Annotated in this window: 47 protein-coding genes; 23 read left to right on the forward strand and 24 right to left on the reverse strand. The window is 68.4% G+C overall.

What is annotated here, in order from left to right:
- A partial coding sequence (locus AC5P9L_RS13880) for an integrase core domain-containing protein (RefSeq protein WP_495216051.1) occupies positions 1-145 on the forward strand: 145 nt, incomplete at its 5' end.
- Positions 146-275: 130 nt separating this feature from the next.
- On the opposite strand, the gene AC5P9L_RS13885 is transcribed toward AC5P9L_RS13880, so the two are convergent.
- A complete protein-coding gene (locus tag AC5P9L_RS13885; RefSeq protein WP_005407485.1) occupies positions 276-1,097 on the reverse strand; it encodes an ABC transporter ATP-binding protein in 822 nt (273 codons plus the stop codon).
- A gap of 151 nt (positions 1,098-1,248) precedes the next feature.
- On the opposite strand from AC5P9L_RS13885, the gene AC5P9L_RS13890 reads away from it, so the two are divergent.
- The 4 genes from AC5P9L_RS13890 (at position 1,249) to AC5P9L_RS13905 (ending at position 5,323) form a co-directional block, all read left to right on the forward strand.
- A complete protein-coding gene (locus tag AC5P9L_RS13890; protein WP_099523770.1) occupies positions 1,249-2,451 on the forward strand; it encodes a DesA family fatty acid desaturase in 1,203 nt (400 codons plus the stop codon).
- Complete coding sequence (locus AC5P9L_RS13895; protein ID WP_043035298.1) at positions 2,448-2,780, forward strand: EF-hand domain-containing protein; 333 nt, start codon at positions 2,448-2,450, stop codon at positions 2,778-2,780. Before AC5P9L_RS13890 ends, AC5P9L_RS13895 begins: the two co-directional genes overlap by 4 nt.
- Positions 2,781-2,799: 19 nt before the next feature.
- A complete protein-coding gene (gene mutM, locus AC5P9L_RS13900) occupies positions 2,800-3,612 on the forward strand; it encodes a bifunctional DNA-formamidopyrimidine glycosylase/DNA-(apurinic or apyrimidinic site) lyase (RefSeq protein ID WP_043035299.1) in 813 nt (270 codons plus the stop codon).
- Between the two features lie 106 nt (positions 3,613-3,718).
- Positions 3,719-5,323 (forward strand): OpgD/OpgG family glucan biosynthesis protein, encoded by a 1,605-nt coding sequence (locus tag AC5P9L_RS13905; RefSeq protein WP_012478684.1) that lies wholly within the window; start codon positions 3,719-3,721, stop codon positions 5,321-5,323.
- 543 nt (positions 5,324-5,866) lie between these two features.
- Here the strand turns inward: AC5P9L_RS13905 and AC5P9L_RS13910 are convergent.
- The 3 genes from AC5P9L_RS13910 to AC5P9L_RS13920 are packed head-to-tail and all read right to left on the reverse strand — an operon-like array spanning position 5,867 to position 7,583.
- Complete coding sequence (locus tag AC5P9L_RS13910) at positions 5,867-6,487, reverse strand: thymidine kinase (RefSeq protein ID WP_005407490.1); 621 nt, start codon at positions 6,485-6,487, stop codon at positions 5,867-5,869.
- Positions 6,488-6,496: 9 nt separating this feature from the next.
- On the reverse strand, positions 6,497-6,814 hold the full coding sequence (locus AC5P9L_RS13915; RefSeq protein ID WP_111174128.1) for a hypothetical protein: 318 nt from the start codon (positions 6,812-6,814) through the stop codon (positions 6,497-6,499).
- 40 nt (positions 6,815-6,854) lie between these two features.
- Positions 6,855-7,583 carry an SEL1-like repeat protein gene (locus tag AC5P9L_RS13920; protein ID WP_262101792.1) on the reverse strand — a complete coding sequence of 243 codons (729 nt, stop codon included), beginning with the start codon at positions 7,581-7,583 and terminating at the stop codon, positions 6,855-6,857.
- 99 nt (positions 7,584-7,682) lie between these two features.
- On the opposite strand from AC5P9L_RS13920, the gene AC5P9L_RS13925 reads away from it, so the two are divergent.
- Entirely contained in the window at positions 7,683-9,659 is a 1,977-nt protein-coding gene (locus AC5P9L_RS13925) for a UvrD-helicase domain-containing protein (RefSeq protein ID WP_043035302.1), read from the forward strand.
- Between the two features lie 260 nt (positions 9,660-9,919).
- Positions 9,920-10,444, forward strand: coding sequence for a GNAT family N-acetyltransferase (locus tag AC5P9L_RS13930; protein ID WP_005407495.1), 525 nt, complete (start codon positions 9,920-9,922; stop codon positions 10,442-10,444).
- Positions 10,445-10,522: 78 nt separating this feature from the next.
- Here the strand turns inward: AC5P9L_RS13930 and AC5P9L_RS13935 are convergent, their stop codons facing one another.
- On the reverse strand, positions 10,523-11,176 hold the full coding sequence (locus AC5P9L_RS13935; protein ID WP_005411818.1) for a YceH family protein: 654 nt from the start codon (positions 11,174-11,176) through the stop codon (positions 10,523-10,525).
- Between the two features lie 101 nt (positions 11,177-11,277).
- On the opposite strand from AC5P9L_RS13935, the gene AC5P9L_RS13940 reads away from it, so the two are divergent.
- The 4 genes from AC5P9L_RS13940 (at position 11,278) to plsB (ending at position 16,937) form a co-directional block, all read left to right on the forward strand.
- On the forward strand, positions 11,278-12,201 hold the full coding sequence (locus tag AC5P9L_RS13940; RefSeq protein WP_099523768.1) for a 5'-nucleotidase, lipoprotein e(P4) family: 924 nt from the start codon (positions 11,278-11,280) through the stop codon (positions 12,199-12,201).
- Positions 12,198-12,923: an orotidine-5'-phosphate decarboxylase gene (pyrF, locus tag AC5P9L_RS13945; protein WP_005411820.1), complete on the forward strand. Its 726-nt coding sequence runs from the start codon at positions 12,198-12,200 to the stop codon at positions 12,921-12,923. Before AC5P9L_RS13940 ends, pyrF begins: the two co-directional genes overlap by 4 nt.
- 424 nt (positions 12,924-13,347) lie before the next feature.
- Entirely contained in the window at positions 13,348-14,301 is a 954-nt protein-coding gene (locus AC5P9L_RS13950; protein ID WP_315974377.1) for a hypothetical protein, read from the forward strand.
- Complete coding sequence (gene plsB / locus AC5P9L_RS13955) at positions 14,301-16,937, forward strand: glycerol-3-phosphate 1-O-acyltransferase PlsB (protein WP_005407500.1); 2,637 nt, start codon at positions 14,301-14,303, stop codon at positions 16,935-16,937. The genes AC5P9L_RS13950 and plsB overlap by 1 nt, the downstream gene beginning before the upstream one ends.
- A gap of 88 nt (positions 16,938-17,025) precedes the next feature.
- Here plsB and AC5P9L_RS13960 read toward each other — a convergent pair whose 3' ends face one another.
- Entirely contained in the window at positions 17,026-17,229 is a 204-nt protein-coding gene (locus tag AC5P9L_RS13960; RefSeq protein ID WP_005411823.1) for a YdcH family protein, read from the reverse strand.
- Positions 17,230-17,319: 90 nt separating this feature from the next.
- On the opposite strand from AC5P9L_RS13960, the gene ttcA reads away from it, so the two are divergent.
- From ttcA to AC5P9L_RS13975, 3 genes are read left to right on the forward strand one after another with little or no spacing between them, the layout of a single operon-like run.
- Complete coding sequence (gene ttcA / locus AC5P9L_RS13965; protein WP_176394321.1) at positions 17,320-18,240, forward strand: tRNA 2-thiocytidine(32) synthetase TtcA; 921 nt, start codon at positions 17,320-17,322, stop codon at positions 18,238-18,240.
- A 36-nt stretch (positions 18,241-18,276) separates the two neighbouring features.
- The gene (locus tag AC5P9L_RS13970; RefSeq protein WP_005411825.1) at positions 18,277-19,182 is read left to right on the forward strand and encodes a recombination-associated protein RdgC; all 906 of its coding nucleotides are present in this window, start codon (positions 18,277-18,279) and stop codon (positions 19,180-19,182) included.
- 59 nt (positions 19,183-19,241) lie between these two features.
- Positions 19,242-20,021: a M48 family metallopeptidase gene (locus AC5P9L_RS13975; protein ID WP_111174130.1), complete on the forward strand. Its 780-nt coding sequence runs from the start codon at positions 19,242-19,244 to the stop codon at positions 20,019-20,021.
- Positions 20,022-20,513: 492 nt separating this feature from the next.
- Here AC5P9L_RS13975 and AC5P9L_RS13980 read toward each other — a convergent pair whose 3' ends face one another.
- A complete protein-coding gene (locus tag AC5P9L_RS13980; protein WP_049449746.1) occupies positions 20,514-21,380 on the reverse strand; it encodes a methylglyoxal synthase in 867 nt (288 codons plus the stop codon).
- Positions 21,381-21,547: 167 nt separating this feature from the next.
- On the opposite strand from AC5P9L_RS13980, the gene AC5P9L_RS13985 reads away from it, so the two are divergent.
- On the forward strand, positions 21,548-23,956 hold the full coding sequence (locus AC5P9L_RS13985) for an ATP-binding protein (RefSeq protein ID WP_044571112.1): 2,409 nt from the start codon (positions 21,548-21,550) through the stop codon (positions 23,954-23,956).
- Here AC5P9L_RS13985 and AC5P9L_RS13990 read toward each other — a convergent pair.
- The 3 genes from AC5P9L_RS13990 to AC5P9L_RS14000 all read right to left on the reverse strand — a co-directional run bounded on the left by AC5P9L_RS13990 (position 23,942) and on the right by AC5P9L_RS14000 (position 30,490).
- Entirely contained in the window at positions 23,942-25,387 is a 1,446-nt protein-coding gene (locus AC5P9L_RS13990) for an FAD-dependent oxidoreductase (protein WP_012478696.1), read from the reverse strand. The two genes, AC5P9L_RS13985 and AC5P9L_RS13990, sit on opposite strands and share 15 nt — an antisense overlap.
- An 84-nt stretch (positions 25,388-25,471) precedes the next feature.
- Positions 25,472-29,926 carry a glutamate synthase large subunit gene (gene gltB / locus AC5P9L_RS13995; protein ID WP_227415917.1) on the reverse strand — a complete coding sequence of 1,485 codons (4,455 nt, stop codon included), beginning with the start codon at positions 29,924-29,926 and terminating at the stop codon, positions 25,472-25,474.
- A 174-nt stretch (positions 29,927-30,100) separates the two neighbouring features.
- Positions 30,101-30,490: an I78 family peptidase inhibitor gene (locus AC5P9L_RS14000; protein WP_005407509.1), complete on the reverse strand. Its 390-nt coding sequence runs from the start codon at positions 30,488-30,490 to the stop codon at positions 30,101-30,103.
- 111 nt (positions 30,491-30,601) lie between these two features.
- Between AC5P9L_RS14000 and AC5P9L_RS14005 the strand changes: the two genes are divergently transcribed.
- The gene (locus tag AC5P9L_RS14005; RefSeq protein WP_227415918.1) at positions 30,602-31,651 is read left to right on the forward strand and encodes a DNA topoisomerase IB; all 1,050 of its coding nucleotides are present in this window, start codon (positions 30,602-30,604) and stop codon (positions 31,649-31,651) included.
- On the opposite strand, the gene AC5P9L_RS14010 is transcribed toward AC5P9L_RS14005, so the two are convergent.
- Positions 31,629-31,937, reverse strand: coding sequence for a putative periplasmic lipoprotein (locus AC5P9L_RS14010; RefSeq protein ID WP_005407511.1), 309 nt, complete (start codon positions 31,935-31,937; stop codon positions 31,629-31,631). The two genes, AC5P9L_RS14005 and AC5P9L_RS14010, sit on opposite strands and share 23 nt — an antisense overlap.
- Positions 31,938-32,153: 216 nt before the next feature.
- Between AC5P9L_RS14010 and AC5P9L_RS14015 the strand changes: the two genes are divergently transcribed.
- The 3 genes from AC5P9L_RS14015 (at position 32,154) to AC5P9L_RS14025 (ending at position 35,627) form a co-directional block, all read left to right on the forward strand.
- Positions 32,154-33,272, forward strand: coding sequence for an SDR family oxidoreductase (locus tag AC5P9L_RS14015; protein ID WP_227415919.1), 1,119 nt, complete (start codon positions 32,154-32,156; stop codon positions 33,270-33,272).
- Positions 33,273-33,395: 123 nt separating this feature from the next.
- Positions 33,396-34,811: an XVIPCD domain-containing protein gene (locus AC5P9L_RS14020; protein WP_227415920.1), complete on the forward strand. Its 1,416-nt coding sequence runs from the start codon at positions 33,396-33,398 to the stop codon at positions 34,809-34,811.
- A 174-nt stretch (positions 34,812-34,985) separates the two neighbouring features.
- The gene (locus AC5P9L_RS14025; RefSeq protein ID WP_024958664.1) at positions 34,986-35,627 is read left to right on the forward strand and encodes a hypothetical protein; all 642 of its coding nucleotides are present in this window, start codon (positions 34,986-34,988) and stop codon (positions 35,625-35,627) included.
- Here AC5P9L_RS14025 and AC5P9L_RS14030 read toward each other — a convergent pair.
- Positions 35,586-36,683 carry a serine hydrolase domain-containing protein gene (locus tag AC5P9L_RS14030; protein WP_049395484.1) on the reverse strand — a complete coding sequence of 366 codons (1,098 nt, stop codon included), beginning with the start codon at positions 36,681-36,683 and terminating at the stop codon, positions 35,586-35,588. The genes AC5P9L_RS14025 and AC5P9L_RS14030 overlap by 42 nt on opposite strands.
- A gap of 191 nt (positions 36,684-36,874) precedes the next feature.
- Between AC5P9L_RS14030 and AC5P9L_RS14035 the strand changes: the two genes are divergently transcribed.
- Both AC5P9L_RS14035 and AC5P9L_RS14040 read left to right on the forward strand, forming a co-directional pair.
- Positions 36,875-37,261 carry a BlaI/MecI/CopY family transcriptional regulator gene (locus tag AC5P9L_RS14035; protein WP_005407516.1) on the forward strand — a complete coding sequence of 129 codons (387 nt, stop codon included), beginning with the start codon at positions 36,875-36,877 and terminating at the stop codon, positions 37,259-37,261.
- A gap of 3 nt (positions 37,262-37,264) precedes the next feature.
- Positions 37,265-39,262, forward strand: a complete 1,998-nt coding sequence (locus AC5P9L_RS14040) for a M56 family metallopeptidase (RefSeq protein ID WP_012478703.1) — start codon at positions 37,265-37,267, stop codon at positions 39,260-39,262.
- 66 nt (positions 39,263-39,328) lie between these two features.
- Here AC5P9L_RS14040 and AC5P9L_RS14045 read toward each other — a convergent pair whose 3' ends face one another.
- From AC5P9L_RS14045 to AC5P9L_RS14055, 3 genes are all read right to left on the reverse strand, one after another.
- Entirely contained in the window at positions 39,329-39,643 is a 315-nt protein-coding gene (locus AC5P9L_RS14045; protein WP_012478704.1) for an I78 family peptidase inhibitor, read from the reverse strand.
- Positions 39,644-39,709: 66 nt separating this feature from the next.
- Positions 39,710-40,732 carry a ribonuclease H-like domain-containing protein gene (locus AC5P9L_RS14050; RefSeq protein ID WP_024956324.1) on the reverse strand — a complete coding sequence of 341 codons (1,023 nt, stop codon included), beginning with the start codon at positions 40,730-40,732 and terminating at the stop codon, positions 39,710-39,712.
- Entirely contained in the window at positions 40,729-43,218 is a 2,490-nt protein-coding gene (locus tag AC5P9L_RS14055) for a DEAD/DEAH box helicase (RefSeq protein WP_049395469.1), read from the reverse strand. Before AC5P9L_RS14055 ends, AC5P9L_RS14050 begins: the two co-directional genes overlap by 4 nt.
- A gap of 211 nt (positions 43,219-43,429) precedes the next feature.
- On the opposite strand from AC5P9L_RS14055, the gene AC5P9L_RS14060 reads away from it, so the two are divergent.
- Both AC5P9L_RS14060 and AC5P9L_RS14065 read left to right on the forward strand, forming a co-directional pair.
- Entirely contained in the window at positions 43,430-43,948 is a 519-nt protein-coding gene (locus tag AC5P9L_RS14060) for a hypothetical protein (protein ID WP_044569323.1), read from the forward strand.
- 40 nt (positions 43,949-43,988) lie between these two features.
- Positions 43,989-44,663, forward strand: a complete 675-nt coding sequence (locus AC5P9L_RS14065; RefSeq protein ID WP_227415391.1) for a hypothetical protein — start codon at positions 43,989-43,991, stop codon at positions 44,661-44,663.
- A 60-nt stretch (positions 44,664-44,723) separates the two neighbouring features.
- Here AC5P9L_RS14065 and AC5P9L_RS14070 read toward each other — a convergent pair whose 3' ends face one another.
- Genes AC5P9L_RS14070 through AC5P9L_RS14110 form a run of 9 tightly spaced genes read right to left on the reverse strand, consistent with a single transcriptional unit; the run spans position 44,724 to position 57,072 of the window.
- Complete coding sequence (locus tag AC5P9L_RS14070; RefSeq protein ID WP_227415392.1) at positions 44,724-46,532, reverse strand: hypothetical protein; 1,809 nt, start codon at positions 46,530-46,532, stop codon at positions 44,724-44,726.
- Complete coding sequence (locus tag AC5P9L_RS14075; RefSeq protein ID WP_227415393.1) at positions 46,529-48,694, reverse strand: DUF4175 domain-containing protein; 2,166 nt, start codon at positions 48,692-48,694, stop codon at positions 46,529-46,531. The genes AC5P9L_RS14070 and AC5P9L_RS14075 overlap by 4 nt, the downstream gene beginning before the upstream one ends.
- Positions 48,691-49,812, reverse strand: coding sequence for a BatA domain-containing protein (locus AC5P9L_RS14080; protein WP_099561596.1), 1,122 nt, complete (start codon positions 49,810-49,812; stop codon positions 48,691-48,693). The genes AC5P9L_RS14075 and AC5P9L_RS14080 overlap by 4 nt, the downstream gene beginning before the upstream one ends.
- Complete coding sequence (locus tag AC5P9L_RS14085; protein ID WP_049395464.1) at positions 49,809-50,705, reverse strand: DUF58 domain-containing protein; 897 nt, start codon at positions 50,703-50,705, stop codon at positions 49,809-49,811. Before AC5P9L_RS14085 ends, AC5P9L_RS14080 begins: the two co-directional genes overlap by 4 nt.
- Positions 50,706-50,712: 7 nt before the next feature.
- Positions 50,713-51,696 carry an AAA family ATPase gene (locus AC5P9L_RS14090; protein ID WP_005407527.1) on the reverse strand — a complete coding sequence of 328 codons (984 nt, stop codon included), beginning with the start codon at positions 51,694-51,696 and terminating at the stop codon, positions 50,713-50,715.
- A gap of 16 nt (positions 51,697-51,712) precedes the next feature.
- Positions 51,713-52,420, reverse strand: a complete 708-nt coding sequence (locus tag AC5P9L_RS14095; protein ID WP_005411842.1) for a DUF4159 domain-containing protein — start codon at positions 52,418-52,420, stop codon at positions 51,713-51,715.
- Positions 52,420-53,754 (reverse strand): TldD/PmbA family protein, encoded by a 1,335-nt coding sequence (locus AC5P9L_RS14100; protein WP_279915876.1) that lies wholly within the window; start codon positions 53,752-53,754, stop codon positions 52,420-52,422. The genes AC5P9L_RS14095 and AC5P9L_RS14100 overlap by 1 nt, the downstream gene beginning before the upstream one ends.
- A 21-nt stretch (positions 53,755-53,775) precedes the next feature.
- Positions 53,776-55,410, reverse strand: a complete 1,635-nt coding sequence (locus AC5P9L_RS14105; RefSeq protein ID WP_005407530.1) for a TldD/PmbA family protein — start codon at positions 55,408-55,410, stop codon at positions 53,776-53,778.
- 30 nt (positions 55,411-55,440) lie between these two features.
- Positions 55,441-57,072 (reverse strand): TldD/PmbA family protein, encoded by a 1,632-nt coding sequence (locus AC5P9L_RS14110; protein ID WP_262101636.1) that lies wholly within the window; start codon positions 57,070-57,072, stop codon positions 55,441-55,443.
- Between the last annotated feature and the right edge of the window lie 130 nt (positions 57,073-57,202).

Below are 57,202 nucleotides of genomic sequence, written 5' to 3' on the forward strand. Positions count from 1 at the left end.
CGAGTACGCTTCGTCAGAGCAACGTGATGCCGTGCTGCCTGAATGGCTGCATTACTACAACTGGCACCGACCCCACATGGGGATCGGCAGCCAACCGCCTATTTCCAGAATCCCGCTGAACAACGTGGTGGGTTTACACAGTTAGTCGACTGCCTTTCGCCTGGATCGCAAAGATCCCGCGCTGCGCGCGATAGTCGACCAACAGTCGACTCTACCGCCGTCGGTCTCCCAGGCCTATCGGTTTCCAGGCCCCTTGTTTCCCCGAGGGCTCCGCCTCACCCCGCGTACGCGGTCAGCCGGCCTTCCTGCTCGCACACGGTGATCGCGCCACCGAACACCGCCGACAGCGGCGCGCTGCGCAGCAGTTCGGCGCGGGTGCCATCAGCCAGCACACGGCCGTCGCGCAGCAGCACCACGCGTTCGATCTCGGGAATGATCTCTTCGATGTGGTGAGTCACCAGCACCAGGGTGATGCCCTGCTGGGCGAGCACCCGCATGGTCGCCACCAGCTGTTCGCGGGCGACCAGGTCCAGCCCGGTGGATGGCTCGTCCAGCAGCAGCGCCTGCGGCCGGTTGACCAGCGCGCGGGCGATCAGCACGCGGCGGGTCTCGCCGGCCGACAGCTCGGCATAGGCGCGTTCGCGCAGGGACAGGGCGCCGGTCATCGCCAGTGTCTCGCCAACGCGCGTGCGCATGTCGGCGGTCACTTCGCGGAAGGCCGGCACCACGTAGCTGGCGAAGAAGCCGGACAGCACCGCCTGTTCCACGGTCAGCCCGGGCATGTCGGCCAGATTGCTGCTGAGGTCGCCGGTGACGATGCCCAGCTGCGAACGCAGCCGGTCCACCTGCCAGCGGTTCTGGCCCAGCACCTTCACCGCCACCGAGCCGTCTCCCTGTGCAAGGGGATACAGTTCGCGGGTGATCAGCTTGATGAAGGTCGACTTGCCGCAGCCGTTGGGGCCGAGCAGGGCGGTGTGCTGGCCCTGCGCAATGCGCAGGCTGAGCCCGTGCAGCACCTTCACCTGGCCGCGCACCACGGTGGCGCGGTCCAGTTCGATCAAGGGGGGCAGCTCCGCAACAGACGGAGCGGCAGCCATGGTGCTGGCGCGTGGATCAAGGCTCGACAACTCAGGTCCCCAACTGTGAACGGTGCCACGGATGACGGTGGCAATCACCGCCGCAGGGATGCAGTTTGCAACGCAAGCGCCCATGATGTCTGCCATCCCCGCGTCGATACGGAGAGCCGCCATGCCCGATGCCCTGATGTCCCTGTTGACCGGTGGTGTGCTCGGCCTCGGCTGGTGGGCCATGCTGGGCGTGCTGCTGGTCTTCACCCAGATCACCATCTTCTCGGTGACCCTGTACCTGCACCGCAGCCAGGCCCATCGCGGCGTCGATTTCCACCCGGCGCTGGCCCACGTGTTCCGTTTCTGGCTGTGGCTGACCACCTCGATGATCACCCGCGAGTGGGTGGCCATCCACCGCAAGCACCACGCCAAGGTGGAGACCGAGGACGACCCGCACAGCCCGGTCACCCGCGGCATCGGCACGGTGTTCTGGCATGGCGTGGAGCTGTACCGGGAAGCACGCGGCATGCGCGCGGACATCGATCAGTACGGGCGCGGTACCCCGGATGATGCGATCGAGCGCCATTTGTATACCCCGCACGCCACGCTCGGCCCGGTGCTGCTGCTGGCGATCAACAGCGTGCTGTTCGGCCTGCCCGGCGTGGCCCTGTGGGCGATCCAGATGGCGTGGATCCCGTTCTGGGCCGCGGGCGTGGTCAATGGCCTGGGCCACTGGTGGGGCTACCGCAACTACGAATCGGCCGATACCTCCACGAACCTGACGCCGTGGGGGTTCTGGATCGGTGGTGAGGAGCTGCACAACAACCATCATGCCTTCCCCAGTTCGGCGCGCTTTGCGATGCGGCGCTGGGAATTCGACATCGGCTGGAGTGCGATCCGCCTGCTGCAGGCGCTGCGCCTGGCCAAGGTGCTTCGCGTTGCACCGGCCATGGACGTACGCCCGAACATCGCCGTGCCCGATGCCGAGACCCTGAAGGCGCTGCTCTCGCACCGCTTCCAGGCGATGACCGACTACCAGCGCAACGTGTTCATGCCGGCCCTGCGCGAGGAAGCCGCCCACGCTGGGGCCAAGCTGCGGCGCCTGCTGCCGCGCCGGCTGCGCCGTGGCCTGGTCAACGATGGCCGCTGGCTGAAGCCGGACAGTCGTGCCCAGCTCAGCGAATGGGTGGCACAGCGCCCGCGCATCCGCACCCTGGTCGAGTACCGCGCGCGGTTGGCGGCGCTGCTCGAGGCCCGCGGCCACGATGCCGCCGAGCGCCTGCACCAGCTGCAGGCCTGGTGCCGCGAGGCCGAGGAAAGCGGAATCGCGGCGCTGCAGGCCTACGCTGCGCGATTGAAGGGCTACAGCCTGGTGGGCGCGTGAGGGCAGGGTACGGCGTTCTGCTGGCGGTGCTGCTGCCGGGTGCGGCGCTGGCCCAGGTCACCGATACCGCCAGCTACCTGCAGCGGATGGACAGCGATGGCGACGGCAAGGTCAGCGAGGCCGAGTACGTGCAGTGGATGCTGTATGCCTTCGACCGCATGGACCGCAATGGCGATGGCGTGCTGAGCGCCGACGAGCTGCCCGGTGGCAAGGGCAGGGCGATCCGCCGCGAGCAGCAGCGGCAGGTGATCGTGCAGCGCTTCCACAAGCAGGATGCCAACGGTGATGGCGTCCTGGATGCCCGTGAACTGGCGGCGCCGCCACGCTGAGCGGGCGTAGAATCGGTTCATGCCTGAACTGCCCGAAGTCGAAACCACCCGCCGCGGCCTGGCGCCGCACCTGCAGGGCCGCCGCGTGCACGGCGTGATCCTGCGCCGCGCCGACCTGCGCTGGCCGATTCCGCCGGAAGTGGCCGAGCTGCTGCCGGGGCAGCGCATCGAGGACATCCGCCGTCGCGCCAAGTACCTGCTGCTGGACACCGCCATCGGCAGCGCCGTGCTGCACCTGGGCATGTCCGGCAGCCTGCGCGTGCTGCCCGGCGACACCCCGCTGCGCGCGCACGACCATGTGGATATCAGCCTGGACAACGGCCGCCTGTTGCGCTTCAACGACCCGCGCCGTTTCGGCAGCCTGCTCTGGCAGCCGGCCGGCGAAGTCCACCCGCTGTTGCAGGGGCTGGGCCCGGAGCCGCTGGACGATGCCTTCGACGGGGACTACCTGTTCGCCCGCAGCCGTGGCCGCAGCGCGCCGGTGAAGACCTTCCTGATGGACCAGGCGGTGGTGGTGGGCGTGGGCAACATCTACGCCGCCGAAAGCCTGTTCAAGGCCGGCATCAGTCCGCTGCGCGAGGCCGGGAAAATCTCGCGCGAGCGCTACCAGCGGCTGGCCGATGCGGTGAAGGAGATCCTCGGCTACGCCATCACCCGTGGTGGCACCACCCTGCGTGACTTCATCAGCCCCGATGGCGCGCCGGGTTACTTCGAGCAGGAACTGCTGGTGTACGGCCGTGACGGGCTGCCCTGCCCGAACTGTGGCCGCGCGCTGAAGCACGCCACCATCGGCCAGCGCGCCAGCGTCTGGTGCAGCCGCTGCCAGCGCTGAGGCGGGCGGCCAGCGGCAGCTGAACGGGCAGGGCACGTCTCCGCTGCCCGTTAACGTTTGTCTGCCTATGATGGCCGACCTTCCCCTCTGTGCCTGACGCGCCTGCATGCAACGACGCGACTTCATCCGCAATGCCTCCCTCGCCCTGGCTGCATTCGGCCTGCCGTCCCTGCCCGCGTGCGCGGCCAGCAGGAGCGGCCAGATGGGCCTGCGCCGCCTCGGCCAACCGCAGCCGTTCGACTTCGCCACCCTGAAGGGCCAGGCGCGCGCGCTGGCACAGGCGCCCTACAAGAGCCACAAGCGGGTGCTGCCGGGCCGCCTGGAAGGGCTGGACTGGGACCAGTACCAATCGATCGGTTACCGCCAGGACCATGCGCTGTGGGCCGACCAGCCGGGCAAGTTCCAGGCCAAGTTCTTCCACCTGGGCCTGTACTTCCATTCGCCGGTGCGCATGTTCGACGTGGTCGACGGCAAGGCGCAGGAGCTGGCCTATGACGGCGCGGCCTTCAACTACGGCAAGAGCGGCATCAAGGACGGCGAGCTGCCGGCCGATCTCGGCTTCGCCGGTTTCCGCCTGAACACCCGCAAGGACACCGATCGCGATTTCGCCGCCTTCCTCGGCGCCAGCTACTTCCGCGCCGTCGGCAAGGAAGGCCAGTACGGCCAGTCCGCGCGTGGCCTGGCAATCGATACCGGCATGGGCAAGCCGGAGGAATTCCCGGACTTCATCGCCTATTACCTGGAACAACCCTCGGCTGATTCGGACACGATTGTGGTCTACGGCCTGCTGGATTCGCCCAGCGTGGCCGGCGCCTATCGCTTCGCGATCACCAATGGTGACGTGCTGCTGATGGACATCGACAGCGCGCTGTACCCGCGCAAGGCGATCGAGCGGTTGGGCATCGCCCCGTGCACCAGCATGTACCAGGTGGGTGAGAACGACCGCCGCATGGCCTGGGACTGGCGCCCGGAGATCCACGACACCGACGGCCTGTCGCTGTGGACCGGTGCCGGCGAATGGATCTGGAGGCCGCTGCTGAACCCGCGCAACCTGCGCTTCAACATGTTCGTGGACCGCAACCCGCGCGGCTTCGGCCTGCTGCAGCGCGACCGCAACTTCGACCATTACCAGGACGACGGCGTGTTCTACGAGAAGCGCCCGTGCCTGTGGGTGGAGCCGAAGGGCGAGTGGGGCGAGGGCTCGGTGCAGCTGGTGGAGATCCCCACCGTGGACGAAACCTTCGACAACATCGTGGCGTTCTGGAACCCCAAGGAAAAACCGCAGCCGGGCCAGGAACTGCTGGTTGGCTACCGCCTGTACTGGGGTGCCGAACCGCCGGCACGGCCGCCGCTGGCGCACTGCGTGGCCAGCCGCACCGGCCTGGGTGGCGTGGTCGGCAAGAAGCGCGAGTACTTCAGCTGGCGCTTCGCGGTGGACTTCGAAGGTGGCGAGCTGGCCAGGCTGATCGACAAGGGCGAGGTCGAGGCGGTGGTGGAAGCCAGCCGCGGCCGGGTCGAGATCGTGTCGGCGCGTCCGCTGCGCGAGATCAACGGCTACCGCGCGATGTTCGACCTGGTGCCGCCGGAGGGCAGTACCGAGCAGATCGACATCCGCCTGTTCCTGCGCAGTGGCGGCAAGACCCTGACCGAGACCTGGCTGTACCAGTACACCCCGCCGCCGGCGGGTGCGCCGGAGCGCACGCTGTACTGAGAGGGGTGTTGGGTTTGCAGGGCTTGCAGCCCTGCACCTGCAGAGGCCAGAGCCGAAGCAACGGCAGAAGCTGGTTTCCTGTGGGGAGGCGGGGTGGGTCCGGTGGCGGGAGACGCCGTAAACCCGTCCATGGGGGCTTGGCCGCGGCATCCATGCCGCGGACACTCCCGCCACCGGACCCACCCCGCCTTCGACAGACCTCCGCGATCTGTCGGAGCACGGGGTCGGATCCCGTTGCTGCGCAACGGGCTCTGACCCAGATGAATTTCGATAGATGAATTTCGATATCTGACAGATGTGCCGACCAACGGTCGGCACCCACCAACAGCTGCGGGGATCTGTCAGAGGTGGGGCGGTGTCGGAGTGCGGGGTGTCAGCCGCATGGATGCGGCTGCCAAGCTTACAGGGACGTACTTGCAGCGTCCCCGCAGTCCGACACCGCCCCGCCATCACACGCAATGCCAGCTCTTGCTGTTGCTGTTGCCGGCCAGCGGCCGGCACTACCGCGGGTGCAGGGCTGCAAGCCCTGCAAAAGAACACCCGTTACAGCGGCAGGGGTGCCTGCGCCGGATCGATCCGCCCTTCCCCGCGGGTGATCTTCTTGAACTCGGCACGGCTGACCGACACGTAGCGGTCGTTGCCACCGATCTCCACCTGCGGGCCATCCTTCACCGCATGGCCATGTTCGTCTACGCGCACGGTCATCGTCGCCTTCTTCCCGCTGTGGCAGATGGTCTTGATCTCCTGCATCTCGTCGGCCCAGGCCAGCAGGTACTGGCTGCCCTCGAACAGCTCGCCGCGGAAATCGGTGCGCAGGCCGTAGCACAGCACCGGAATGCGCAGCTGGTCGACCACCTCGCTGAGCTGCCAGACCTGGGCGCGCGTGAGGAACTGCGCTTCATCCACCAGCACGCAGCCCATCGGGCCGTTGGCGGCCAGGTCCTGTTCGACCCAGTGCTGCAGGTCGGTGTCACGGTCGAAGGCCATGCCGTCCGCACGCAGGCCGATACGCGAGGCCACCACGCCGGCGCCGGCACGATCATCCAGGCGCGGGGTCAGGATCGCCACCCGCATGCCGCGTTCGCGGTAGTTGTGCGCGCTCTGCAGCAGGGTCGTGGTCTTGCCGGCGTTCATCGCCGAATAGTAGAAATAGAGCTTGGCCATCGGCCAATTCTAGTCGTCCACCGCCTTGTCGTCGCGGACCGCGTCCGGCCGTCCTATCTCGACGCTGGGGGTCAGCGCGGGGCGCCAGTAGTTGTCCTGCAGGCACCAGTAGTCGGCGGCGCGCCAGTAGTCGTTGTCGTAGACGATGCTGCCCGGCGTCACGATGCTGCGCCAGAACAGGTCCGGATGGGCATCGAAGAAGCCTCCGGTCAGGACGGTAGGCGGGATCTGCCGCGGGGCCTCCACCGGGCATTCCCTGGCGGTCACGGCAGCGGCCATCGACAGGCCCAGCAGCAGGCAGAAGCGTGGAGCGTGCTTCGCTTTCATACTTGATCGCCCTCCTGGCAATGACCATGGAATACGAACGTCAGCGCCCCGCGCCTCCCACGGGGCTGAGTGGGCCGACCTCGACGCTGCGGCCGCGGAACTCCTGTTCCCAGATGCGGTCCTGCATGCACCAGTACGCTGCAGGGTCCCAGTACGCATCCCGATAGTAGTCATCGCCACGGGTCGGCCAGCCGGCTTCCGGGCCGTCGGACAGTTCCACCTGCAGCATCGAGCTGACCCAGCCGGTACGGCTGCCGGTCAAGCGGCGGCGGTCCACGCGCATGGCAGCCTCCATGCGTGGCTTGGCCGTGGCATCGCCGTAGGCCGCATACAGCGCCGGCCCTTCGGTGAGCACCCGTTGCCGCTGCGCGGCATCCAGGCGGTTCCAGTAGCGCTCGCGCTCCAGCAGCAGGTCGCGGTAGCCGCGTTCGGCGGCCAGGTCCATCCAGATGTAGGCCAGCACCGGATCAGGGGCGGTACCCGTGCCCTCCTGGTACATGCGCGCGACCAGCGACTGCGACAGCTTGTCGGCGTGCGCGGCTGCCCGCTTGAAGCGCACCAGCGCATGATCGGGCCGGCCCTGTCGCCACGACTGCAGGCCCAGCTCGCGCCAGTGCAGGTCAGGATGAGCCTGCAGGAAGCCCTGGGTCATCAGCGCAGACCGCAACGATGCGCCAGGATCGGGCGCGCAGTCCGCGCTGCGGGCGTCCAACGGCGCCAGCAGCAACAGCAGGGTGCCCAGCAGGGCGGCAGAGGCGGTCGGGCGCATGCACCTGGCTCCAGTGCTCCGGTGGCGAATCAATAGCTTAGGAACGGTGTGCATGCAAGTCAGGTCCGCCCGCTGCGGCCCCGCTACAATCCCATTCCCATGCACGGTCTCAATCCCCCCCAAGCCGCCGCCGTCCTGCATATCGAAGGTCCGTTGCTGGTGCTCGCCGGCGCGGGCAGCGGCAAGACGCGCGTGATCGTGGAAAAGATCGCCCACCTGATCGGCAGCGGCCGCTACCCGGCACGCCGCATCGCAGCGATCACCTTCACCAACAAGTCGGCCAAGGAAATGCGCGAGCGTGTGGCCAAGCGCCTGCGCGAGCAGGACGCCGACGAGGTGACCATCTGCACCTTCCATGCGCTGGGCCTGAAGTTCCTGCAGATCGAACACGCGGCCGTGGGCCTGAAGCGTGGCTTCTCGATCTTCGATGCCGATGATGCCGCTGCGCAGATCAAGGACCTGATGTACGGGGCCAAGCCCGACGATATCGAGGACATGAAGAACCTGGTGTCGCGCGCCAAGAACGCCGGCCTGTCGCCCGAGCAGGCGATGGCCGCCGCGCGCAGCAACCGCGAGAAGGAAGCAGCCAGCGTCTACGAGCGCTACCAGCTGCGCCTGACGGCTTTCAATGCGGTCGACTTCGATGACCTGATCCGTTTGCCGGTGCAGATCCTGGAGGAAAATCCGGAGATCGCGCTGGCCTGGCGCGAGCGCATCGGCTACCTGCTGGTGGACGAATGCCAGGATACCAACGACGCGCAGTACCGGCTGCTCAAGCAGCTGGCCGGCGATAAGGGCAACTTCACCTGCGTGGGTGACGATGACCAGTCGATCTACGCCTGGCGCGGCGCCAATCCGGAAAACCTGCAGCAGATGGGGCGCGACTATCCCACGCTGGAGATCATAAAGCTGGAGCAGAACTACCGCTGCTCCAACCGCGTGCTGCGCGCCGCCAATGCGCTGATCGCCAACAACCCGCATGAGCACCTGAAGAAGCTGTGGAGCGACCAGGCCGACGGCGAACGCATCCGCGTATGGGAGTGCCGCAACAGCGAACACGAAGCGGAAAAGGTCGCGGCCGAGATCGCCTTCGTGGCGCAGTCGCGCAACGTGCCATGGAGTGATTTCTGCATCCTGTTCCGCGGCAACTTCCAGTCACGGCCGCTGGAAAAGGCGATGCAGCTGCTGCGCATCCCTTACCACCTGACCGGCGGCACCGTGTTCCTGGAGCGCCAGGAAGTGAAGGACACGCTGGCCTGGTTGCGGCTGCTGGTCAATCCAGACGACGACACCGCGTTCATGCGTGCGGTGCAGTCGCCCAAGCGCGACGTCGGTGCCGGCACGCTGGCCAGGCTGGCCGAGCTGGCGCAGGAAAAGGACATGCCGATGGCGCAGGCTGCCGAGGCGATCGGCGCCCTGCAGCAGCTGCCGCCTCGCGCCGCCAACAGCCTGGCCCGCTTCACCGACATCCTGCGCGACCTGCGCGCGCAGATGCGCCAGGTCACCTCGGGCGACATGATCCGCAAGGTCGCCAAGGAATCGGGCCTGCTCAGCGAACTGCGCCAGCAGGCCAAGGAAGAGGCCAGCTACCAGCGCCGCGCCAACAACATCGAGGAACTGGCGCAGTGGTTCGAGGGCGGCCCGCGCGGCGCCACTGCCGCTGACCTGGCCGGCCAGCTGGCGCTGCTGTCACGCAGCGACAAGGACGAGGGTGGCAACCAGGTGCGCATGATGACCATGCACGCCTCCAAGGGCCTGGAATTCCCGTACGTGTTCATCGTTGGCTGCGAGGATGGCGTGCTGCCCCACCAGGTCAGCCTGGACGAGGGCAACCTGCAGGAAGAGCGGCGGCTGCTGTACGTGGGCATCACCCGCGCCAAGATCCAGCTGTGGATGAGTTACAGCAAGCTGACGCGCAAGTTCGGTGAGCATGTGCGGCTGAAGCCGAGCCGGTTCTTCGATGAGATCCCGGCCGAGGAGATCCAGCGTGATGGCGCTGATCCGGTGGCCGATGCGGCGCGCAAGAAGGAACGGGCGAGTGCGGGGTTGGCGGCGATCGAGGCGTTGTTCGACTAGGGCGCTCCAACGGCGCCGCCCCTCCGTGGTGGAGCACGCGTTGGTTCCGCAGTGTGGCCGATCGGGGTGGGTTCGCGAGGGACGCCATGAACCCGTCCCTGGGGGCTTAGCCGCGCCATCCATGGCGCGGATACCCCCGCGAACCCACCCCGATCGGCCTCTGACAGATGCCGGGCGCTTCCTTCCACGGCAATGCAAAGAAAATCAAAAGCAGCAGGCGGGGTTGAGGCAGAATCGGGCTTTCGGCTGGAGGTCCACCTGTGCAACCGATCGAGAGTGAACGCCTGCGCCTGCGTGCCATCGAGCCTGATCGCGATGCGGCTCCGATGCTGGCGCTGTTGAATGATCCGGGCTTCGTGCGCTTCATTGGCGACCGCAATGTGCGCAGTGAGGAGCAGGCGCGGGACTACATCGCGCTGCGTGTGCTGCACAGCTATGCGTTGAATGGCTTTGGCATGTATGCCATCGAGCGGTTGTCCGATGGTGCCTGGCTGGGCAATGCCGGGCTGGTACGGCGTGATGGGCTGCCGGGTCCGGACATCGGCTATGCGGTGCTGTCGGAATTCGCCGGGCAGGGCTATGCCGGTGAGGCGGCGCGGGCAGTGTTCGCGCATGCGCGCGCTGGGCTGGGCCTGCAGGATCTGTATGGCATCACCGATCTGGACAACGTGGTGTCCGGGAAGATCCTGCTGGGGTTGGGCATGCAGGAGCGGGGGGTGATCCAGCTGCCGGGCGTGGACAGCCCGAGCCGGTTGTATGCCACGCCGGGTGCGGCGCAGGTCTGACCCCTGATGTTGGTAGGTGCCGACCGTTGGTCGGCACGATTCAGATGCAGTGCCGACCAACGGTCGGCACCCACCCCCTCAGCCGCGCAGTTCGGCCAGCTGCGCCTGCAGCTCGGCCACGGCCGCTTCCAGCTGGGCCACGCGCTCGGCCAGGCCCGGGTCGGCTGCATCGCTGCTGCCACCGCCGCTGCTGGCGTACCTGGCCGCCAGCGCCGCACCGTCCACTTCACCGCACAGCAGGTGCATGTAGCGGTCTTCGCGCTGCCCACTGGCGCGCGGCAGCACCACCAGCAGCGCGCGCTGCTGCAGGCGCTCGATGGCGTGGCGGGCTTCGTCGGCGTCGGCGAAGCGGTGCAGGCGCTCGCTGCGCGTGATCAGTTCGCCCAGCGTCTGCGGCCCACGCAGCAGCAGCAGCGCCAGCAGCACGGTCTGCTGCCGGGTCAGGTCCAGCGCGGCCTGCAGGCGGTGCTCGTAGCGGTCCGCGCGCGAGGAGAAGTGCTGGCGGGCCAGGCCCAACGCCTCCAGCTGGCGCAGCGCGTGCTGCACGCTGCCGGCATCGATGTTCATCACCGGCTCGCGGGCAGTCTTCTGGTTGGCAGCCGACTGGGCGGCATTGACCGTCAGTGGATAGGTGTCCGGCGTGGTCGCCTCCTTTTCCACCAGGCAGCCCAGCAGGCGGGCCTGCACGGCGTCGAGCAGGGGGACGTCGGGGGTCTGGACGGAATCGGTCATGGCGGCCTCCGGAAGGGCAACGGGTCAACCGCCAAGCATAGCCGTCCCGGGGCCGCCTTTGCCGGTAAAATGCGCCGGTATATCTGATTGCCGGTGAATCCATGCGTCGTCCCGTTTCCCTGTCCCTGACCCTGCTCGCCACTGCGGCGCTGGGCCTGTCCGCCTGCAAGCGCGTGGATGCGCCTGCTGCCGAAGCCGCTGCCCCGGAGGCCCCGGCCGCCGCTGCCAAGGCTGATGGCGCGCTTGATGCGACCGCCAATGACAATCTCAACGCCGTGCTGTGGATGCAGCGCGCGCAGGAGTACAAGGCAATCACCGAGCAGACCTACCGCGCCGCCGCCGACCACCTGGACGCCGCGCTGAAGGAAGCGCACTGGGATGCGCTGGTGCCGGAGGAACGCGGCAACGAGGCCAAGGGCCTGAAGCCGGCCGTGGTGCTGGACGTGGATGAGACCGTGCTGGACAACTCGCCCTACCAGGCGCGCCTGGTGCGCGACGGCAAGGAATACGACGAGCTGAGCTGGGACCAGTGGGTGGCCGAAAAGAAGGCCAAGGCCATTCCGGGCGTGGTCGATTTCGCCAAGGCCGCCAACGCCAAGGGCGTAACCCTGCTGTACATCTCCAACCGCGCCGTGCACCTGAAGGACGCGACCCTGGCCAACCTGCGCGAGCAGGGCCTGCCGGTGGCCGATGACAGCGTGTTCCTGGGCCTGGGCACCGTGGTCGAAGGCTGCGAGCAGGCCGGCAGCGAGAAGAACTGCCGCCGCCGCCTGGCCGGGCAGAAGTACCGCGTGCTGATGCAGTTCGGCGACCAGCTGGGCGACTTCGTGGAAGTGACCGCCAACACCAACGAAGGCCGTGACGCCCTGCAGCAGCAGTACCACGACTGGTTCGGCGAGCGCTGGTGGATGCTGCCGAACCCGACCTACGGCGGTTTCGAGCCGGCGCAGTTCAACAATGACTACAGCCAGTCGCGCCAGGCCCGCCACGACGCCAAGCGCGCAGCCCTGGACTACGCGCCGTGAGCCGCGCGCCGCTGCCGCTGCGCGATGACGAGCGCCTGATCTTCGCGCTGGACGTGCCTGATCGCGCGCAGGCGCTGGAGTGGGTCGACCGCCTCGGCGACAGCGTGGCGTTCTACAAGATCGGCATGGAACTGCTGGCGTCGGGCGAGTACTTCCAGGTGCTGGACGAGCTGGCCCGCCGCGACAAGCGCGTGTTCGTCGACCTGAAGTTCTTCGATATCCCGGCCACTGCCGCGGCGGTGATCAAGCGCCTGTCGCAGTGGCCGGTCAGCTACGCCACCATCCACGGCTGGCACCCGGCGATGATGGAAGCCTGCGCCGCCGCCAACAGCAGCGACATGCGCCTGCTGGCGGTGACCGTGCTGACCTCGATGGGCCGCCCGGACCTGGCGCAGATGGGCATCGACCGTGAACCGGTGGACGTAGTGGTCGAACGCGCGCTGGCCGCGCAGGCGGCCGGTATCGATGGCGTGATCGCCTCGGGCCAGGAAGCCGGCCCGATCCGCGCCGCTACCGGCGCCGGGTTCTCGATCGTCTGCCCGGGCATCCGCCCCGGTGGCCCGGTCGGCGATGACCAGAAGCGTACCGTTGGCGTGGCCCAGGCCTTTGCCGATGGCGCCGATGCCATCGTGGTTGGTCGCCCGATCCGCCTGGCCACCGATCCGCAGGCCGCGGCGCGGGCCATCCAGCAGGAAATCGCGTCGGCGCTGGCTGCGCGCTGAGATTCCGTTGCGCAGGCTGCAGGCCCGAACGCCATCCCGACCCGTGCGGGATGGCGTTTCTGCATCCGTCCAGCAAGCGGTTGTGCCCGAATCGCCGCAAAACCTGCCGTAGATTTCATTGCTTTTACGCCCATCATCAGGTGGATCAATAAAATCAATGATTTATACGACGATAGGTGAAGTGTTGCCTTAACTTGAACGGCAGCGTAGGATCGCCGCCATCCGGTCCTCGGACCGGACATGTGCCACAACACTGTCCATCGGCCCTGCGCCGGTTTGAAGAGCCTGTGATCCCCGTGATCCCGGCTCTTTTTTTATTCCCATCAGTGACTTGCACAAGCAACAGCGGAAACCGTGACGTCCCGGCTTGCCGCTGTCACGTCACAGGCCGCAAGATGCGGACCGGTCCGGGGAGTCCGAGTGCATGAGCGTGGCAGTGCGAGGAAGGTCTGCGCGTGGATGGGGGCTGGCAGCCATGCTGCTGCTGGCCGTGGCGGCGTGTCGTGAATCGGCCCAGGACCCGGCCAAGCCGGCGGCCGAGCCGGTCGCGGCGGTGCAGGCCATGGCGCTGCGCCTGGCCGAGGACGATCTGGTCGGCTATGCAAAGCTGTCGGTGCCGCCCAGCCAGTACCAGCGCCTGCAACAGGCCTGGACCGAAGGCCACAGCCAGTGGCCGCTGACCGAACTGCCGCTGGGCGACCAGCTGCTGCCGATGCTGGCCGCACTGCGCAAGCCCAACGCCAGCGCCGAACTGCAGCGCAGCTTCGATCGCCAGCTGGCCGGACAGGCCGGCGCGGTTCGCCAGGCCGCGCAATCGATGGGCAACTTCGGTGTGCAGTACCTGCGCCACCAGAAGGGCTATACGCCTGGCCAACAGGCGCATTACATCGCCCTGGTCGAAACCCTGGCCAGCTGGGCGCAGGGTGCCCCGATCAGTGACCGGGCCCGCGCACGCAGCACCATCGCCGCGCTGGTCGGCGCCGCCAACAAGGTCGGTTTCGAGGACGAAGCCGGCCTGCAGGCCGCGGGCATGGAAGGCAGCCTGGCGCAGCTGGCGCCGTTCATCCACACCCTCAAGGCGGTGCTGGGCAGCTACGGGCTGGGCGTGGACGACGCGTTGCGCAGCGTGCGCGGCGAACTGCTGTCAGTGGAGGGTGACAACGCCCTGGTACGCCTGCACTACGACCTCGCCGGTCGCGAGATGAGCCTGCAGCTGCCGCTGAGCCGCCGCGAAGGCCACTGGTACCTGACCCGCACCCTGGCCGACACCGACGCGCTGCTGCGCAAGGCCGAGGCGGCCCGCGCCGCTGCGTCGCCGTCACCGGCTGAAGCCCCCGCCGAGGGTGGGGAAGCGGCAACGCCGCCGCCTAAGCCATAATGGCGCCGATGTCGAAACAGAACCCGCTGCCGTTCCCCGGCGAAGAATCCCAGTCGACGCCCGCCGATACGGTGCCGGCGTCCCCCTCGACCGGTACCGGCCCGAACCCGGTACCGCCGCCCGCGCACGCGCGTCCGGCCGGCCGACGCCCGCTGTGGGCACGGTTGCTGGGCCGCCTGGTCGAGCCGTGGCTGTCGCTGAAGATCGAGCCGGAAGACCCGGGCCAGTACAACGATGGCCGCCCGGTCATGTACGTGCTGGAAGACTACGGCCTGTCCAACGCGCTGATCCTGGACAAGGCCTGCCGCCAGGCCGGCCTGCCGTCGCCGCTGGTGCCGCTGGCCGGTGACCCGACCGGCCGCAAGCGCGCCTACCTGGCGCTGTCGCGGCGCAGCTCCAGCAATTCGCTGATCCCCGAGCAGCGCGGTGCCAAGACCCATTCCGATTCGCTGGCCAAGGTCCTGCAGGCACATCGCGTGCGCGATGACCTGGACGTGCACCTGGTGCCGGTGTCGATCTTCGTCGGCCGCGCGCCGGACAAGCAGAGCGGCTGGTTCGCGGTGCTGTTCTCGGAAAACTGGGCGCTGGTCGGCCGCTTCCGCCGCCTGCTGGCGGTGCTGCTCAATGGCCGCAGCACCATCGTCCGCTTCGCGCCGCCGATCTCGCTGCGTTCCATCATCGACGAAGGCCTGGAGCCGGAACGCACGGTACGCAAGCTGCAGCGCGTGCTGCGCACCCATTTCCGCCGCATCCGTGAATCGGTGATCGGCCCCGACCTGTCGACCCGTCGCCTGCTGGTGGACCAGGTGCTGGCCGCCGAACCGGTGCGCGAAGCGATCGCCGCGCAGGCCAAGCGCGACAATTCGAAGACGGCCGATGCCTGGAAGAAGGCACACGCCTACGCCTGGGAAATCGCCGCGGACTATTCCAGCCCGGTGGTGCGCTCGGCCAGCTTCATGCTCAGCCACGTGTGGAACCGCATCTATGCGGGCGTGCTGGTGCACCACCTGGACAAGTTCAAGGCCGCCGCGCCGGGTCACGAAGTGGTCTACGTGCCCAGCCACCGCAGCCACATGGACTACCTGCTGCTGTCCTACCTGCTGTACGACCGTGGCATCGTGCCGCCGCACATCGTGGCCGGCATCAACCTGAACCTGCCGGTGGTCGGCACCCTGCTGCGCAAGGGCGGTGCGTTCTTCATCCGCCGCTCGATCCGTGGCAACGCGCTGTACTCGGCCGTGCTCAGTGAGTACGTCGCGCAGCTGGTGGCCGGCGGCTACTCGCTGGAGTACTTCGTCGAAGGCGGCCGCTCGCGTACCGGCCGACTGCTGCAGCCCAAGGGCGGCATGATCTCGATGACGCTGCGTGCGTTCCTGCGCCAGCCGCGCAAGCCGGTGCTGTTCCAGCCCATCTACATCGGCTACGAGAAGCTGATGGAGGGCGGCAGCTACCTGGACGAACTGTCCGGCCGGCCGAAGGAAAAGGAATCGATCTGGTCGCTGCTGTGGGGCATCCCCAAGGTGCTCAAGCAGAACTACGGCCAGGTGGTGGTGAACTTCGGCGAACCGATCGCACTGAACGACGTACTGGCCGAGAAGGCACCGGAGTGGAAGGGCGAGGCGGTCTCCGAGGACGAGAAACCGGCGTGGCTGTCGACCACGGTGGACACGCTGGCCGAACGCATCCAGGTGCGCATCAACGGCGCTGCCGACGTCAACCCGATCAACCTGCTGGCGCTGGCCCTGCTGTCCACGCCGAAGCACGCGATGGGCGAGGCCGACCTGATCGCGCAGATCGAGCTGTGCAAGACGCTGCTGGTCGAGATGCCGTATTCGGACCGGGTGACGGTGACCCCGCACTCGCCGGAGCGGATCATCGCCCACGCCGAGGAAATCAACGTCCTCACCCGCATCAAGCACCCGCTGGGCGACGTGCTCAGCGTCAGCGGCGATACCGCGGTGCTGCTGAGCTACTTCCGCAACAACGTGCTGCACCTGTTCACCGCCTCGTCGTGGGTGGCCTGCTGCTTCCAGAACAACCGCCGCATGAGCCGTACCGGCCTGGTCCAGCTGGGCCGCACGGTGTACCCGTTCCTGCAGGCCGAGCTGTTCCTGCCGTGGAGCGAGGACGAATTCGCACAGCGCATCGACCAGACCATCAACGTGTTCGTGCGTGAGGGCCTGCTGCAGAACGTCAATGACGACGACGGCGGCATCCTGGCGCGCAACACCGGGCAGACCGACGAGGTGTTCCGCCTGCGTGCGATCGGCCACTCGCTGCAGCAGGCCTTCGAGCGCTACTACATCGCCATTTCGGTGCTGGTGAAGAACGGCCCGGGCGTGCTGGGTGCGGCCGAGCTGGAAAGCCTGTGCCAGCAGGCGGCGCAGCGTCTGAGCCTGCTCTATGCACCGGCCGCGCCGGAGTTCTTCGACCGCACCCTGTTCCGTGGCTTCATCCAGAAGCTGCGCGAACTGCGCCTGGTGTGGCCGGACGAGAACAGCAAGCTGCTGTTCGACGAGCGTCTGGATGCCTGGGCCAAGGACGCCAAGTTCATCCTTGGCCGCGAGCTGCGCCACACCATCGAACGGGTCAGCCCGGAAGCAGCGCGCCCGGACGAGCCGGCGCCGCAGGATTGAAGGCAGCGCCGGGCCATGCAGTGGGTGTGGACCTTGGTCCACACCTTCCAGCCGTGCCAACCAGGGTTGGCACCCACCAGGACGGTCTTTAGGCCGGTTCGTCGGGAATCTGCAGGCTTTCCAGCCTGGCAATGCAGTCCTTCAACTGCAGCTTGCGCCGCTTCAGGCGCTTGGATTCCAGCTCGTCCTCGCCGTTGGCGGCCATGCGGGTGATCTGTTCATCCAGCAGGCGGTGCTCGGCGCGCAGGGCGGCGAGGCGTTCGACAATCTCGGCGGGGTCGTAGGTATCCACGGCTTCGAGGATACACAGCGATGATGACCGCCGGGAGAGGGGAATCCCGACCCCCGGCCGTGGCCGCTCCGAGCCGTTAGAATGGAACCCATGAGTGCCGTGATTTCCCTCCCTGATCCCCAGCCGCGCGCCGCCCGCGATCCGCGCGTGGCCGAGCGCGAGCAGCACAAGCTGGCCAAGCGCCTGCGCCGCCAGGTCGGCGAGGCGATTGCCGACTTCGGCATGATCGAGGCCGGCGACAAGGTGATGGTCTGCCTGTCCGGCGGCAAGGACAGCTACACCCTGCTGGACGTGCTGCTGCAGCTGCAGAAGAAGGCGCCGGTGCCGTTCGAGCTGGTGGCGGTGAACCTGGACCAGAAGCAGCCGGACTTCCCCGAGCACGTGCTGCCGGAATACCTGGCAGGCCTGGGCGTGCCGTACCACATCATCGAGCAGGACACCTATTCGGTGGTCAGCCGGGTCATCCCGGAAGGCAAGACCATGTGTTCGCTGTGCTCGCGCCTGCGTCGTGGTGCGCTGTACAACTACGCCGAGACCCACGGCTTCACCAAGATCGCGCTGGGCCACCACCGCGACGACATGGTGGCCACGTTCTTCATGAACCTGTTCCACCACGCCAAGCTGTCGGGCATGCCGCCGAAGCTGCGCAGCGATGACGGCAAGCACGTGGTGATCCGGCCGCTGGCCTACGTTCGCGAGAGCGACATCGTCGACTACGCGCAGGCACGCAAGTTCCCGATCATTCCCTGCAACCTGTGCGGCAGCCAGGAGAACCTGCAGCGCCGCCAGGTCGGCCTGATGCTGAAGCAGTGGGAGAAGGACCACCCGGGCCGCATCGAGCAGATCGCGCGCGCCATGGGCGAAGTCCGGCCCTCGCAGCTGGCCGACACCACCCTGTTCGACTTCATGGCGCTGGGCCGTCGCGACGACGCGCCGCTGCCCGACGCCCATGCCTGGCTGGCCGGTTCCCCGGCCGACGCCGACGCAGATCCCGAGACGCCCACCGTTTAAGGTCGGTCGCCCTTCCTCTTTGCCATCCGGAATTCCATGTTCTTTCGCAACCTGACGTTCTTCCGTTTCCCGACCACCACCGATTTTTCCGAAGTCGACACGCTGCTGCCGCACGCCCTGCTGAAGCCGGTCGGCGCACTGGAAATGAATTCGCGCGGCTTCATCTCGCCGTTCGGCCGCGAGGAGAAGGAACTGCTCTCCCACCGCATCGCCGAACACCTGTGGCTGACCGTGGGCGGCGAGGACAAGATCCTGCCGGCGGCGGTGGTCAACGACCTGCTCGAGCGCAAGCTGGAGGAGATCGAGGAGAAGGAAGGCCGCCGCCCGGGTGGCCGCGAACGCAAGCGGATGAAGGACGACCTGCTGCATGAACTGCTGCCGCGCGCCTTCGTGAAGTCCTCGCGCAACGACGCCTTCATCGACCTGCAGCACGGCTACGTCGCGGTGGATACCTCCAGCCGCAAGACCGGCGAGTACTTCATGTCCGACATCCGCGGCCTGCTCGGCAGCTTCCCGGCGATGCCGCTGAACGCCGAAGTCGCGCCGCGTTCGATCCTGACCGGCTGGATCGCCGGCGAGCCGCTGCCGACCGGGCTGAGCCTGGGCGAAGAGTGCGAGATGAAGGACCCGGTGGAAGGCGGCGCGGTGGTCAAGTGCCAGCACCAGGAACTGCGCTGCGATGAGATCGACAAGCACCTGGATGCCGGCAAGCAGGTGACCAAGCTGGCGCTGATCTTCGAGGACAACCTGTCCTTCGTCATCGGCGACGACCTGATCGTGCGCAAGCTGAAGTTCCTCGACGGTGCCCTGGACCAGCTGGAGCATGCCGACGAAGACGGCCGCCGCGCCGAGTTCGACGCCCGCTTCGCCCTGCAGAGCGCCGAGATCCGCCGTCTGTTCCTGTTGCTGGAAGAAGCCTTCAAGCTCAGCAAGGCTGACTGAACAGGCAGCCCGACGGCCGCCGGTCATCCGGCGGCCCGAAGCGGCGCTATGCTGGGCGCATGAGCCGTCTGCTGCGCCGCCTGATCAGCCCGACCCCGCCCGCCACCGTACAGCGCGACACCGTTCGCCTGCGCCTGGAGGATGCCGAGATCGAGGTACTGCGCGTGCGCGATCCGCGTGCGCGCCGCATCAAGCTGAGCGTGGACGAACGCGGCGCGCGCCTGACCCTGCCGCCGCGCGCAAGCCTGGTGATGGGCGAACGCTTCCTGGAACAGCACCGCGACTGGCTGGCACTGCAGCTGCGCCAGTACCAGGGCCAGCGCCTGCCGGCACCGCTGCAGCCGGGCGAAGACGGCGTGCTGCCCCTGCGCGGCGAACTGTTGCCGCTGCGCTGGCAGGAAGGCCGCTACGCGCGCCTGGAGATCGACGCGCATGGTGCCTGCGTGCAGTGGCCGACACGTGGTGGTGACGCCACCCTGCGTCGCCTGCTGCGCGAGTTCTACGAAGCACAGACCCGCGCCGACGTCGGCCGCTGGCTGCCGAAGTACCTGCCCACACTGCCGCGCGCACCCAGCCGCCTGCGATTGAAGGTGATGTCCTCGCAATGGGGCTCGCTCGCCCCCGATGGCAGCATGGCACTGGACCTGGCCCTCGTGCTCGGTCGTTCGGAAGCGTTCGAGTACGTGCTGGTGCACGAGCTCTGCCACCTGATCCAGCCCAACCACTCGCCCGCGTTCTGGCACGAAGTGGAACAACGCTTCCCCGCCTGGCGCGAACAGCGCGACTACTTCCAGCTGGAAGGCCGCCGACTGAAGGCGATGCTGCGGCAACTGCTGTAGCGCCAGCGCTACAGCAGTTGCCCACGTATTCTTCCTCTACCCCCGCCTTCGGCGCGCCCCTTCAACAGAAGGGGCTTTCCTCCAGAGAGTGGGCCGGTCAGTCGGGCAGGCTCGACGCTGCACAGGGTCTGCGCAGAGGATGAGCATTCCCCGCCCTGGCAACGCGCCATGAGCGCGCGCAGCGCGCGACCCGCTCCTGCTCTTCTTTTCTTTCTTCCGTGGTGGGCACAGCGGAATCTGTCCGTGGCCGGGCGGGGTGGGTTGCGCAGGGGCGTGAGCCGCATGGATGCGGCAACCGAGCTTACAGGGGTGAAGGCGCTTTGCTTGCGAAGCACTGCTTCGCAAGCGCCTGAACGCACAGCCGCCAGCGGCTGGGCCGGGCCCCGGAGGGGTACTTGCAGCGACCCTTGCGCAATCCACCCCGCCCGGCCAAGCACGGCTTTGCCTACGGATACCACCCACCACGAGGGGCTCAGCCGTTGGCCGAAATCCTCACCTCGCCCGCAACGCCGCCGCCGCCGCCCAGCGCGCCGCCACCCGCGGCGCCGTAATGCACACCGCCTGGTCGGTCACCGTCGTCACCGCGCGCTCCAGCAGCTGGATATCCGCCTCATGCTGGCGCGCTACGTGCGGATCCTCGAAGAAGATCGCGCGCTGGCAGCGCCCTTCCAGTACCCGGTCGGCAATCTGCGCATCGCCGCCCATCGGGCCGCTCTGGTAGCGCGTCACCCAGGGCGTATCGCTGGGCCAGCCACGGCTCCACGCCAGCTCGTTCAAGCGCTGGCCGGTGGTTCCGGTTGCCACCCGCTCACCGAACCGCGCCAGCACATCGAAGTGCTCATCGGCGAAGGCCAGCATCGCCGGCTTCATCGCGTCGTGCGCGATCAGCGCCAGCGTCTGTCCTTCGAACGCATGCAGGTCGTCGGCGCCAGCATCGGCAGCCAGTCCGGCATGGATGCGTTCCACCTCGATCCAGTCGCGCGCGGTGGCCACGGTGGAAATGAAAGGCTTGCCGTGGATCACGCACTGCCGCTTCAGCGCCGTGGCTTCCGGAAACACCGAGGATGGATCGACCGGATCGATCAGGTAGACCGCGCCATCCAGTGTCCGATCCGGCCCCATGCCAACCACCTCGGCCACCAGCTTCATCAAGCCACCCTCGCGACCATAGGGGTAGCGATGCAGGCCCGCGTATCCGGTCAGGAAGCCCTGACGCTGTATCGCGTCATGGGTGCGGCCGACCGCGTGCAGCGACACGCCCAGCTCGCGCAGGCCGGGTTCGCTGACGCGCAGCCAGCGGAACAGGGCGGCGCGCGCGTCGTGGTGATGGAGACGGTTGGCAGCCAGGCCGATGCGCATCGAATGCTCCGCAGATACGGGTGAAAGCGGCAGTGTATGTCGCCATTCACCTATCTTGGTGTTTTTACAACTTTCTTCATTGCGCTTCGTCCACGCGCCGCTAGCGTAAGAGGCAGCGGTACCGCTGCGCGGCCGTTCATTCCGCCCGCCAGAAGAGGATGCCCATCGTGAACGCCGCTGGCCTGCGTGCCGCCACCGCGGTCGTGGCCGGCCTGCTGTTGCCTGCCCTGGCCGCCGCTGCGGATTGCAGGACGCCGCTGCGCATTGCCTGGCCCGCCGACCGCGCGCCGTTGTCCTCCAGCGAGCAGGGCCAGCCGCGCGGGCTCAGCGCGCAGTACCTGAAGCTGCTGGGCGCGCAGCGACCACTGCAGATGCAGCCATTGCCAACCGCCGCCATCGCCGAGGGAACGGTGCCGCCCGACGTCCAGGCGCTGCTGGGCTGGTCGCGCTCGCAGTTGCCGACGGGGTGGGTGGCCAGTGCGCCCTACGTGCAGCTGCCACAGGTCATTGTGCGGCGCCGGGATGCATCGCCGGTGCTGGGCCTGGAGGCGTTGCGCGGAGGCACCGTGGCCAGTCCCGACCCGCTGTCGCTGGTCGGGGCGCTGACGGAACAGGCGTCTGGCGTGCAGCTGTTGCCCCCCGCCCCCATCGACGACGCCCTGTCACTGCTGGGCACGGGCCTGGTCGATGCCGTGGTCGCCAATCTTGGAGAGGTCGAGGCCGCGTTGCGCCACTATCAGGGCGAGCCGCTGGTAATCGCTGCGCCCGCCGGAATCGACGACGCGCCGGTGCTGGCCACCGTGCCCGCCTGCGCCGACGTCATCCCGGTGTTCGAGCGAGCCGTGTCGCAGCTGACCGCGAACGAACGCGAGGCGATCCGCACGGCCTGGCTGCCGAACCAGCCGCGACACCCGCCCTCTGCGTCCCCCCTGCGCTGGCTGGTGCCGGCCTCGCTGACCCTGCTGGCGCTCATGCTGGTGTACGCCTTCGGCTACTGGCGCGTGCATCGCGAGAGCGAGCGTCGCCGCGTGGCTGCGCAACGCCTGCAGGAGGTGACCTCGAACCTGCCAGCGGTGGTCTATCAGGTGCGTCGCTCTGCCACCGGCCACTACAGCTTTCCCCAGATCGCAGGCGACGTGCAGGCGTTGTTCGGAATCAGCGTGGAAACCGCCCTGATCGATCATCAGCGCCTGCTGGCAGCGGTTCATCCCGACGATCGCTCGCGGCTGATGGACACCGTCGACGCCGCTGCCCTGGCGCGGGGCCCGATCGATGTCACCTTCCGCACGCGCTCGCCACAAGGCTGGCGCTGGGTCCACTCGCATGGACGGCCGCTGTCCCTGGACAGCGGCGACGTCGAGTGGAGTGGCTACTGGATCGACGTAAGCGGAGTGCAGGCGCGCACCCATGCGCTGGCCGAGGCGCGCCGTGCGGCCGAGCAGGCAGCGCTGGCCAAGGCCCACTTCCTGGCGACCATGAGCCACGAGATCCGCACGCCGATGAGCACCCTGCTGGGCATGCTCGAGCGGTTGGAGGGCAGCGATCTGGATCATCGCCAGCAACAGGTGCTGGTGACCGTGGGTGATGCTGCCCAGATGCTGCGGCAGATCCTGGACGACGTGCTGCACAGCCAACGGCTGCAGGCACTGCCGCCGCAGCTGCGACCCACGAGCGTGGCGGCACTGGTGCGCGCGGTGCAGCAGTTGCTGATGCCGGTGGCGGCCAGCCGGGGCCTGCATCTGCGTATCCAACTTGATCCGGAATTGCAGGCCGGATCGCTGGCCGACGGCCTGCGCCTGCGCCAGATCCTGTTCAACCTTGCCGGCAACGCGCTCAAGTTCACCGAGCATGGCGGCGTGGATCTGCAGGTGCAGGTGCTGCAGCAGCACGATCGCGGCCAACGTCTTCGCCTGCAGGTCAGTGACAGCGGGGTGGGCATCAGCCCGGAACGGCAACAGGCGGTGTTCGCTGCCTACACCCAGGCCGAGGCATCGACAACGCGCCGTTTCGGCGGCAGCGGCCTGGGCCTGGCGATCTGCCGTGAACTGGCTGCATCGATGGAAGCAGAACTGTGCCTGCGCAGCGCGCCAGGCAAGGGCACCACCGTGTGGCTGGAACTGGATCTGGACGCCTGTGAGTTGCCTGCCGAGGCATTGCCGCTTCCGGCAGAGGCGGCGCGGCCACTGTCGTCGGCCCGGGTGCTGGTAGCTGAAGATCACCCCACCAACCTGCACCTGCTGGAGCAGCGCCTGCATGATCTGGGTCTGCAGGTGCACGCCTGCACCGATGGTCGCCAGGCCTTCGAGGCCTGGCAGGCGCGGGCGTTCGACCTGGTCATCACCGACTGCCACATGCCGCACATGGATGGCTTTGCCTTGGCACGGGCCATCCGCGCCGACGCCTGCGCGGTTCGCGCGCAGGTCCCGATCATCGCGCTCACGGCCAGCGCGCTGGGTCGCACCCGCGAGGCCTGCCGCGAAGCGGGCATCGATCATTTCCTGGCCAAGCCGGTGGCGGCGCAGGAACTGCGGGGCTTGCTGGCCGTGCTGCTGGCGCCGGAATCAATGCGCCAGTAGGCGGATGATGCTGGCGGCGGCGTCGCGGCCTTCGGCCACGGCGGTCACCACCAGGTCGGCGCCACGCACTGCGTCACCGCCGGCGAACAGGCGCGGGTGCGCGGTCTGGAATGGCAGGCGGTCCTTGCCGCCAGCCACGATGCGGCCGTTGGACCGGCCTTCCACGCCGTGCTCGGCCAGCCACGCCGGCACGGTTGGCGAGAAGCCGAAGGCGATGATCACCACGTCGGCCTCCAGCAGCGATTCGCTGCCTTCGATCGGCACCGCATTCTGGCGGCCATTGGCATCGGGCTCACCCAGCCGGGTTTCGACCACGGTCACGCCGATCACCTCATCGTCGGCGCCGGCTTCGATCGACAGCGGCTGGCGGTTGAACAGGAAGCGCACGCCTTCCTCGCGCGCATTGGCCACTTCGCGCGCGCTGCCGGGCATGTTGGCTTCGTCGCGGCGGTAGGCACAGGTGACCTTGGCCGCGCCCAGCCGCACCGCGCTGCGCACGCAGTCCATGCCGGTATCACCGCCGCCCAGCACCACCACGCGCTTGCCGTTGAGGTCGGGCAGGGCGATGCTGTCTTCCCAGCCGGCAATCGGCCGGCCCTTCGGATCATCGCCGCCGACGATGCGGCTGTTCTGCACCAGGAACGGCAGTGCCGGCAGCACGCCCTTCAGGTCCTGGCCGTCGAGGCCACCGTCGGTATAGCGGTAGGCGCCGGTACCGACGAACACCGCATCGTGGCTGTCCAGCAGCTGCTGCACGCTGAGGTCACGGCCGATCTCCACACCGAGGCGGAACTGCACGCCCATGCCCTCGAGCACTTCGCGGCGGCGGTGGATCACATCCTTGTCCAGCTTGAAGCTGGGAATGCCGAACTGCAGCAGGCCGCCGATCTGCTCATAGCGGTCGTAGACCACGGCGGCAATGCCGGCGCGCGCCAGACGGTCGGCACAGGCCAGCCCGGCCGGGCCGGCGCCGATCACAGCCACGCTGCGGCCGGTCGGCTGCACCGCGCCCAGGTCCGGGCGCCAGCCCGTGGCCAGCGCGGTATCAACGATGTACTTCTCGACCGCGCCGATGGTGACCGCACCGAACTCTTCCAGCGTGCAGCTGCCCTCGCACAGCCGGTCCTGCGGGCAGACCCGGCCGCACACTTCCGGCAGCGGGTTGGTGCTGTGGCACAGCGTGGCCGCTTCGTGGATGCGGTTTTCCTGCACCAGCTGCAGCCACTGTGGAATGGCGTTGTGCACCGGGCACTTCCAGCTGCAGTAGGGGTTGCCGCAGTCCAGGCAGCGACCGGCCTGGTACTGGGCATCTTCCTTACCGAACTTGCCGTACAACTCACCCCAGTCGCCGGACGTGCGCAGTTCCACCGGAATGCGCTGCGGCATGGTGCGGGGCAGGTCGAGGAACTGGAAGGCGTGCTTGCGGCTCATGGCGGGCTCTGTGGTGTTTTGCGGTCGCCGGCCAGCGGCCGGCACTACGTGGTCCTGGGTTGCCGGCAGCGGCCGGCACTACCGTTACGCGGCGCGTCGCAGGGTTTCGGTCAGCGACTCGATGCTGGCGGCCTTCGGTTTGACCAGCCAGAACTTGCCGATGTAATCGCGGAACTCGTCCAGGATCTGCTGCGCCCAGATGCTGCCGGTCAGCTCGCGGTGGCGGCCGATCAGGCGGTGCAGGTGCTGGCGGTAGTTCTCGAAGCCCTCGGCGGAGACGCGATGGATGTCGATCAGCTCGTGGTTGTAGCGGTCGACGAAATCGCGGTCGACGTCCAGCACGTAGGCCAGGCCACCGGTGAAGCCGGCACCGAAGTTCAGGCCGACCTTGCCCAGTACCAGCACCACGCCATCGGTCATGTACTCGCAGCAGTGGTCACCGGCACCTTCCACCACCGCCAGCGCGCCGGAATTGCGTACCGCGAAACGCTCGCCGGCGCGGCCAGCGGCGAACAGCTCGCCACCGGTGGCGCCGTACAGGCAGGTGTTGCCGATGATCGCGGTGCTGCGCGCTTCAAAGCGCGCGCCACGCGGCGGGCGCACCACCAGGCGGCCGCCGGCCATGCCCTTGCCGACGTAGTCGTTGGCTTCACCGTCCACTTCCAGGTGCAGGCCACCGACATTGAAGGCACCAAAGCTCTGCCCGGCGCTGCCACGGAAGCGCAGTTCCAGCGGTGCCTCGGCCATGCCCTGGTTGCCGTGCGCGCGCGCCACCGCACCGGCCAGGCGCGTGCCGATGCTGCGGTCGGTGTTGTGGATCAGGAAGCGATGCTCGCCACCGCGCTTGTGTTCGATGGCCGGCGCCAGCAGGCCATCCATCTGCGTGGCCAGGCCGTCCGGCGATTCGTACAGGCGCTGGGCGGCGCAGTGGCTGCCTTCGTAGCGGGCATCGGCCAGCAGGCGCGACAGGTCCACGCGCACGCCGTCACGCGGCGCGGCCTCGATCTGCCGCAGCAGGTCGGTACGGCCGACGATCTCTTCCAGCGAACGTGCACCCAGGTACGCCAGCCAGCCGCGCACTTCCTCGGCCAGCAGGCGGAAGAAGTTCTCCACGCGTTCGGGCTGGCCTGTGAAGTGGTTCTCGCGCAGGCGCTCGTCCTGGGTGGCCACGCCGGTGGCGCAGTTGTTGAGGTGGCAGATACGCAGGTACTTGCAGCCCAGCACGATCATCGGCGCGGTGCCGAAGCCGAAGCTGTCCGCGCCGAGCAGCGCGGCCTTGACCACGTCCAGGCCGGTCTTCAGGCCACCATCGGTCTGCAGCAGGGTGCGCCCGCGCAGGTCGTTGGCCAGCAGCGCCTGGTGCGCTTCGGCCACGCCCAGTTCCCACGGCACGCCGGCGTAGCGGATCGAGCTGACCGGCGAAGCACCGGTCCCGCCGTCGTGGCCGGAGATGGTGATCAGGTCGGCACCGGCCTTGACCACGCCGGCGGCGATCGTACCCACGCCGGCATGGCTGACCAGCTTCACCGACACCAGCGCGGTCGGGTTGACCTGCTTGAGGTCGTAGATCAGCTGCGCCAGGTCTTCGATCGAATAGATGTCGTGGTGCGGCGGCGGCGAGATCAGGCCGATCCCAGGCCGGGCATAGCGCAGGCGCGCGATCAGTTCGTTCACCTTGTGGCCCGGCAGCTGGCCGCCCTCGCCGGGCTTGGCGCCCTGCGCGACCTTGATCTGCAGCACTTCGGCGTTGACCAGGTACTCAGCGGTGACGCCGAAGCGGCCCGAGGCGACCTGCTTGATCTTGCTGCGCTTTGCGGTGCCATAGCGGGCGGGATCCTCACCGCCTTCGCCGGAATTGCTGCGGCCGCCGAGGCGGTTCATGGCAATGGCCAATGCTTCATGTGCTTCCGGCGACAGTGCGCCCAGGCTGATCGCCGCGGTATCGAAGCGCGGGAACAGGGTACTGGCCGGAGCCACCTCGTCCAGCGGTACCGGCGTGGCCGCCGGCACCAGTTCCAGCAGGTCGCGCAACGCCGACGGCGGCCGTGCATGCACGGCATCGCAGTACTGCTGCCAGGCACGCGGGTCACCGCTGCGCGCCGCGCGCTGCAGGGTGGTGACCACGTCCGGGTTGTACATGTGGTACTCGCCGCCGTGCACGTACTTCAGCAGGCCGCCTAAGTCCACGTCCTGCTGCGCGTCCCAGGCCTGCGCGCACAGCTCGCGTGCGTCGGCATCCAGGCGCGCGAAGCCAGCGCCACCGATGCGCGAGGCCGTATCCGGGAAGCACAGGTCCACCACTTCCGGTTCCAGGCCGATGATCTCGAACAGCTGCGCGCCGCGGTAGCTGGCCACGGTGCAGATGCCCATCTTCGAGATGATCTTCGACAGGCCCTTGTAGACGCCCTTGCGGTAGCGGCGGCCGATCTGCGACTGCTCACCGCCCTTGCTGAGCTTGAGGATGCCGCGACGGCCGAGGTCGAACAGGGTCTGATAGGCCAGGTACGGGTACACCGCGGTGGCACCGAAGCCGAGCAGGCAGGCCATGTGGTGCGGGTCGCGCGCGGTGCCGGTCTCGACGATGAGATTCACGTCGCAGCGCAGGCCCAGCCGCGACAGGTGGTGGTGGATGGCGCTGGTGGCCAGCAGCGCGTGCACCATCGGCCGCCCGGCCACCGGGTAGCGGTCGGACAGCAGCAGCATCACCATGCCATCGCGCGCGGCCTGTTCGGCCTCGCTGCAGATGCGCTCGATGCCGGCGCGCAGGCCCTCGTCCTCGCTGTAGGACAGGTCGAGCAGGCGGTTGGCCTGCACGTACTGCTCCATCTTCAGCAGCTGGCGCAGCTTGCGCTGGCTCAGCACCGGCGAGTTGAGGATGACGTGGTTCACCGTCTCCGGGCCGGCATGGAAGATGTTGGTCTCCTTGCCGAGCTGGGTGGACAGGGACATCGCGCAGTCTTCGCGCAGCGGATCGATCGGCGGGTTGGTGACCTGCGCGAAGGCCTGGCGGAAATAGTCGTACAGCGGGCGGCTGCGCTGGCTCAGCACCGCCATCGGCGTGTCATCGCCCATCGAGCCAGTGGCTTCCTGCTCGGTCTCGGCCAGCGGCCGCAGCACCTGCTCCACTTCCTCGCTGCTGAGCTGGTAGAGCTTGTGGTAGCTGCGCAGGGTGGCTTCGTCGAACGGCTCTTCCACCAGCGACGGGTCGATCAGTTCGGTCTGCAGGTAGGTCACGCCCTGCTGCAGCCACTGCTTGTACGGCGCGCGGCCACGGTTGATGCGGTCCACCGCGTCGGAGTCGAGCAGGTCGCCGCGCTTGAGGTCGATGGCGACCATCTCGCCGGGGCCGAGCTTGCCCTTGCGCACCACGCGCTCGGTTGGCACTTCCCAGACGCCGGCCTCGGAGGCGACCAGGAAGTGGCGGTCGGCGGTCAGCATCCAGCGCGCCGGGCGCAGGCCGTTGCGGTCCAGCGTACACACCGCATAGCGGCTGTCGCAGGCAACGATGCCGGCCGGGCCATCCCAAGGCTCGCTGTTCAGGCCGTGGAACTCGTAGAACGCGGCCAGGTCCGGGTCCTTGAACTCCAGCGACTGGGTGGCCGGCGGCACCAGGATGCGCAGCGCCTGGATCAGCTCCATGCCACCGGCGACCATCAGCTCCAGCATGTTGTCCAGGCTCTGCGAATCCGAACCGTGCATGGAGATCACCGGGTCGAATTCACCAATATCGAAGCGCGGCGTCTTCCACACCTTGCTGCGCGCCTGCGCCCAGCGACGATTGCCCTCGATGGTGTTGATCTCGCCGTTGTGGGCGAGCATGCGGAACGGGTGGGCGAGCGGCCAGCGCGGCAGCGTGTTGGTCGAGAAGCGCTGGTGGAACACGATCGCGCTGGAGGCCAGCTCGCGGCGCTGCAGGTCCGGGAAGAAGCGGCTGAGCTTGTCCGGCAGCACCATGCCCTTGTAGCTGATCGCATCCGGGGTGAGGGTGGCGACGTAGAAGTCGGCGTGTTCGCGCAGCTGCTGTTCGCTGCGGCGACGGGCCAGGAACAGCGCCAGTGCGAAGCCGGCATCATCCTGGCCAACCCCGGCATCGACGAACACCTGCTCGATGCGCGGCAGCGTGTCGCGCGCCAGTTGGCCGCAGACGCTGTCGTCGGTCGGTACCTCGCGCCAGCCAGCGACCTTGCAGCCCACCGCTTCCACCTGCGCCTGCAGCTGCGCGCGGCAGGCCTGCGCAGCGTCGGCGTCATGCGGCAGGAATACGAGGCCGGCGGCGAAGCGTGCGGCGACGGCAATGCCGGCCTCACTCGCCAGCAGTTTCAGGAACGCATCGGGGCGGCGCAGCAGCAGGCCGCAGCCATCACCGGTCAGGCCATCGGCGGCGACACCGCCACGGTGGGTCATGCGCGAAAGCGCGGCGATGGCGGTATCAACCAACAGGCGCGATGGTTGATCGTCGAGCTGGGCGACCATGCCAAATCCACAGGCATCGCGCTCGGAGCGCGGGTCGTAAAGCCCTTGGCGGTTGCGGGGGGCCATCTCTACCTCGATGCGTATAGGGTTGGCGGCGACACTCGTCCCCGCTCATTCCCTGGAGCGCATCGTGAGGCCACCGGATGCCTCGACTAGATCACAGGTTGCTGCAACGCCGCAATACACGGTTGCAGGTGCAACGGAACGCGCCGGCAACCCAGTACCGGCGCGGGGCGGGACTCAGCCGCAACGCACGCCGCTGACGGCGCCCTTGTCGTCCACTTCGATGTTCAGGCGGTCGCCGAGGAACTCCATCGTGGCCACATCATTGGGCTTGAGCACGCGCACCTGGCTGGCACCTGCATCTTCCTGTGCCTGCTTGCCGAGGGCATCGGTGTAGGCCTGGCCGACCAGGCTCTGTACCTGGCTGGCATCGCAGGTGCCGACCGGCGGAGCCTCGGTGGCCTTGCCGGCGTCGTCGGCCGGCGCCTTGGCTGCTTCGGCGGCCTGCTGGGCGTGGGCGGTGGCCGAATCCTGTTCATCCAGCGCCGGTGCCTGGCAGGCGGTCAGGGCCAGCACGGCCGGCAGCAACAGGGCGGAGAGCGAACGGGCGCGAATCGGGAACGACATCATGACTCCGGAAGGGGTTGTGAAGACCCGAGCATAGCGGCGAACCGGCCCTCACGTGTTTGTCTTGTGTTATCGACAGGATCGCGGCATGGCGACGGCGACACTGGCGGCATGCCAACTCCCTCCACCCCCGAACGACAGGCAGCGCGCGCGGCCGGCCTGCGCTATGTCGACGACACCCAGCCGGGCATCAGCCGGCGCCGCGCCGGCAAGGGCTTCAGCTACCGCGATGCTGATGGCCACGCGATACGCGACGCCACCACCCTGCAACGCATCCGCGCACTGGCGATCCCACCGGCCTACACCGCGGTGTGGATCTGCGCCCACGCCAATGGCCACCTGCAGGCCACCGGTCGTGATGCGCGCGGTCGCAAGCAGTACCGTTACCACCCCGATTGGGCCAGGGAGCGCGATGCCGGCAAGTTCGACCGCATCATCGCCTTTGGCGAGGCGTTGCCTACGCTGCGGCGGCGGCTGTCGCGGGATCTCAAGCGCCCCGGTTTCCCGAAGGAGAAGGTGCTGGCCATGGTGGTCGCACTGTTGGCGGACACGCTGGTGCGGGTCGGCAATGAGACCTATGCGCAGCAGAACCGTTCGTTCGGACTGACCACACTGCGAAACCGGCATCTGGAGCTGCTGCGCGGTGGCCGCGTGCGCATGCGCTTCCGCGGCAAGTCCGGGCAGCTGCAGGAGGTCACCGTGGGCGACCGCAGGCTGGGGCTGCTGGTGCGGCGCCTGCAGCAGCTGCCGGGGCAGGCCCTGTTCCAGTACCGCGATGACGACGGTGCGCTGCAGCCGGTCGACTCCGGCGCGGTGAACGACTACCTGCGCGAGGTGATGGGCGAGGACTTCACTGCCAAGGATTTCCGCACCTGGGGCGGGACGGTTGCGGCGGTGCAGGCGTTTGCCGCCACCGAACTGCCGGCCAGCCAGCGCGCACTGGCGCAGGCGCAGCGCGCGGTGGTGTGCGAAGTGGCGTCGCTGTTGGGCAATACCCCGGCGGTGTGCCGCAAGGCCTATATCGACCCCTGCGTGTTCGCCGGCTGGGAGCGCGGCGAACTGGCCACGCTGGCCGGCCTGCGTGGGCCGCGCCAGTGGGAACAGGCGACCCTGCGCGTGCTGCGCAGGGCGCGCCGGCTCAGCCGCAGTAGATCGCGGTGATGTTGTTGGTACGGCCCTTTTCGATGGTCAGGCGGTCGCCGCCTTCGCTGGCCGGCGGCACCCGCGGGCCGTCGTGGCGCAGTACCCGTACGTGCAGGCTGTCGCTGTCCACCCGTGCGCGTGCGACGGTGGCGTCCGACGCGGCCAGGCCAAGTGCGCCGCGTACCCTGTCGCTGTGGCACTGGCCGGAAATCACACCGTCGATCGGCTGTACCTGGGCGACCGGTGTGCTGCTGCAGGCGGCGAGGGCAAAGCAGACGGCGGCGGTGGCGATGGCGTGTTTCATGGAGGCGTTCCTTGTGTGATTGCGTGCAGGGTGCGACGGCGCACGTGGTGGCGGAATGAATGCCGTGCACATCATGGACACGGCGCGCTCACTGCCGCCAACAGCAGGGGTGGAGACACTGCAGGAGCGGCGGATGCCGCCCCCGGTACTGCGGCGCATGCGCCCGGTAGTGCCGGCCGCTGGCCGGCAATCCCATTCCCCCCCGAGGAGACCTGCATGGCCACCACCAGGAAAACCCCCGCCCGCCGCAAAGCCTCACCCAAGGTGCGCAAAGGCAGCACTGCGACCAGGACCATCGCCGACCCCGATCGCCCGCGCGTGGTGAAGACTGCAACCCGCAAGGCCGCCGCCAGCGATCCCCGCGCCGCCCGCGTTGCGGCACGGCAGCGGCGCCTGCAGGACCAGGAGAAGGCCAAGGACGCCCGCGCGGCCAAGAAGGCAACCAAGAAGGCAACAAAGAAGACCGCGACCCAGGCCGGAGCACGACGCCAGCCGGAGGCGATGCCGGCGCAGCAGCTGGCCAAGCCCGGGCACGAACACGAACTGGAGCTGGCGCCGCGTTTCCTTGCACCCGACTACACCGGCAGCGGCAAACTGCAGGGCATGCGTGCGATCGTCACTGGTGGCGATTCCGGCATCGGCCGCGCGGTGGCGGTGCTGTTCTCACGCGAAGGTGCCGACGTGGCCGTGCTGCACCTGGACGAGGCCGAGGACGCGGACATCACCCGCCAGCACGTGGAGCGCGAAGGCGGTCGCTGCGTGGTGATCGCCGGTGACGTGCGCGATCCGCGCTTCTGCGACAAAGCGGTGAAGCAGGTGGCCAAGGCGTTCGGCGGCATCGATATCCTGGTCAACAACGCCGCGTTCCAGCTGCACTGCGAGCGGCTGGAAGACCTGGAAGACGCGCACCTGCAGGAGACCCTGCAGACCAACATCGGCGGGTACATCCAGATGGCGCGCGCGGTGCTGCCGCATCTGGGCGAGGGCGCCAGCATCATCAACACCGGTTCGGAAACGGGGATCTTCGGCAGCAGGGCGCTGATCGATTACTCGGCGACCAAGGGCGCGATCCACGCGTTCACCAAATCGCTGGCCAGCCAGCTGCTGCCGCGCGGCATCCGGGTCAACTGCGTGGCGCCGGGGCCGGTATGGACGCCGCTGAACCCGGCCGACAAGCCGGCGCGGGACGTGGCGGAATTTGGCAAGGACAGCGACATGGGCCGGCCTGCACAGCCCGAGGAACTGTCGCCGGCCTACGTGTTCCTGGCCTCGCCGGCCTGTGCCAGTTACATCAGCGGGGTGATCCTGCCGGTGATGGGTGGGCCACGCGGGTGAACAGCACTACGGCGTGGCGTCTGCTGAACGGGGCTTCGCGCAGGTGTGTGGCGTGTGTCAACGGCTGCGCCGGTGCGGTGGGGTAGGCTGGACTCCCATACCGATCACGTTCAGGGAAAGATCATGCCGGAGATGGATATCAGCGCAGCGGCCGATGAAGTCGTCGCCCTGTTGCGGCAGAACGATGCCCGTGGCGCGGCCGCCCGCCTGGAGGCCCTGCACAACGGCCAGCGTGCGGTGGTGCAGGAATCGCTGGATCGCTACATCGCGGCGCGGGGCGCCACCGAGCTTGAGGCGCTGCGACGGAGCGGTGGCGTATCCGCCACCGACGCGGCCATGGTCAAGCCGATGCTGGATCGCCTGAGCGACGCGACGCGCCCACCGCGCATGCCCGACGCCGCGGAGACTGCGTGCCTGAGCCAGGCCCAGCAGTACGACGTGTATGGCAGTATCGTGGCCCAGCGCGGCAACGCCGCAGCGAACGATGCGATGGCCACGCAGGATCGCGTGGTGCTGGGGCTGCGCGACGAGAACCGCACCACCGAGGCGCGAGGACGTGGTGTCTACGACGACCGCATCGTGGTGCTGTGGAAGGATGCGCAGGGCCACGGTCATGTGCGCGAGTTCAACCAGGCCACGACAGAACCGACCGCCCAGTACGACGGACACGCCAAGACCACGCCACGCAGCCCTGGCTTCGGCAACGTGGCGCCGCGTACCAAGACCGAGGGCGAGGACGTCAACGGCGACCGGGTCAAGGATCTTGGACGGTTGGGCGAAGGCACCACCGAGATGCGCGCGACCACGCATCCGCGCAACGGCCATCCCGATGAGTTCGCGTTGCGCCCTTCGCAGGCGGCGATCACCGCCGGCGCTGGACGGGTGGAGCGCGACAGCAATGGCGATGGCTGGTTCGATGCGCGCGATACCCAGGGCGTGCAGCACCTCAACGACACCTTCAAGATCCATCGTGGCAGCCGGTCCAATACCGATTCGGCGGGCTGCCAGACCATCGGCGGCGGTGAGTACGACGACTTCGTGGCGACGGTACGCGGCACCCCCGGGCAGAACCGCTGGCAGTATGTGCTGACCTCGGTTGCGCCGGGCCAGGCGCGCGGGCTGGGACAGGACACGCCGCTCGCGGCCAATGACGATCCCCGGCAGCCGCAGCATCGCGACCATGCCCTGCAGCAGCAGATCAGCACGCACCTGCAGGCCTTGGGCGGGCGCTACGCCGAGCATGCCGATGACTACAGTCTGGTCTTGCTGCGCGAAGCGAAGGCCGCAGGCATCACCCGGGTCGACCAGATCGTGGCCAGCAATCCCAGTGGCGGCCGCGCTGCGGGTGAGACACTGTTCCTGGTGCAGGGCAATCCGGGCGATCCGGCGGCCGTGCGCGCAGGCGTCAACGCAGCCGAGGTGCGCGAGACTGCGGTGGAAACCAGCCTGCGCCAGCTGCAGCAGCAAGCGCGCGAACAGGGTGCACCCGTGCCCGCGCCGGCACAGCAGCACGAAGCACCCGCGATGGGAGGACGTTGAAGGATGGTCCGTCTACCCTTGATGTCCGGTTTGCCGTGGGTGTTGCTGCTGGCGTGCAGCGCATGCGCACCCGCCGGGGAGCACACCGTGCCGGTCGCACCTGCTGCGAAGCCTGAGGCGAAACCGGAGACCTTGCCTGCGCAGGCAGGACCCACTGAACGCGGATTGCCTGCATTGCCGGAAGCTTCCGGCAGCGCCCATTCCGGCGGCCGCTACGCTGCGCTGCCCGAACCGGCCAGGCGGGTGCTGGCGCAGTTGAAGTGCAACGTGGAGAGTGCCGGCAATGCGCAGGTGCTTTCCATTCCCGCGCAGGGTGGCCAGCAGGATTTCATGGTCACCGATCGCAGCGGACCGCGTTTCCGCTACTGGATGCGCTCGTTCTCCAGCAATGGCGGTACCACCGGGTATCTCGTGCAGCTGCAGGACTGCCCAGCAACCACCACGGGCATGCGCGCCTACATCGCACAGGGAGCCGCACCGCTGCAGGATGTCACCGCGTCGTTGCTGGCGCAGGCCGAGCTGCCTGATACGGCGACGATGACGGCTTACCAGGACAGGGGCGCGGGCGATCTGTTCGCCTTCATCGGGCAGCTGGACAAGGTGCCGGTGGTGCGCTGGGTGGCCGAAGCCGACCCCGAGCAGCCATTGGCCGACGATGCGCGCAGCTTCGACCATGGCAATGCCATCCACGGCGGTTTCCTGCGCTGGAACCAGGATCACTTCGAAGTGGCCAGGACCGTGCCGGCCGGGCTATGGCCCTGCGATGACAGCCCGTTACTGCCGTGCAGGGGCGACCCGTTCGTGACTGGGCGTTGAGGCATCGCGCGCATAGAAATCGGCAATGCGTGGAATGAACTGCTGCGGATTGGCACCGACAAGATTGGTCAGCACCACCACCGCCACGCCGCGCTCGGGATAGACCACGAACGCCGAGCGCGCACCGCCGATACCGGCCACCTGAAGGTCGGGCGATGCGCGCAGTACCGGCCAGCCCCCCGCCCACGGGCCGGCACGGCCATCCGCCAGGCGCTCCGCGCTCCACATCCGCCGCAGGGCGGTCTCCGGCAGCAGGCGGCCTTCGGTCAGCGCGACCAGCCAGCGCGCGGTGTCGTCGGCGGTGGTGAGGATGCCGCCACCGGCCCACAGCGAAGGCGGTATGTCGTAGAACCAGTGCGACAGGCGGGACGGTGCATCCGCAGCGTCGGTGGCACGCGGGGCCAGGCTGTACATCGTCGCCGCATCGGGAATCAGGTCGTAGCTGTCGCCGAAGGTGGTGCGGGCCATGCGCGCGCTGCTGAACTGGCCGGTGGCGAGGAAACGTTCGTAGGGCATGCCGGATTGCTTCGCGATGATTCGTGCCAGCAGTACGTAGTTGGTCTGGTTGTAGGCGAAGCGCTGCCCGGGTTCGGCTTCGAGCGGCTGCGCAGTGACGGCCGCCCACGCCTGCGCTTCTGAGCCACCGCCCAGCAGTCCCTTCGCATCAAGGATGTCGGGAAGGCCGGAGGTATGCGCCAGCAGCTGGTGTATGCGTACGTCTCTCCACGCTGGCGGAAGGTCATCCAGGTAGCGCGAGGCCGGTGCGTCCAGATCCAGCTGCCCCTGCTGGGCCAGCTGCGCGGTGGCCACGCCGGTGAACGCCTTGGTGGCCGAATTGAGCGGGAAACGGGTGTCGCGCGAGGCAAGCACACCGTTCTCCACGTTGGCCAGCCCGTAGGCCTCGGACAACACCGTCTGCCCGTCCTTGACCACCGCGATCTGCAATCCCGGGATGCGCTGCTCCAGCATGATCTGGCGGATCAGGCGGCGGGTCTGGTCGTTGGCCTGGTCCTGGCTGGCAGAGACAGCGGCGAAGGGCAGTGCACTGATGAGCATGAGCAGGACTCGGAGCATTGGGCGGGACATGCGGAATTCCAGCGGGGCGTTGCGGATCGGATGCAGCGGGCGGGTCAAAGGTTTAAGCGCTCGGTGGTGCCTACCGTTCGTCGGCCCATGACTTCCGGGGGGTTGACTACAGCTGTCGTCAAGCTGACAGTGACGACACGTGTAGTCAAGGGAGTGGTGTCATGCGTGGCAAGACCATCGGGGATCAGGAACTGGCCCTGCTGCAGTACATCGATGAACATGCGCCGGCCACGGTCGGCGAGGTCGCCAGTGGCTACGGCGAGGCCCGCGGCCTGGCCCGTTCCACCGTGCTGACGATGATGGAGCGGCTGCGGGCGAAGGGGTATCTTCAGCGCCGGCAGCAGGACGGCGTCTACCGCTACCAGGCCACCCGTGGCCCGCAGAGCGTGCTGCAGGGTGCCGTGGCCCAGTTCGTCGACAACACCCTGCAGGGCTCGGTGTCGCCGTTCGTGGCCTACCTGTCGCAGCGCCAGCAGGTCAGCGACAACGAACTGGCCGAGCTGGAAGCGCTGGTCGCCCAACTCCAATCGCGTCGCCACGAGGGCTGAGCCATGGACACCACGATGCTGATTCCGATGCTGGAACGGTTGGGCTGGACCAGCCTGCAGACCGTGCTGCTGGTGGCGCTGGTGTACGGCCTGTGCCGCGCGCTGCCGTCGCTGTCGGCGGCGACCCGCTGCCGCCTGTGGTGGCTGGTCTCGCTGCAGGCCGTGCTCGGCCTGTTCTGGAGCCAGCCGTTGCAGTTGGCCTGGCTGCCGGCGCCGCAGGCGGTGGCGATGACCGCGACCGACGTGGCCGCTGACATCGTCTACCCGCTGGCCCCGGAGGCCTCGGCGCAGCTGCTGGCCGCGATGCCGCTGCCCGCGGCCGAAGTACCGGCAGTTGCGTGGTGGGCGGTCGCACTGGCCGCGCTGTGGCTGTCCGGCGTGCTGATGATGGCGCTGCGCACCTTCGGTGAGTGGCGCCGCTGCCGCGCACTGCTGGCTGCGGCGTATCCCTGCGAGGACGAGGCGCTGGTGCAGGCCCTGCAGCTGGCCTCCGATGCCCACGGCGTGCGCCGTGCGCCGCGACTGTGGATGAGCATGCAGGTGGACGCACCGCAGCTGGTCGGGCCGTTCCGCCCGGTGCTGCTGCTGCCGGCCGGCGACAACGTCCTGCAGGGCGATGCGCTGGACCTGGCACTGACCCACGAACTGCAGCACCTGCAGCGCCGTGACCTGCAATGGGGCCTGCTGCCCGCGCTGGCCCAGCACCTGTTCTTCTTCCACCCGCTGCTGCGCCTGTCGGTGCGCGAATACGCGCAGGCCCGCGAGGAAGCCGTGGATGCGGCGGTGGTCGGCCAACATGGCGCCAGCCGCCAGGCCTATGGCCGCCTGTTGCTGCAGCTGGGCGTGGCCCCGCAGCCGCATCTGGGCGTGGCCAGCGCCGCACCGAGCACCACCAGCCTCAAGCGTCGCCTGCTTTCGCTGCAGTCGCACCGGTCCTGCCCGCGTCTGCTGGCGGTGGCGCTGACCGCTGTGGTGGTGGTGGTGGGCGTGGCGCCGATGCGGCTGGTCGCAGCGCCGGTGCCGCCGGCCCCGCCCGCACCTCCGGCCGCCCCGACGGCCGTGGTGCCGCCCCCGCCGAAGGCTCCGGAAGCCCCGCCCGCACCAGCCTCGGCCGCGCGCGTTCCGGCCGAGCCGGTGGCTCCCGCACCGCCCGCAGAACCGGCCGATATGGAAGAACCCTCCGGTCCCGACGATGCCGATGTGGCCGATGTGGCCGATGTCGACGATGCCGCTGGCATGGATGAGGACCATGACGGCACGACCACCACCTCCTCCATCACGACCTACGGTCGCCTCGATCTGGGCAAGTCGCCCCGGGAGGCCTTCGTGCTGGTCGATGGTGATTCGACCTTCGCCAACGGCGGCATGGACGACGTGATGGTGGCCCGCAGGCAGCTCGGCAAGGGCCCGGCGCTGTGGTTCCGCCAGGGCGACAAGCGCTATGTGGTGCGCGACCCGATGTTGATCCAGTCGCTGCAGCGCGCCTATGCCGGTGCGGCGGACCTTGGTCGCCAGCAGAGCGAACTGGGCCGCCAGCAGAGTGCGCTGGGCCGCCAGCAGGGCGACCTGGGCAAGCAGATGGGTGAGATGGGGCGTCTGCAGGGTGAAGAGGCGCGCCGCTTGGCACTGGCCGCAGCGGAGGCCGCGCGCAGTGCGATGGCCGCGCATGACATCAACCGCGAAGCGGCGGCCGAAGCGGCGAAGGCGGCGCGGGGCGCGACCAACGACGCGGCGGTTGCACGTGAGGCCGCACGTGAGGCTGCCGCCGAGGCGCGTCGTGCGATGCAGGAAGTGGACAACGAAACCGCGCGTGCCAGCCGCACCCGCGCCATGCAGCGCCTGGCCAGCCAGCAGTCTGAACTGGCCAGCCGCCAAACGACGCTGGGCAGCCAACAGGCCGCGTTGGGCGAGCGCCAGGCACGCGTGCATGCGCAGGCATCGCAGCAGGCGCAGCAGGTGATCGCGCGCGCACTGGCCAGTGGCAAGGCCGAGCGACTCTGATCGGTAGTGCCGGCCGCTGGCCGGCAATGGGGGGGGCCGGCCAGCGCCGGCACTACCCTGGGAACATCAACCGCAGCTGGCGCGCTCGATGCGGTTCTGCGCATCCACCTGCACGGTCACGCGGTCCTGGCGGAAGTCCATGGTCACCGCCATGCCCGGCTTGACCACCCGTGCATTGCGCGCACCGCTGTCAGCCACCAGTTTCTTGATCGTGGCTTCGTCGGCGGTCCTGCCGGTGAAGGCGTCCAGCGCCTCCGGTTTGCATTCGTGCGCGGCATCGGCCACGGGCGCTGGCGCGGGATCGTGGGAGGTGCTGCTGCCAGCGTGACTGCAGGCGGCCAAGGGCAGGATGGCGAGCAGGACCAGGGGATTGAGGCGCATCGTCGGGCTCCAGGCGTGGATGGTGGCGGCAGTGTCACCGCTGCCACCGTCAGGCCGCGTCAAGGCCTATTGACCGACCAGCGCCAGCGTCTCGCGCTCGCGCTGCTCCTCGTGCACCAGCCGTTGCAGCAGCAGGGCCAGGGTCACCACGTCCTGATGGTTGTGGTCGGCTACCCGGCGCAGGTTCACCGCGTCGCCGCCGCGCAGGAAGCGCAGCCATGCGCCCGGCGCTTCCGAGCCGGGCAGGTCGTCCTCGCGCACCACGCGCAGCAGCTGGCGCTCGATGGTGGACAGCCTGCAGTTCTCCCAGGTGCCGCGATAGCGGCGACGGGTGGGGTAGAGCAGGTCCACATGGTCCAGCGCGGTGATCGGATCGCGTTGGCGCGCCAGCCGGTAGCGCGCCTTCAGCAGCGGCGCATCGTAGCTGCGGCCGTTGTAGCTGCAGAACACGGTGGAGGGCTGCAGCCAACTGGCGAAGGTGGCCAGCATCGCGTCCTCGGCGGCCATGGTCGACATCAACAATTGGCGGATGCGCAGGCCTTCGCCACGTTGCGGGCACACGTGCCAGTCGGCCGCGCCGATCATGAAGGCACGCGTGCCGGTGCCACCGGCCAGGCCGGTGGTCTCGGTATCAAAGAACAGCAGGTCGCGCGCAGCTACGTGCTGGTCCTCGCGCTTGGCGAAGGCCAATGACAGCGGGGCAGTCGGGATTGGTTGCGGCTGCAGCGATTCGATCAGGAACAGGCCCGGCGCGATCTCCTCGCCGGGCAGCTGACGATCCTGCGCACTGGCGCGCGCCGGCGCGGCTCCACCGCGCGAACGCAGGCCGAGCAGGCGATGCAGACCGCCCACTTCCGGCCGACGCAGCGGTGCGGGTGCCGGTGTGGAGACCGCAGCGCCGGTCGGCTTGTGGCGGATCTCCTGTTCGACCCAGGCGAACACCGAACGTTCGGCCGGTGGTTGCCGCGCATCGTTCGCAGCCACGGGTGCCGGTGGCGCAGGGGGCACGTCCGGCGCGGCCGGTGTGCTCGCCTTCGGGTCGCCGGCCTGCCGGCGCAGCAGGCGCAGCTTGTCCAGGCTCAGGCTCACGGTGCCAGCAGCTCCATCGGGTCGCGCGTGGTCACCACCACGTCGGGCACGTGCTGGCAGGCGTCGGCATCGAACAGGTCGAGCACGCGCAGCGCCAGCGCGCGCGGCGAAGTCTCATCGTCTTCCTGCGCGGCCAGCACCGGGCCCACGCAGGCCGGGCAGCCGGCCCTGCAGTCGCAGCGCTGCACCAGTTCGCGCGCGCGCTGCACCAGTTCGGCCTGGCGCTGCCACAGCGGTTCGCTGAGGCCGACGCCGCCGGGGAAGTTGTCGTACAGGTAAACGGTGGGCACGAACTCCTGCAGCAGCTCCACCCCACCGGGATCGCCCTCGCTGCCGCGCAGCTGGCCGCGGCCGCTCTGGTCGGCGATCGCGAACCAGGAACCATCGCCGTTGCCCACCGACTTCTGCAGGTCGCGCGCATCGGCCATCACCGCCACGGTGGCGACGATGTGCAGTGCATACGCGGCGCCGAGGAAGCCATCCAGCGCATCCTGCTTGCTGGCGAACGCGCGCAGCAGCAGCGCCTGCGGCAGCTGCCACCACACCGCAGTGGTGTGCAGTTCCTGGTCGGGCAGGTTCACCGGCCCGTAGCCGATGTTCTCGTGGGTGTAATAGCGGATCTTCTTGTAGCCGGCCACGCGGCGCACCACGTGCACTTCGCCATGATGCGAATCGCCACGGCCGGCCACGCCGCCATCGAAACGGTCCAGCACCTTGAGCTTGGTGAAGTCGATGCTGTCGGTGTAGTAGTCCACGTGGGTGCGGGTGACGTAGGCCTTGCGCCCCTCCCAGTCCAGCGTCTCCACCTGGTACGGCGTGGACTGCACCATGTGGATGGCGCCCTCGTACAGGGTGAGCGCGGCGGCGGAATAATCGACCTCGGCGATGATCTGCTGGCGGCCATCGCTGCGATCGACCACCACGAAGTTGCCGTCGGCCACCGCACGCAGGCTGACCGCGTTGGCCGGATAGCTGTCGGCGATCCATTCCCAGCGCTCGCCTTCGCGGTGGATCACTTCTGTCTCTGCCAGCGCTTCCAGGAACACCTCCGGATCGATCGGGCCGAAGCCATCGCCGACCCGGAACGGCAGCTCGAAGGCCGCGCAGCGGATATGGTCGAACAGGATCAGCGGCTGGTCCGGCGCGATGCGCGCGTGCTCGGGCGAGGCCTCGGCGAAGAAGTCCGGGTGGCGAACCACATACTGGTCCAGCGGCTGCGAGCTGGCCACCATCACTCCCAGTGCGGGTTGCTGGCGGCGGCCGGCGCGGCCGAAGCGCTGCCAGGTGGCCGCCACGCTGCCGGGGTAGCCGTTGAGGATGACCACGTCCAGGCTGCCGATATCCACGCCCAGTTCCAGTGCCGACGTGCTGACGATGCCGTCGATGTTGCCGGCACGCATCGCGCGCTCGGTCTCGCGCCGCTCGGTGGGCAGGTAGCCACCGCGGTAGGCGCGGATGCGCGGCGGTTTGCGCGGGTCGTGGTCGAAGATGTCCTTCAGGTACTTGGTCAGCACTTCCACCATCAAACGTGTCTGCGCGAACACCAGGGTCTTCAGCCCGGACTTGATCGCGATGCGCGCGATGCGGTTGCTCTGTGAGCGCGCCGAGGCGCGCAGGCCCAGGTCCGGATTGATCACCGGCGGGTTCCACAACAGCACCTGTTTCGGCCCGCTGGGCGCACCGGATTCAGTGATGGCAGTCACCGGGGCCTCGATCAGCGCCTCGGCATGCGCCTGTGGGTTGCCGATGGTGGCCGAGCACAGGATGAACTGCGGTTGCACGCCGTAGAACGCGCAGATGCGCTTGAGCCGGCGCAGCACGTTGGTGACGTGGCTGCCGAACACGCCGCGGTAGGTGTGTACCTCGTCGATGACGATGTAGCGCAGGTTCTCGAAGAACTGCGCCCACTTGGTGTGATGCGGCAGGATGGCCTGGTGCAGCATGTCCGGGTTGGACACCACGATGTCGCCATGCAGGCGGATGGCCTGTCGTGCATCGCCGGGCGTGTCGCCATCGAAGGTGAAGGCCTTTACGCCCAGATCGCCGGCGCGGTTGAGTTCCAGCAGCTCGGCCACCTGGTCCTGGGCCAGTGCCTTGGTCGGGAACAGGTACAGCGCCTTGGCCTTGTCCTGCATTGCCGCGCTGACCACCGGCAGGGTGTAGCACAGCGACTTGCCGCTGGCGGTGGGGGTGACGATGGCCACGTGCTCGCCGCGCTGGCTGGCCTCCCAGGCTTCGGCCTGGTGGCTGTAGAGCTGTTCGATGCCACGCGCCTTCAGCGCAGCGGCCAGGGCAGGCGGAACTGAATCGGGAATGGGCGCATAGCGGCCTTCGCGGCCGGGAATGGCAAAGCTGCCGGTGATGCGGTCCTGGTAGCGGCGCTGCAGGCGCGCGCTGAGCAGGGCGCCGTCGCGGGCGGGCAGGCCGTCGCGCGTGGCGAGCTTCTGCTCGGCATCGGCGGTGCGCTTGGCGAGTTCGTAGGCCATGGAAGATGGAGCCGGGACGGATTGCGAGGGGTCACATGGCACCACACTCACGTCTCAGGATGTGAGACACCGCACACGGAGGGCGTGAACCGTTCAGTGCCCGCGTCCCGTGGCGTCGCCGCATCTCCCCTGGCTGAACAGCTGCCAGTGCAGCAACGAAATCTGAAGCCGGCATCCGTATCCTTGGGCGCTGGACGCAACCAACAGGTGGATGGCTGTGGCACGACGTGGAACGCAGGGAGCCCTCCTGGCCGGCATGCTGCTGGCCGGCATCGCGCAGGCGCAGCAGGCCGCGCCGGTGGCGGTGCCCGATCCTGCGCCCGTTCCCCCGGTGGATGCTTCGGCGGCAACCACCGCACCGATCTCCACCGCTCTGCCGCAGGACAACGTCACCACCCTCGGCGAAGTGCGTGCGCTCAAGCCGGAAGACGAGCCGCTGGATCTCTACCGCTTCAAGAACCCGGTGAAGTTCGGCGACAACCGCTTCAGCCGTGACTGGAGCGAACCGCCATCGCCGGAGCAGGTGAGCATGGGCGGCGGCTACATCATGATGGGCGTGGTCAAGGGTGTGATGGCGGCGGCCAAGGGCGTGAACAAGCTCACGGGTGGACCTTCGCAGATCCAGGCCGCCGTGGCGCGGCCGCCGCCGGAACTCAGTGCGGAACAGCAGCGGCGCGCGCTGCGGTTCTCCCAGGAGCAGAATGCTGGCGACGCGCCGCCGGTGAAGTAGCCCGGTATATCCTGCCGGCTTCCCCATCGGTGCCATCGCCATGTCCCTGCGTTCGTTCTGCCTGCTGGCCGCGTTGCTGCCAGCCTCCGCCTTCGCTTCCGGCATCGCCGATGACGGCGCCTGCCGCAATGGCGCGTTCCCGTCCGAACAGAGCCGGTTCGCACTGGCGCGGGTGGTCGATGCACCGCGCCTGTACCTGCTTGGCGACATGGACGGCTGCCCGGCCAAGGGCGAACCGGCCTGCCGACAGCGCAGCTATGTGGTCAACGGCGATACGGTGGTGACCGGGCGCGACCTGGGCGCTTATCGCTGCGCGTTCTTCCCGAACAGGGTGGGTGGCAGTGCCGGCTGGGTGGACCGCAGCAAGCTGCAGCCATTGCCGGTGGCCGTGCCGTCGCTGCAGGACTGGGCGGGCAACTGGAAGGACGGCGACAACGGCCTGCGCATCACCGTGCAGGGTGGGCAACTGCATGTGGAGGGGGACGCCTACTGGCCCTCCGCCAACCCCACGCCGGAGCAGCGTCCCTACGGACCGAACATGGGCCAGGTGGAAGCGCGCGCCGCGCCGCGCGGTGCCGACGTCGAGTTCGTCGAGGATACCTGCAAGGTACGCGTGCATTCGCTGGGCGAGGTGCTGATCGTGGCCGACAACAGCGAATGCGGTGGCATGAACGTGCGCTTCAACGGCGTGTACCGGCGCGCGGGCAAGGGTTGAAGGACGCCTGACGGAGGGGGGCAGAGCCCTTCCGCGGGCGAAAGGGATCCGACCCCGGGGTCAGCGCCGCCGTTCCAGCCACCACAGCAGCGATGCGCACAACACGAACGCCAGCCACCACGGCCAGCGTGAGCCCGGCACGGGCTGCATCACCGACGCGTTCGCCGACGTGCTGGAGGCCAACGCCTGCGTGGTCGCATCGATCATCGCCTGCCGATGCAGTGCAGGTGCGTCCTTCGGGTCGAACACATAGCGCCAGACGATACTGTCGCCATGCCGCAGGCGCTGCCAGCCTGCCTCACGGGGCCACCAGCCGGCGCAGCGCAGCGCCGACGTTGCACCATCGGCGATCAGCGGCACGCTGTCGCCACGCGGGTTGAAGGCCTGCAGCGGCGCCTGCACGCCGCACAGCGCCTGCCGTTCGCCTGCCCAGCTGATCGGCTGTGGTGACCACAGCGCATCACCGCTGCCCTGCGCGCGTGCCAGCGTGGCAACCACGTCGCTCCACAGTTCGCCGTGGCGGTCATCGCGGCCTGCCAGCACCCAGCGCCAGCTGTCGGTCAGCGGCAGCAGGCCGATGCGGCCCTTGCCGACCGCGCGCCAGCCGCCGACGGCCTGGCCGCCCCGATCGTGCAGCAGCGCGTTGCTGCCCGGCGCCTGCAACGCCAGTGCTTCCAGCGAAGGCAGCGCGGCACTGTGCGAGCTGCGGTCGGCCTCCTCGCCGTAGCCGGTCGGCAATGTGCCAGCGGCGAGCGGGCCACGGCGTGCGGCGAGGATCGCGCTTTCGCCATCGCCGGGAAGTTCGAGGGGGTGGCTGCTGCCATCACCCTGCACTGGCAGGCCCAGATCGCGAAGGCGTTGCCGCGCGCTGGCCGAAGGTGCGCCCGCACTGCGCACCAGCACGCCCAGTCCATCGCGCAGCGCCTGGCGCACGGCGGCCAGCTGGCCCGCACTCAATGCCGCCAGGCTGCGCTCGTCCAGCAGCAACAGATCGCTGCGCGTGAGCGATGCTGCATCGATCGACACCGCGCCATCGCCGATGCTGAGTCCGGCCCCGGTATCCGCCTGCACCTGCACACGGATGCCTGCATCGGCTGCCCAGCGCCGCAGGTACTTCAGCTCTGGACCCGGCGCGCCGGCGCGCACCAGCAGGCGCAGCGGTGCGGACGGCAGGGTCTGCTGCGGCACCGGTACGCTGTCCACCACATGGCCGTCGGCATCGAGCAGGCGCAGCTGGAACACGCTGCGGCCTTCGGCGCGGGCGATGCCACTCAGCTGCACGCGACCGTCGTCGGCAACCTCCGTGCGATCGACCACGCTGTCGGCCGGGTCGAGCAGTTCGGCCTTCGCCTTGGCCGCGCCACGCGCCTGCGCCAGCACGTCGAAGCGGGCACCGGGTGCGACATCGGCCGGCGGCTGCAGCGCGATCCAGCCGCGCGGCTCCGGTGCAGCCTGCCAACGCACATCCGGCGGCAGCACCGCGTCGCGGTCACGTGCGACCAGGCCCGCACCGACCAGCGTCAGCGTGGCGGCCGGATGCTGGCGCAGCGCGGTGGCCAGGTCGGGTACGCGCTGTGCGCCGGGCACATCGGCAGCTTCCGGCAACAGCAACAGCGGGCCTTCGCTGGCCGGGAGTGCGCCGGCCTTGCCGGCATCGACGCCAAGCACGACCAGCCCACCTGCGGGTTGCTGGCGGGTGGGGGGCGCCAGGCAGAAATACAGCAGCGTGGCGACGATGATCTGCAGTGCGATCACGACCCACCGGTGGCCGGGGTGCGCAGTGTCCGCACGCAGCTGGCGCACGCTGGCGATGACCACGATCAGGGCGAGTGCCGGTGCAATCCACAGGTTCACAGCGGAGGCATTCATGGCTGCGCCTCCAGCGCGTCGAGGTAGCGCTGGCCCATCGCATCGGCGGCACTGCGCCGCATCGCCTGTGGCAGCGGACGCTGCAGCGCCCGCCACAACTGTGCGCGCAGGCGCTGGCGGCAGTCGCCGCAGTCGGGCTCGATGCGCAGCTGCTCGATGGCCGCAGCCAGATCGAGTGCATCGGGCAGGTAGGCGGCGTTGCGCTGCTGCCAGGCCGCCAGCGCATCGAGATCCGGTGCGCCGTTGTCATCACCGAGGCGTTGCCAGGCTTCAACGATGGCCGGGTCCGGCGGGGTTCGCGCGGCCAACGGCAGTTCACGACTGGCCAGTCCGGCGCGATCACCGCCCAGCCGGCGGCTTTCATCGATGGGTGGCAGCTCCGGCCCGACCCGGGCCAGGTAGATGCGCTCGGCCTGCTGCACCTGCTTGATGAAGCCCAGCGCCTTGTAGGCAAATGGCAGCGCCTGCTCCGGGCGGCCCTGGCGCAGCTCGCCTTCGGCCGACCACATCTGATCCAGCGCGGCCTTCAACGTGGCGCGGGTCTGCGGATCGAGCAGGGTGGTCGCCTCGGCGTGGTCATGTGTGTGCCCGTATTCGGAAAGCACGTCGGTCTCGCTGCCGAACACCGGCGGGATATCTGCGTTGGCTGTACTGCCATGATCGTGGCCATGGTCGTCTTGCGCACCGGCCTGCGCGCCATGGTCGTGCTCGTGATCGTCGTCGTGGCCGTCTGCGGTCGGCGCATCGCTGGTGGGCAGGTCGCTGGTCGGCGGCGGCTTCGGCGCACCTTCGCTTTCCTCGCCCAGGAACTGGCCGTAGCGCAGGCGCAGGATGCGCTGGTCGACACCGATCGCATCGCTGCGCTTCACGAAGTCCTCGGCGGCCAGGCTGCGTCGCTGCCGGATCAGCGCTTCGGCATCGATGATGATCTGCCGCTGGCTGCGGAAATACGCAGGCAGGGTCTTCTTGATGCGGCCCTCGAGCTCTGCACCGAGCGCGACTTCGGCGCTGGGCAGGCGCAGGATCACGCTGCTGCTGCGCCCGGTCTGCGGCGTGGGTGCATGATTGTCGCGTACTTCCAGCTGGGCGATCACATCGTTGCCAGGCTGCGCGCCCAGCGCAGCCAGATCAAGGGTGTGGGCGAAACGCCGCGCGGTGGCTTCGCCGCTGCCGGCAAGCGTGACGCTGCGCTTTACGAAGGTGATGTTCTCACCGCTGCCCTGGGTAGTGGTGATCGACAGCGTTGCCTGCGCCGCGACACCGTAATCGTCGCTGGCCTCGAAGCGCAGTGCCCACTGCCGTTGCCCCGGCGTGCCCAGCACCAGGCTGGCCGTGGGCTCCAGTACGCGCACGCTGGGTGCACGGTCGGCCACCACATCCAGCCGATGCAGGCGGGTCTCTGCCAGCGCCGGTTCGCTCACCACGCGGTACAGCAGCGGCATACGTGCCACATCCTGCGCCTGCCACTGTCCTTCGCGCTCGCTCAGTGGCAACCGGCGACCATCGTGGAACTGCAGCCACGCCTTGTCCGGGGCGCGGTCGAAGCGCAGGGACCAGGACAGCCGGCTGTCGGCGGCAACCTTCGCATCCAGCGCATTCTGGGTGAGCGTGGCCTGGCCGGTATAGGCCGGCGCGTCGATGCGCAGGCGGGTGGACTGCAGGCGCAGCGGGCCCGCAGCAGCAGCGCTGCCAGGCACCGGCGTGCGGACAGGCATGGAGCCGGGGCCGGAACGTGGCCAGCCGAATGCCAGCACAACAATGGCCAGGCCTGCGATCCAGCACAGCGCCAATGCCCCACGCGGCCAGCGTGGACGCAGCTCCGGCATCGCGCGTTCCAGCATGGCCAGCACATGCGTGCGCTGGCGCTGCTGCAGCGGATTGAGCGTGGCGGCATCGGCGAACAGCAGATCGGCACTGTCCTCGCTGGCACCGCTGCCATCGAGCTGGCGCTGCAGCCACTGCCGGTCCAGCTGGCGGACATGCGCAGTGGCGAAGGCCGCACACGCGAGCAGACTGACCGTGCCGACGACGCAGGCGGTATCGAAGCCTGCCAGACGCAGGGCCAGCACCGTGGCGGCCAGCGCCCATGGCAGGCCCAACAGCAGGGTGATGAGCGCACGGCGGCGGCGTGCGCGTTGCCAGGCGTGCTGCAGGGTGTTCATGCGGCCACCCTGCGCCGGGCGCTGCTGGCCATCCAGCGTTCCAGCGCGAACAGCAGCACGACGGCCAGCAACAGCCAAGGCGTGGGCTCACGCAGCGGTGGTGTTGCAGCAGGCAATGCGGCCCGCTGCGGTGCCTGGTCACGTGCATCGCCCAGGCGCGGGGCCGTAGGCGGCTGCAGCGCCAGCAGCAGGGCACGTGGCAGGCGCGGATCGCGCAGCGCAGGGTTGCTGGCGGCATTCCAGCCACCCGGCAGCGCCAGCAGATAGCCGTGGCCGATGCGTTGCTGCCACAGCAGCGGTGCGCCCTCGGCATCGCGCAGCAGGATGCGGGCGCTGGCAGCAGGCTTGCCGGCAGTCATGACACGACCGCCGCCGCGCAGCCACGCCTGCCAGTTCGCCGGCAGTGCATCGCTGCGGCTCCACACGCCGATCTCGCCGCGCTCCGGCAGGGCATCCGCCGGCGGCGGAGCAAGCGGTGCCTGCACGCCCCACGCGCGCTGCAGTGCGTTCAACCAGCGCTGGGCAGTGGCCGAAGCATCGCTGTGCACGCGCAGGCGCGGCGACGTCGCGGCACTCGGTTGCGCAGTGACCGGCATCGGCTGCGTGTGCCACTGCACGTCGCGCGACAGCTGCAGGCGGGCACCATCCAGGCCGGGCAGGGGATCGGGAACGTGCACGGTCAATGCGGTGCCGACGGGCAGCTGCGCGTCCAGTTCGCGCAACAGGCTGGGCAGGGGGGCGGTTGATGCAGGTGGCGCCTGATCGATGCCGGGGAAGCCGGGTGCCAGCCAGTGCCAGTTGCGATCCTCGGCCGTTCCACGCAGGGCCGTAGCATCCAGTCCCGGCGCTACCACGGTCCATGCAGCGGGAGGCGCCGTCGGGCCAGTCAACACAGGTCGTGCCAGCAGCAGGGCCAGTGCGGCCAGCAACAGCAGGCGCACCAGCAGCAACGGCCAGTCATCGAAGCGGATGCGCTGGCGTGGCCGTATCTGCGCGCGCAGCCAGCGCAGCGCGGCGAAATCCAGTGGCGTGTACGGATGGCGGCGGGCCAGGTGGATCAGCAGCGGCAGCAACCCTGCGGCGAGCGCGGCCAGGCCGAGCGGGAACAGCAGGGTCATGCATCGCCCCCACGGCCAAACAGCGCCTGCAGCGCCTGGTCCAGCGGCTGGTCCAGCCAGCCGGTGGCACTGGCAATCCCGTTGGCCTGCAGGCGCGCATGCAATGCGCTGCGTGCGTCGGCGAAGCGCTGCAGGTAGTCAGCGCGGATCGCCGCGCCATCGCCCAGCAGTTCCTCGCCGGTCTCCGGGTCGCGGAAGCGGTGGCCGACGTCGAATGGGAAGTCGCGCTCGTCGGCGGTGAGGATCTGCAGCAGTGCCACTTCGCGGCGCGCGCTGGCCAGTTGTTCCAGCAGCACGATGCCGGCGTCGTCGAAGCCATCACCGATTGCCAGCAGCAGGTCGCCCGGGCGCACGCGCTCCCACAGCGGCCGAAGGCGATCGGCCGCAGGCCAGGCGCCGCGCGCCTGCAGGGCGTGCAGTTGCAGATGCACGCGATCACGCTGGCGCGCGCCGTTCGCCGCGGGGACCAGCTGCAGGCCATCGCCATTGATTGCCAGCAGGCCGAAACGGTCACCCTGCTGCAAGGCCAGCTCAATCACGCACGCGGCCACGCCGCGCATATGGTCCAGACGCGAGTGCTGCGGTGCCGCGCGATCCGCCTGGCCGGCCGAGGCGGTGGCATCGAGCAGCAGCCAGACCGTGATCGGGCTTTCGCGTTCGGACTCGCGCACGAAGAAGCGGTCCGAGCGTGCATACAGCTTCCAGTCGATCTGGCGGAGTTCGTCACCCGGTTCGTAGGCACGGTACTGGGCGAATTCGAGGCCGGCACCGCGGCTGCGGCTGGCGTGCTGGCCGATGCCACTGGCACCGCTGGCCAGGCGCGGCCGCAACCGCAGCAGGCGCAGGCGCGCACGCAGTTCCGGCGGCAGGGTCAACGGCGTACCTGCGTTCACGCGTGGCTCAACCCGGGAAGGGCACGGCCTGCAGCAGCGCGGCGACCACGTCGTCGGCACGCTTCTGCTCGGCCTCGGCGGCGAACGACAGCAGCAGGCGATGGCGCATCACCGGCGCGGCCAGCGCCTGCACGTCCTCGCGGGTGGCGGCGAAACGGCCCTGCAGCAGTGCGCGTGCCTTCGCTGCCAGCACCAGCGACTGGCCGGCACGCGGGCCGGCGCCCCACTTCACCCATTGGTTGATCGCCGCCGGAGCACCGTCGCCGGGCCGGCTGGCGCGCACCAGGCGGGTGATCCAGGCGAGCACATCCGGGCTGACATGCACCTGGCGCACTGCGGCCTGCAGCGCGATCACCGCGTCGGCATCCATCACCTTCGGCACTGCGTCGGTGGCACCGCCGGTGGTCTGTTCCAGGATCTGCCGCTCCTCGTCTTCGCTGGGGTAATCCACCAGCACGTGCAGCAGGAAGCGGTCCAGCTGCGCTTCCGGCAGCGGGTAGGTTCCGGCCTGCTCGATCGGGTTCTGCGTGGCCAGCACGAAGAACGGCGCGGGCAGCGCGTAGGTGGTACCGGCGTAACTGACCGTGCGCTCCTGCATCGCTTCCAGCAGTGCGGCCTGGGTCTTGGGCGGGGTGCGGTTGAGTTCGTCGGCCAGCAGCAGGTGGGTGAAGATCGGGCCCTGCTGGAAGCGGAAGTGGCGATGGCCGGTGCCGTGGTCTTCCTCCAGCAGCTCGGTGCCGAGGATGTCGCTGGGCATCAGGTCGGGGGTGAACTGCACGCGCCGGAACTGCAGCTCCAGTGCCTGGCCGAGCGAGCGCACCAGCAGGGTCTTGCCGAGCCCGGGTGCGCCTTCCAGCAGGCAGTGGCCGCCGGCCAGCAGGCCGATCAGCAGCTGCTCGACCACGGTGTTCTGGCCCACCACTGCGCGTGCGAGCGCGGCGCGCAGCTCATCCAGGCGCGGCAGCAGGGAATCGAGGTCGGGGGAGGTCATGGGCGTGCAGGTCCTATCAGTTGTTCAACGCGTACATCACGATGTTGACGCCGAAGCGGGTGTTGTCTTCGGCCAGGAAGCGCTTGTTGCGCCAGTCGTAGTCCCACTCGCAGCCGTAGTCCTTGTTGCTGTACAGCAGGCCCAGGCGGCCGTCGACCTCGATGCCCTTCAGGTAGTCGTGCACCAGGTCGTCGCCCCAGCCGTTGAGTTCGAAGCTGGTGGCAGGCGGGCCATCCGGGAAGCGGAAGAAACTGCGGTACAGCGGGTGGCTGTTGGGCAGCTTCTGCAATGCCCTGGGCCCGAACAGGCGACCCATCTGCGCCTCGAACGAGGTAGCGAACAGGCCGTCGATATCGTGGTTGCAGTCGTCGACGAAGACGAAGCCGCCATTGCGCACGTAGCGCACGAAGTTCTGCCGCTCGGCGGCGTTGAATTCCACCAGCGTGTGCCCGGCCAGGTAGCAGAACGGCGCTTCCAGCATGCGTGGGTCGGCCAGCGCCACCACGTGTTCCTGCGGGTCCACGCGCAGCGAGGTGTAGTCGATCAGCGAGGTGATCAGGTTGGACGGCATGCGCGCGTCCACGTCCCAGTCACCGGAGTCGTACTGAAGGCGGGTGAACCAGAAGTCGTAGCGCGAACTGCGCGGGCCTGCCTGTGCCCAGGCTGGCAGCGCCGCCGCCGAAGCGGCAGCGGCCAACCAGCGCAGGCAGGCCCGGCGATCCATCAGACCGCGTCGGACAGCGAAGTGAAGGTGAAATCGCGCAGCTTCATCGGCGGGATCATCATCACGTAGCTGGATTCATCACCGGCCACGCGCACCGGCTTGCCCAGCTCTTCGATGTTGTTGAGCATGATCACCGGCGATTCGTTGAAGCGGAAGTTCTTCACCGGATACTTGATCTGGCCGTTCTCGATGTAGAAGGTGCCGTCGCGGGTCAGGCCGGTCAGCAGCACGGTCTGCGGATCGACCATGCGGATGTACCAGGTGCGGGTGACCAGGATGCCCTTCTGGGTGCCGCGAACCAGTTCGGCGGTGCTCTTATCGCCACCGCTCATCAGCAGGTTGCCCGGCGACGCCTTGGCGGTCTTGCCCTGCTTCTGCGCCCAGAAGCGCGAGTAGTCCAGGTTGGCGATCCTGCCGTTCTCGATGATGGCCATGCGCTCGCGGGGCAGGCCCTCGTTGTCCCAGGGCAGCACCGGTGCGTCCGGATGCCAGGGGTCGGCGATCATGGTCACGCGCGGGTCGTAGACCTGCTCGCCCAGCTTGTTGCCGCCGCCCTTCTTGGACAGGAAGCTGCGGCCTTCATCGGCCGAGCGTGCGCTGAAGAAGTTCATCATGAAGCTGATCAGGCCGGCCGCCGCAGCCGGCTCCAGGATCACCGTGTACTTGCCCGGTTCCAGCGCTTTGGCTTCGGCCGATTCGGTGGCCTTGCGCATGGCGATGCGGATGTCCTGGTCCGCCTTGAAGTCAGCCGCATCCTTCAGGTTGCGGCCGACCCAGCCCGAACCACGGCCATCCTCGGTGCGCACGGTGCAGGTGTAATTGAAGTTGGTGGTGCGCTGGTAGGCGAAGTTGCCGTTGCTGTTGGCGGTGGCCTGGAAGCCCTGGCCGTCTTCGAGGAAGCCGGCGGCGATCAGGCCATGGCCACGGCACGGCGCGATTGAATCTGCGGCAACCTTGGCACGGAAAGCCGGATCGATCGCGGCAGTGGATTCGCTGAAGGTGGGGCTGGCGCGGTAGGTCTGCTTGCCGATGGCCGGCATGAACTCCGGGTTTTCCGGGGCCAGGCGGGCCAGGTCTTCGGCACGGCGCACCACGCGTTCCAGCGCGGCATCGTCGAACTCGTTGATCGAGGCCGTGCCGACGCGCTTGCCGAAGGCAACGGTGACCGCCAGTTCGGTGTTGTCGACGATGCCGCTGGTGGAGACATTGTTCAGTGCGAAACGGATGTTGCCGTCGATCGCGCCGGCCAGCACGGCGGTGCATTCGTCGGCCTTGGACAGGGCGATGACCTTGTCGAGGATGGCCTTGGCCTGGGCTTCGGTGAAGATACTCATGGTGTAAGGGCTCCTGACCGATCAGCCGAGGCTGCGTGCGGTGTTGATGACGTTGATGCCGTTGAAGCGCGCGGTGGACGAACCGTGCGAGACCGCCGAGACCTGGCCCGGCTGGCCCTTGCCGTCGAAGAACGAACCGCCCAGGCGGTAGTCACGCTCGTCGGCCACGGCGGTGCAGGCGTTCCAGAACTCCGGCGTGCGGATCTGGTAGGCCACGTCTTCCAGCATGCGGGTGATCTGGCCGTTCTTGATCTCGTAGAACAGCTGGCCGCCGAACTGCGCGTTGTAGCGCTGCTGGTCGATCGAGAACGAACCATCACCGATGATGTAGATGCCGTTCTCCACGTCCTTGATCAGGTCCGGCACGCTCAATGGCTTCTTGCCCGGTGCCATCGACACGTTGGCCATGCGCTGGAACTGCACGCTGGACCACGAGTCGGCATAGCAGCAGCCGTCGGATTCGGTCTTGCCGAGGATGTGGGCCTGGTCGCGGATGGTCTGGTAGTCCACCAGCTTGCCGTTGCTGATCAGGTCCCAGCGCTTGCACTTCACGCCTTCATCGTCGTACGCCACCGCGCCGAGGCTGCCCGGCTGGGTCTTGTCGGCGAAGATGTTGACCAGTTCGCTGCCGTACTGGAAATGCTGTTCGCGCTTGTCCAGGGTGGCGAAGCTGGTGCCGGCGTAGTTGGCTTCGTAGCCGAGCACGCGGTCCAGTTCCAGCGGATGGCCGATCGATTCGTGGATGGTCAGCCAGGTATGCGACGGGTCGAGCACCAGGTCGTACTTGCCCGGCTTCACCGACGGTGCCTTCAGCTTTTCCTGCGCCTGCCTGGCAGCGGCGATGGCGTCTTCCTTCATGTCGTAGGAAGAACTGTAGTTGACCACGCCATTGGGGCCGACCACCTTGCCTGCGGCGGCGCCATCCAGGTACTCGTAGCCCAGGCCCATCGGCGAGGACAGGCCCGAACGGGTGCGGAACTTGCCGCTGGACTTGTCGATGGCGGTGACCGTCATCGGCGCCCAGATACGGTGCACGTCCTGGTCGATGTAGGAGCCGTCGGTGGAGGCAAAGTACTTCTGCTCGTTGACCAGGAACAGCATCGAGTTGACGAAGCTGGCACCGGCGCCCATTGCGGCGGCGTTGACGTCCAGCAGCAGGCCGACCTTGTCCTTGATCGGCACCTCCATCGCATTCTTGCGGATCGGCGTGCGCCAGCTCACCTCACCGACGCCCGGCGCCTTGGCCAGCTGCACCGGCGCGGTCTGCACGCCGGCATTGGCCTTGGCGATCGCCGCCGCCTGCTGCGCGGCCTTGGCCACATCGGCCGTACCCAGCGCATTGGTGGCGGCAAAGCCCCAGGCACCGTTGACGATCACGCGGATGCCCACGCCGGTGGACTCGGTGTTCACCACGTTCTGCACCTTGTCCTCGCGGGTGATCACGAACTGCCGCAGGTAGCGGCCGATGCGCACGTCGCAGTAGGTGGCACCGGCCTGGCGGGCGGCGGCCAGCGCCGCATCGGCCAGGCGCTTCTTCAGCCCCAGGTCCAGCGAGCTCTGCAGCTGTTCGGCGGCGATCACCTTGCCGAAGAAGGAGGGCACGATCAGCCCGCCCGCGGTAAGCCCGGTCAGGGCCAGGAAGTCACGTCTTTGCAAGGCTGCTCTCCATGTCGAAGGATGGGTGGCTCAAGCGCCGAGACTGCGCGCGGTGTTGATGATGTTGATGCCGTTGAAGCGGGTGGTGGACGAACCGTGCGAGACCGCCGAGACCTGGCCGGGCTGGCCCTTGCCGTCGAAGAACGAACCGCCCAGGCGGAAGTCGCGTTCATCGCAGATGGCGGTGCAGGCATTCCAGAATTCCGGCGTTCGGATCTGGTAGGCCGCATCCTCGACCATGCCCGCGATCTTTCCGTCCTTGATCTGGTAGTACAGCTGGCCGCCGAACTGCGCGTTGTAGCGCTGCTGGTCGATCGAATACGAACCGCGGCCGTGGATCCAGATGCCGTTCTCCACGTCCTTGATCATGTCCTCGACGCTGAGCGGCTGCTTGCCCGGTGCCAGTGAGACATTGGCCATGCGCTGGAACTGCACGCTGGACCAGGAATCGGCATAGCTGCAGCCATGCGATGCATCGCGGCCGAGGATATGGGCCTCGTCGCGGGTGGCCTGGTAGTCAACCAGGATGCCGTCGCGCACCAGGTCCCAACGCTGCGTCTTCACCCCTTCATCGTCGTAGCCGACGGCGCCGAGGCTGCCCGGCTGGGTCTTGTCGGCGAAGAAGGTGACGATGTCGCTGCCCCAGCGGAAACCCGCATCGCGCTTGTCCAGGGTGGCGAAGCTGGTGCCGGCGTAGTTGGCTTCGTAGCCGAGCACGCGGTCCAGCTCCAGCGGGTGGCCGACGTTCTCGTGGATGGTCAGGAACAGGTTGGACGGGTCCAGCACCAGGTCGTACTTGCCGGGCTTTACCGACGGCGCCTTCAGCTTCTCGCGCGCGTGGCGGGCGGCCGCGATGGCGTCCTCGACCGGGTCGTAGGAATCGCGGTAAGCGGTGATGCCGCCGGGCAGCTGCACCTTGCCACTCGCATCGCCATCGAGGAACTCGTAGCCCATGCCCATCGGCGAGGACAGGCCAGCGCGGGTACGGAACCTGCCGCTGGCCTTGTCGATGGCGGTGGCGGTGAACGGCAGCCAGATGCGGTGGATGTCCTGGTCGATGAACGAGCCGTCGCTGGAGGCGAAGTACTTCTGCTCGTTGACCAGGAACAGGGTGGAATTGATGTAGTCGGCGCCCGCATTCAGCGCAGCGGCATTGAGTGCCAGCAGCAGCTCGACCTTGTCCTGGATCGGCACCGCCATCGCGTTCCTGCGGACGGGCGTCTGCCAGCGCACCTCACCGACCGAGGGTGTCGGCGCCAGCTGCACTGGCCGGGTCTGGATGCTGGCGTTGGCACGGGCGATCGCGGCCGCCTGCTCGACTGCGGCGCGCACGGCGGCCTCGGTCTGCTGATGGGTGGCGGCGAAGCCCCAGGCGCCGTTGACGATCACGCGCACGCCCACGCCGGACGACTCGCGGTTGGTCACATTGCCGACCTGGTGTTCGCGGGTGATGACCGACTGGTTGAGATAGCGGCCGATGCGGACATCGCAGTAGCTGGCCTTGGCGGTGCGTGCGGCGGCCAGCGCCACGTCCGCCAGGCGCCTGCGCTGGGCGGTATCGGCCGGGGCAAGCAGCTGCTCGGCGGCGATGGCACGGGAATGCGGCAGCAGCAGGCCCGCCAGGCCCAGACCGGAAAAAGCCAGGAACTCACGTCGTTGCACAGCGTTTCTCTCTCTCGCTTGCGTGCGGTTGGCAATGGGCCGGACCGATCACGTCAACTCCTCGACTTTCGCCAGCGCGGGGCGTGGGGACAAGTGACTGCAGTCATGGTTGGGGGTGTTTCGGCAGGGC

It is taken from the genome of Stenotrophomonas sp. YJH_SMC_64 (genome assembly GCF_059371375.1).

Bases quoted from the DNA above. Each gene is read 5' to 3' on its own strand.
- AC5P9L_RS13885 (WP_005407485.1), bottom strand. From the start codon at position 1,097: ATGGCTGCCGCTCCGTCTGTTGCGGAGCTGCCCCCCTTGATCGAACTG.
- AC5P9L_RS13890 (WP_099523770.1), top strand. From the start codon at position 1,249: ATGCCCGATGCCCTGATGTCCCTGTTGACCGGTGGTGTGCTCGGCCTC.
- mutM (WP_043035299.1), top strand. From the start codon at position 2,800: ATGCCTGAACTGCCCGAAGTCGAAACCACCCGCCGCGGCCTGGCGCCG.
- AC5P9L_RS13905 (WP_012478684.1), top strand. From the start codon at position 3,719: ATGCAACGACGCGACTTCATCCGCAATGCCTCCCTCGCCCTGGCTGCA.
- AC5P9L_RS13910 (WP_005407490.1), bottom strand. From the start codon at position 6,487: ATGGCCAAGCTCTATTTCTACTATTCGGCGATGAACGCCGGCAAGACC.
- AC5P9L_RS13915 (WP_111174128.1), bottom strand. From the start codon at position 6,814: ATGAAAGCGAAGCACGCTCCACGCTTCTGCCTGCTGCTGGGCCTGTCG.
- AC5P9L_RS13920 (WP_262101792.1), bottom strand. From the start codon at position 7,583: ATGCGCCCGACCGCCTCTGCCGCCCTGCTGGGCACCCTGCTGTTGCTG.
- AC5P9L_RS13925 (WP_043035302.1), top strand. From the start codon at position 7,683: ATGCACGGTCTCAATCCCCCCCAAGCCGCCGCCGTCCTGCATATCGAA.
- AC5P9L_RS13935 (WP_005411818.1), bottom strand. From the start codon at position 11,176: ATGACCGATTCCGTCCAGACCCCCGACGTCCCCCTGCTCGACGCCGTG.
- AC5P9L_RS13940 (WP_099523768.1), top strand. From the start codon at position 11,278: ATGCGTCGTCCCGTTTCCCTGTCCCTGACCCTGCTCGCCACTGCGGCG.
- AC5P9L_RS13950 (WP_315974377.1), top strand. From the start codon at position 13,348: ATGAGCGTGGCAGTGCGAGGAAGGTCTGCGCGTGGATGGGGGCTGGCA.
- plsB (WP_005407500.1), top strand. From the start codon at position 14,301: ATGGCGCCGATGTCGAAACAGAACCCGCTGCCGTTCCCCGGCGAAGAA.
- ttcA (WP_176394321.1), top strand. From the start codon at position 17,320: ATGAGTGCCGTGATTTCCCTCCCTGATCCCCAGCCGCGCGCCGCCCGC.
- AC5P9L_RS13970 (WP_005411825.1), top strand. From the start codon at position 18,277: ATGTTCTTTCGCAACCTGACGTTCTTCCGTTTCCCGACCACCACCGAT.
- AC5P9L_RS13975 (WP_111174130.1), top strand. From the start codon at position 19,242: ATGAGCCGTCTGCTGCGCCGCCTGATCAGCCCGACCCCGCCCGCCACC.
- AC5P9L_RS13980 (WP_049449746.1), bottom strand. From the start codon at position 21,380: ATGCGCATCGGCCTGGCTGCCAACCGTCTCCATCACCACGACGCGCGC.
- AC5P9L_RS13990 (WP_012478696.1), bottom strand. From the start codon at position 25,387: ATGAGCCGCAAGCACGCCTTCCAGTTCCTCGACCTGCCCCGCACCATG.
- gltB (WP_227415917.1), bottom strand. From the start codon at position 29,926: ATGGCCCCCCGCAACCGCCAAGGGCTTTACGACCCGCGCTCCGAGCGC.
- AC5P9L_RS14000 (WP_005407509.1), bottom strand. From the start codon at position 30,490: ATGTCGTTCCCGATTCGCGCCCGTTCGCTCTCCGCCCTGTTGCTGCCG.
- AC5P9L_RS14005 (WP_227415918.1), top strand. From the start codon at position 30,602: ATGCCAACTCCCTCCACCCCCGAACGACAGGCAGCGCGCGCGGCCGGC.
- AC5P9L_RS14010 (WP_005407511.1), bottom strand. From the start codon at position 31,937: ATGAAACACGCCATCGCCACCGCCGCCGTCTGCTTTGCCCTCGCCGCC.
- AC5P9L_RS14015 (WP_227415919.1), top strand. From the start codon at position 32,154: ATGGCCACCACCAGGAAAACCCCCGCCCGCCGCAAAGCCTCACCCAAG.
- AC5P9L_RS14020 (WP_227415920.1), top strand. From the start codon at position 33,396: ATGCCGGAGATGGATATCAGCGCAGCGGCCGATGAAGTCGTCGCCCTG.
- AC5P9L_RS14030 (WP_049395484.1), bottom strand. From the start codon at position 36,683: ATGCTCATCAGTGCACTGCCCTTCGCCGCTGTCTCTGCCAGCCAGGAC.
- AC5P9L_RS14035 (WP_005407516.1), top strand. From the start codon at position 36,875: ATGCGTGGCAAGACCATCGGGGATCAGGAACTGGCCCTGCTGCAGTAC.
- AC5P9L_RS14040 (WP_012478703.1), top strand. From the start codon at position 37,265: ATGGACACCACGATGCTGATTCCGATGCTGGAACGGTTGGGCTGGACC.
- AC5P9L_RS14045 (WP_012478704.1), bottom strand. From the start codon at position 39,643: ATGCGCCTCAATCCCCTGGTCCTGCTCGCCATCCTGCCCTTGGCCGCC.
- AC5P9L_RS14055 (WP_049395469.1), bottom strand. From the start codon at position 43,218: ATGGCCTACGAACTCGCCAAGCGCACCGCCGATGCCGAGCAGAAGCTC.
- AC5P9L_RS14060 (WP_044569323.1), top strand. From the start codon at position 43,430: ATGGCTGTGGCACGACGTGGAACGCAGGGAGCCCTCCTGGCCGGCATG.
- AC5P9L_RS14065 (WP_227415391.1), top strand. From the start codon at position 43,989: ATGTCCCTGCGTTCGTTCTGCCTGCTGGCCGCGTTGCTGCCAGCCTCC.
- AC5P9L_RS14070 (WP_227415392.1), bottom strand. From the start codon at position 46,532: ATGAATGCCTCCGCTGTGAACCTGTGGATTGCACCGGCACTCGCCCTG.
- AC5P9L_RS14075 (WP_227415393.1), bottom strand. From the start codon at position 48,694: ATGAACACCCTGCAGCACGCCTGGCAACGCGCACGCCGCCGCCGTGCG.
- AC5P9L_RS14080 (WP_099561596.1), bottom strand. From the start codon at position 49,812: ATGACCCTGCTGTTCCCGCTCGGCCTGGCCGCGCTCGCCGCAGGGTTG.
- AC5P9L_RS14090 (WP_005407527.1), bottom strand. From the start codon at position 51,696: ATGACCTCCCCCGACCTCGATTCCCTGCTGCCGCGCCTGGATGAGCTG.
- AC5P9L_RS14095 (WP_005411842.1), bottom strand. From the start codon at position 52,420: ATGGATCGCCGGGCCTGCCTGCGCTGGTTGGCCGCTGCCGCTTCGGCG.
- AC5P9L_RS14100 (WP_279915876.1), bottom strand. From the start codon at position 53,754: ATGAGTATCTTCACCGAAGCCCAGGCCAAGGCCATCCTCGACAAGGTC.